The organism is Aeromonas sp. S5(2024) (genome assembly GCF_041403025.1).
In the GTDB taxonomy this organism is placed as follows: domain Bacteria; phylum Pseudomonadota; class Gammaproteobacteria; order Enterobacterales; family Aeromonadaceae; genus Aeromonas; species Aeromonas hydrophila.
Genome location: NZ_JBGLRI010000003.1, coordinates 515103 through 572773 on the forward strand (window position 1 = coordinate 515103; position 57671 = coordinate 572773).

Below are 57671 nucleotides of genomic sequence, written 5' to 3' on the forward strand. Positions count from 1 at the left end.
AAGGCGGAGAGCGCCAGCAGCACGGTCCAGGCCTTGAAGGTGGCGCGTTTTTCACTCACCGCCAGCGAGTGCAGCAGGGCGGTGCCCGCCAGCCAGGGCATGAAGGAGGCGTTTTCTACCGGATCCCAGAACCACCAGCCGCCCCAGCCGAGCTCGTAATAGGCCCACCAGGAGCCCAGCACGATACCCAGGGTGAGGAAGACCCAGGCCGCCATGGTCCAGGGACGCGACCAGCGCGCCCAGGTGGCATCGAGCCGGCCGGTCATCAGCGAGGCGATGGCAAAGGCGAACGCCACCGAGAAGCCCACATAACCCATGTAGAGCATCGGCGGGTGGAAGATGAGGCCGGGATCCTGCAACAGCGGGTTGAGGTCGCGCCCATCCACCGGGAAGTAGGGCAAGGTACGAATGAAGGGGTCGGAGGTAAACAGCACGAAGGCGGTAAAACCGACCGAGATGAGGCCGAGCACGCCGAGCACCCGCGCCACCGCGTCGAGCGGCAGGCGACGGCTGAACATGGCGACGGCCGCAGTCCAGCCCCCCAGGGTCAGCACCCACAGCAGCAGCGAACCTTCATGGGCGCCCCACACCGCGGAGATGCGATAGGCCAGCGGCAGCAGGCTGTTGGAGTTGGTGGCCACGTACTGCACGGTAAAGTCGTTGTCGATGAAGGCCCAGGTCAGGCACAGGAATGACAGCAACAGCAGCAGGAACTGGGCATAGGCCAGCGGGCGGGCCGCCGACATCATGCCAAGGCGCCCCCATTTGGCCCCGAGCAGCGGATAGCTGCCCAGCAGCAGGGCGGTGGCGAAGGCCAGGATCAGTGAAAACTGTCCCAATTCAGGGATCATGGCTGAACTCCTTTCAAATGAGCCGCAGCACGAACCTGTAAACCGGCTTGAAAAGGTGAAAACGGTGCGAATGCTGCCGGGATCATTGCTTGCTCCCCTTCAGTTGCGCCTCGGTATATTCCGGCTTGAAGTGCATGCCGTTGGTGGCATCGGCCACTTCCGGCGGCATGTAGTTCTCATCGTGCTTGGCCAGCACCTCGAAGGCGGCGACCGTGGTGGCATCCTTGAGGGTGCCCTGGGCAACGATGCCCTGCCCCTCGCGGAACAGGTCCGGCAGGATGCCGTCAAACTCGACGGTCACCAGATGCCCGCCGTTGTCCACCAGCTTGAAGGCCACCTTCAGGCTCTGGGGATCCCGCTGTACCGAACCCGGTACCACCAGACCGCCGATGCGCAGGCGCTGTCCCTCTTCCGGCTTGATCTTGTCCGGCCCCTTGCCCTCTACCAGCTCACTCGGGGTATAGAAGAGATCGATGTTCTGGCTGAGGGCATAGAGCACTAGGCCGATCACCGCGGCAAGCCCGGCACTGATCGCCAGGATGATGGTGAGGCGTTTCTTGCGTCTCGGGTTCATAGGGTGTTCTCCATCTGCTGGGCCGCCTTGCGGCGGGCCTCGCGCGCCTGCTTGTTGCGCAGTTCACCGAGCAGGGCGCGGGTTTTCATACGGGTGGAAATGACGATGCCGACCAGGCAGAGCAGGGTCAGACCGAAAGAGAGCCAGACGTAGAAGGCGTAACCGCCCATCGCCAGAAAGTCACTGAATGAGGCAAAGTGCATGCTTACTTCTCCTGCTCGGCTATCTCTTTGACCCAGGGGCGGTGCCACTCCCGCATCAAGAGCTCGTTTCGAAAACGCATCAGGGAGAGGGCCCCGAGGAAGGCGGCAAAGGCCAGGATCATGATGAGCAGCGGCCACAGCATCTCGGGGGAGATGGAAGGCTTGTCAAACTTGGTGATGCTGGCGCCCTGGTGCAGGGTGTTCCACCACTCCACCGAGTAGTGGATGATGGGCAGGTTGATCACCCCCACCAGCGCCAGGATGCCGGCGGCACGACCGGCCAGCACCTTGTCGCTGAAGGCGTTGTAGAGGGCGATGACACCGAGATAGAGGAACAGCAGGATCAGCTCGGAGGTGAGTCGTGCATCCCACACCCACCAGGTGCCCCACATGGGTTTGCCCCAGGCGGCGCCGGTAAACAGTGCGATGAAGGTGAACACGGCGCCGACCGGCGCGACCGCGGCCACCGTCATGTCCGCCATCCGCAACTGCCACACCAGACCGATAAAGGCAGCCACCGCCATGGTGGAGTAGGCCCCCATGGAGAGGATCGCGGCCGGAACATGGATGTAGATGATCCGGAAGGAGTCGCCCTGCTGATAATCCGCAGGTGCAAAGGCCAGTCCCCAGAGGGTGCCGATGATGAATGCCAGCAGGCTTGTCACGGCAAACCAGGGCAGCAGGGTCCCTGCCAACTGGTACGCGCGCTCGGGTTTAGCGTAAGGGTGCAACCATTTCCACATAGCTCACAAAACCTTTCTGTTATTAATATCGTGGCGAGGCCTACCATACCCACTGCCGGAAAACATCACATCCCCCGAAAGCAATAAGCAGCCATCCTCTTGATCTATCTCAATTATATTTTTTATAACGGCCCTTCCATGGCCACTTTTTCAGACGCTTTCGTCAATTCACGCTGACTCGCAGCGCCGCCGAGACCGCCAGCGGGGTCAGGGTCAACGCACCGGCCAGCATGGCCCCCAGAATCGCCAGCTGCCCCGAATAGGGCAGCCCCATCCCCGCCGCATCGATGGCGGAGGTGGCAAAAATCAGTACCGGAATATAGAGCGGCAGGATCAGCAGGCTTAGCAGTACGCCCCCCTTGCGCAAACCGACCGTCAGCGCGACGCCGACCGCCCCGAGCAGACTCAGCACCGGCGTCCCCAGCGCCAGGGTGGCGACCACCGCCAGATAGGTGTTCATGTCCAGTGACAGCAAAATGGCGAGCAGCGGGGAGATGAGCAGCAGTGGCAGGCCGGTCAGCAACCAGTGAGCGATCACTTTGGCCAGCGCCAGCAAGCCCAGCGGATGGGGCATCAGCATCATCTGCTCCAGCGCACCGTCGCCAAAATCGTCGCGAAACAGCCGCTCCAGCGACAGCATGGCCGCCAGCAGGGCAGCCACCCAGATGATGCCGGGAGCGATGCGGGCCAGCAGCTTGGGCTCAGGGCCGATCCCTAACGGAAACAGGGTGATGACGATGAGGAAAAACCAGAGCGGGTTGAGGATGTCGGAGCGCTGGCGCAAGGCCATCAACAACTCGCGGTGGATCAGGTGCATTACGGCGCGCAACATCAGAACTACTCCTGCAGCAAGGGCGTGAGAGAGAGGGTCTTCAACCGTCCCTGCATCAGGGTCATGTCCTGATGGGTGGTGAGGATCACCATGCCCCCTCGTTCGGCGTGGGTCAGGAACAGCCGCTCCAGCACCTTCACCCCCTGCTTGTCGATGGCGGTAAACGGCTCATCCAGGATCCAGAGCGCCGGCTTGTCGCTGAGCCACAGGCGGGCCAGCGCGACACGGCGCTGCTGGCCGGCAGAGAGCTGACCGGTGGGGTTGTCTTCAAACCCGGCCAGACCGACCTGGGCCAGTACCCGCCACAGATCCACGCTGGTATCGGCTGCATGGTGCAGTTTCTGGTAGAAGGCGAGGTTTTCGAGCGGTGTCAGGGCAGCCTTGACGCCAGGCTGATGACCGAGATAGAGCAGATTGGCGTGATATTCATCGCGGCAACTGTGGATATTTTCGCCATTCCAGCACACTTCACCGGCAAATGGTTGGGACAAGCCAGTCAGCAAGCGCAGCAGGCTGGTCTTCCCTACCCCGTTGGGGCCTTCAATTTGCACCAGATCACCGGGAGCCACCGCAAAGGAGAGATGTTCAAACAGAGTGCGATCTTCACGCACGCAGCTCAGATTGTGAATTTGAAGCAGCATGAGGATGTAATCAGTGAAAAGAAGCGGCCTGCATATTAACACAGTATCGGGAAGCGTCTTTTCAAAGATGCCAATTATCAGCAGGATTTGTGGGGGAGATCCCGCCTTGAAGAGAGGGGAGGAAAATCAGGAAGGCGGACGCCTTCCCGAACATTCATGAGCGGCCTTTTCGCAATGAAATCAACAATTCAGCCTCGGCCTTAGGCAATTCACATTCATTCATGACCTCATCGAGGTCGGCACCGAGTTCCACCATCTTGGCGGCGCGGCTGTACAGGCGACGTTCCGGATCCTGCAGGGTCAGCTCCTGCTGGCGATCGTTGATCTGCTGCATGGCCCCTTCGACGGACTGCAGACGCTGGCCCATGCCGATGGCCCCGGTATGCAGCTCCATCATCTGCTTGCGCAGGCTCTCGAGCTGCCCTTGCAGCGTCTCCACCCTGGCCTCGGACTCTCGCTGGCCACGTCGGCTGCCGATCACCCCATACAGGGCCAGCACCAGCGCCAGCAAGGACAACCCCAAGGCGGCAATTTCAATCATCAACACATTATCTTCCTATCAGAGGGAACCGATATCTTCCCACTCTTCATCGGAGAGCAGCTTGTTCAGATCGACCAGGATCAACAGCTGACCATCGCGGTTGCTGACCCCCTGAATGAACTTGGCACTCTCTTCGGTACCCACCGCCGGGGCCGCGTCGATCTCGGAGGAGCGCAGATAGACCACCTCGGCCACGCTGTCGACCATGATGCCGATCACCTGCTTCTCCGCCTCGATGATGACGATGCGCGAGTTTTCACTCACATCGCCGGAGGGCAGGCCGAAACGGGAACGGGTATCGATGACGGTCACCACGTTGCCGCGCAGGTTGATGATGCCCAGTACATACTCGGGTGCACCGGGCACAGGAGCGATCTCGGTGTAGCGCAGCACCTCCTGCACCTGCATCACGTTGATGCCGTAGGTTTCATTTTCCAGCTGGAAGGTGACCCACTGCAGCACTTCATCTTCGGCCAGATTCTGTGCAATATTGCGCTTTTCTGTCATGTTTTTATTCCTTTTATGAAAACGTCTACTGGTAAAACTAGCAATAAAACAGCCCGAGTGCAGAAGTTATCAGCGACCTTCTATGTTGACCCCGCGCTCCAGCAACAGGAGCAATTCTTTCACATGCAGCAGGGCACACATCTTCTCCTTGACCATGCCCGCCAGCCAGGGGCGTTTGCCCTCCTGATGGCGCCATTTGACCTGGTCACGATGCAATAACTCCGTTCCCTTCAGATGATGGCAGGCAAGTCCCCAGGGAGATTCACCCAACATGATCAAATACTTGTAATCAGGCACTTCCAGATGCTGGCCGGGCATGACCCACTGCGCCGTGTCCACCACGTTCATCTTCTGTTCGCGGGAAGTCATGATCCCCTTGTACCAACCTGGCTGACCAAACAGGGTGTTCACTTCTCCCAGTTGATGAATACCGCCAAGCTCGGTCAACGGCACCGCAAAGGTGACACCGGCAACCTCAAAGAACAGCGCCTGAAACTCCTTGCCGGTATCGATATTCTCCCAGGTGGAGGGGGCAACCTCCTCCTGTGGCGCCAATGCAACATCGGTTTCCGTCACCACCAGCGTGGCAGGATCCGCAGCTGCAGGCTCAGGCATCACCTCGGGCCAGACCGGCTCGACGGGCAGCAGGGCATCTTCGGCCTCAATCTGGAGTGGCTCGCTGACGACCTCTTCATGGCTCAGCGCGTCGATTTCAAACTGCACCTGACCGACCTGAGCCAGCAATTCACTCAACTGCTCCAGCCGTTGATCCGCCTCCAGATAGGGTTGCGCCACCTTATCAATCACCGGCTGGGGCTGACGCTGCAACTGGATGACGGGGGCAGAGTCAGGCTCGTCAGACGAATCCAGCAACAGCGCATCATCCAGCAACAGGGAGTGGAAGTAATCATCCATGGCCCGAACTTGGGTGGTATCTCTCATGATGTCACCTCATGAGCACGCTGACGCTCTTGCGCATCAAGATAGTTGAGCAGGGTCTCATAGGCATAGGTGCCACGGCTGCTCGGCGAATAGATGGAGGGGGGAATGTGAAGCAAACTGGCATCCCGGAACTTGGTATCTATGGGTATGACGGCATTCCATACCGCATTGCCGTGCTGCTCCTTGATGGACTGCAGAGTCATCAGCGAGGCACGGGTTCGCTTGTCAAACATGGTGGGAATGACGGTATAACGGAACTTCTCCCGCTTGGAACGCTGCATGATTTCAAACGTCTTCATCATCCGCTCCAGCCCTTTGAGCGCCAGAAACTCGGTCTGCACCGGCACCAGGATCCGGTCACACGCCGCCAGCGCATTGACCATCATGACCCCCAAGACGGGTGGACAGTCGATCAGCACGTAATCGTACTGATCCTGAATGCGCAGCAACGCCCGCTTGAGTACCAGCCCCATCCCTTCCCGATTGCCCATTACTCGATCGAGGGTCGCCAGGGTGATTGACGCGGGCAGCAGATGAATGTTGTCAAACTTGGTGCGCAACGTCAGTTTATTGACGAGCTCTGCCGTTGGTTTGACCGCCTGAAACAGCTCATAAAGAGTGCCATCCAGCCGGTCAGAATCAAAATCGAGATAAGAGGTCAGGGAGGCATGAGGGTCGGTGTCAATCAACAGCACCCGCTGGCCGCGCTGGGCCAGAATACCGGCCAGCGAGACCACTGTGGTGGTTTTACCGACCCCACCCTTTTGGTTGGCAACCGTCCAAACAATCACTGTATCAATCCTGCCTCGTTGTTATGCGTATGCCACCACCTGGCAGCGTGATCACCTTGACCTCTCCTGCCTCGACCGCCTGTTGCACGGCCGGCACTTGCGTCTCCGTTACAGCCTGCACCGGGGGAGTTGATACCGGTGCAGGTGGCACCCAGGCGAACTTGGAAATAGCGACCACCACCTTGCGATTCTGTAAACGCCCCTGCTCGGTACTGTTGTCTGTGAAGGGAGAAAACTCCCCGTAAGCTTCATAGGCCAACCGCTGCGGCGCTATCCCTTTCGCGATGAGCGCGGTGAGTACGGCTTCCGCCCTTGCCGCAGACAACGTCCAGTTGGAACGAAAAATTTCATTATTTATCTGCTGGTTATCGGTATAGCCGCGTACTCTTACATAGTTATCGACCTGCTTCAGAATACTTGAAAGAGTATTTAGCACGGGATCGGCATTGGTACTCATGAAAGCACTGCCACTGCCGAACAACAGACCTGAGCTCAACTCGACCGTCAACCAGTTGTCATTGAGCGTCAACTTGACCACCCCGGCATCGACCAGAGAACCCATGCTCTCCTGCAATTGCGTATCGATCTTCGCAAGAGTCATACCATCTTGCGCGACGGGAACACCTGAGATGGGAGCCAAAGAGGGTGAGCGGGCTGTGGCGCTCTCCAGAACCGAGGAGGCGGCAGATACCTCGTTGTTCAACAACGACTTTCCCTGCCCTTCCAGCAAACCGTCGCTGCGTGGCTGCATGACGTTGAATGCCTGGGTCATGCCATCGATGACCGCGCGATACTTGTCCTTGTTGACCAGCGCCACCGAATAAAGCACAACGAACAGGGCGAAGATCAGCGTCATGTAATCGGCGTAGGAAACCAGCCAGCGATCGAGATGTTCCCGACCTTGCAGATGCAAACGGTAGCGCTTGCGCATGGCTATTCTCCCTTCAGATAAGCCTTCAACCGCCGTTCAACCTGAGGACCATTTTCGCCGTGGGCGATTGCCATCAAGCCTTCCAGCGTCATCTCCTGAAACAGGGCGTAATGATAGTGAAAAGCCCGTAACCGGTTGGCAATCGGCAGGTATAACAGGTTGGCAAAGCCAACCCCGTAAATAGTGGCGACAAACGCAACGGCGATACCGGCACCCAGCGAGGCGGGTTCTTCCAGATGAAACATGGCCTGGATAAGTCCAATCACTGCGCCAATGATACCTATGGTCGGACTGTAACCCCCCATGGCTTCAAAGACCCTAGCGGAGTGTTCGTTTCGCTCCTGCTCGATATCGATATCTGCTTCCAGCAACATGCGAATATCATCTATCGACACCCCGTCCACTATCATGGTGAGCCCCTGTCGGGTAAATTCGTCGCTCTCCTGATCCGCCTGGTTCTCCAGCGCCAGCAACCCTTGCTGACGTGCAAACACGGCCCAGGCTTGCAGTCGTTCAGCTTGTGCGACCAGATCCCAGGCGGGAGGTAACAGCATCCAACGGGTCTGTCTTATCGCTTCCAGTAGAAACTTGCGTGGCGTCTGCAAAATGACAGCACCCCAGGTTCCTCCTACAACGATGACGAAAGCAGGCCCATCAAGCAGGGTGAGCAGGTTGCCGCCATGCCATAACTGGGCAATGGCGATGGCTCCCAGTGCCAGGATCAGGCCGAACATGCCCATCGTTAGCGGCCCAGCTCAACCAGGATTCGTTGTGCAACCCGATCAAGCGGCAGTGATTCCGTGGCGATGCCGGCTTTGGCAACCGCTTGCGGCATGCCATATACCACGCAGGAGGCTTCGTCCTGCGCCCAGATGGTAGAGCCCTGCTCCTTGAGCAGACGCGCACCATCCCGACCATCCGCCCCCATCCCGGTCAACACGATGGCAAGCACCTTGTCGGCATAGGTTTTGGCAGCAGACGCAAAGGTGATGTCGACACATGGCTTGTAATTCACCTTGTCATTGCCATCGACAATCCGGATGCGGGCACCCGCACCACGCCCTTCCAACAGCATCTGCTTGCCGCCCGGAGCCAAGTAGGCATGACCAGGTTTGAGCACATCACCATCTTCCGCTTCCTTGACCCCGATCTGGCACAGACCGTTGAGGCGAGCAGCAAACGCAGCGGTAAAGGTTGCCGGCATATGCTGGATCAACAAGATGGGATGAGGAAAATCACCGGGTAATTTGGTCAACACGTTCTGCAGCGCAACCGGGCCCCCCGTCGAGGTACCGATAGCCACCAGCTGATAACTCTTGCCACTGCGTTTGAAGGCTGCTGCAGGCATGCCGCGCGGCGGCTCGGCCTGACGCTCTGCTGGCCGGGCGATTGAGCTACCCAGCGGGGAACGGGCGGCGGGCTCAGGGGCTTTGGAACGAGCAGGTGCCGCCATCAGGAAACGCTTGCGGGAAATCTCCTTGACTCGCTGCTGCAACAGGCGAACGGCTTCATCCTTGTCACGGGCGATATCTTCAAATTTCTTGGGCAGGAAATCGAGCGCCCCGGCATCCAGCGCATCCAGCGTCGCCTTGGCCCCTTCATGAGTCAAAGAGGAGAACATCAGGATCGGAGTCGGACACTTGGCCATGATCTCGCGTACGGCACTGATGCCATCCATCACGGGCATCTCGATGTCCATGGTGATCACATCCGGGCGCAGCTGGATCGCCTTGTCCACGGCCTCACGTCCATTTTGAGCCGTATCGATCACCGTCAGCATGGGATCCTGAGTAATGATCTCGCTGACCCGACGACGGAAGAAGCTCGAATCGTCGACAACTAATACCTTGACTGCCATTGTTATTTTTCTAACTCCTTGGGCCTGGGCTATCAATGTCTACGGGCATACGCCTTGAGCAGACTCGGCACATCCAGAATGAGTGCAATACCGCCATCGCTGGTGATGGTGGCTCCCGCCATGCCTGGGGTACCTTGCAACAGGCTGTCCAGCGGCTTGATCACCACTTCTTCCTGGCCAATCAGGTTATCCACGACAAAACCGATCTGCTGCGTGCCAATCTGCACGATGACCACATGACCCGTATCCTGCCGTGATTTCTTGTGCTTGCCCCTGACCAGCCAGTTATACAGATAGAAGAGCGGGATGGCTTTTTCGCGCACTATGATGGTGAGCTGGCCATCCACCATGTTGGCCTTCTTGAGATCCAGGTGGAAAATTTCGTTCACGCAGCCCAGCGGCAACGCGAAGGTCTGCTCACCCACTTCCACCATCAGGGTCGGCAGAATGGCCAGGGTCAGCGGCACCTTGATTTCAAGACGGGTGCCCTTGCCCCAGGTCGAATCGATATGCACCGAGCCATTGAGGCTGACGATACTGGTCTTTACCACATCCATCCCCACACCACGGCCGGAGATATCCGAAATCTCGGACTTGGTAGAAAAACCGGGGGCGAAGATCAGGTTGTAGGCATCGTTGTCGCTCATCCGAGCTGCCGTATCGGCATCCAGCACACCACGGCTGATGGCGATGGACTTGAGCTTCTCGGGATCCATACCGGCACCATCATCTTCGATGCACAGCAAGATATGATCGCCCTGCTGGGAAGCACTCAGGGTAATGGTGCCCTGCCGTGGTTTGCCTGCTTTCTCACGAACATCCGGCATTTCAACGCCATGGTCACAGGAGTTGCGCACCAGGTGAACCAGCGGATCCGCCAGCGCTTCAACCAGGTTCTTGTCCAGATCCGTCTCTTCCCCGACCATCACCAGCTCGATTTCTTTCTTGAGGGTACGAGCCAGATCACGAACGACGCGCGGGAAGCGACCAAACACTTTCTTGATGGGCTGCATGCGGGTTTTCATCACCGCACCTTGCAGGTCTGCCGTCACCACATCCAGGTTGGCAACCGCTTTTGACATGTCTTCATCGTTGCTGGCAATACCAAGGCTGACCAGACGGTTACGCACCAATACCAGTTCACCCACCATGTTCATGATGACGTCCAGCGTCTTGGTATCCACCCGTACGGTGGTATCGCTTTGTACTGCGTTGTCAGCAGGCGCAGGGGCCGGTTGCTTGGCTGGCGCAGGGGCTGGTGCCGGTTTTGCCGGTGCAGCAGCCGGTTTGGCTGCAGCCGGTGCCGGGGCTGGTTTGGCGGCCGGAGCTGGCGTGGCGGCAGCGGGTGAGACCGCGGCCTGCACAGGTGCTGCTGGCGGCGTAATACTGGTTTGCGGCCCCTGGCCACGACCGTGCAATTCATCCAGCAGACGCTCGAATTCATCGTCATCGATCAGTTCGTCGACTTCTTTTTGCACTGATTTCAATGGGTTACTTTCAGGTGCTCCGCCATGTTGACCCTGACCATGCAATTGATCAAGCAGGGCCTCGAACTCATCGTCGGTAATATCTCCTGAGCTTGCCACCACCGGGCTAGCGGCAGCAGTCGGAGCACCTCCCACCCCATGCAGTTCATCGAGCAGGCGTTCGAATTCATCGGCGGAGATCTCGTCGATGGAGCCCCCACCACTGACGACGGAAGAAGCGGGGACGGGATCGGCGACAGGTTCCGGGATGGCTGCGGCCACCTCGACCACCTCTTCAACGGCAGGAGCCATCTCTTCAGACGCCACACTGCCACCCGCAGAAGCGGTCAACAGCTGCTCTTCCCCTTCAGGCTTGCAGAGCTCATGCAGGTCGTGCAGGATTTCAGCGGAAGCCGGGCTTGGCGGTTCGCGATTCTGCACCTGGGCAAACATCACATTGATGGCATCCAGCGCCTGCAAAATAACATCCATCAACTCGGCGGTAACGGTTCGCTTGCCATTGCGCAAGATATCGAACACGTTCTCGGCACCGTGACAAACATCCACCAACTCGGTCAGCGAGAGAAAGCCGGCACCGCCTTTGACGGTATGGAAGCCGCGAAATATGGCATTCAACAGATTCTTGTCATCGGGTCGCTTTTCCAAGTCGACCAGTTGTTCAGACAACTGTTCCAATATTTCGGATGCTTCGACCAAAAAGTCTTGCAGTATGTCTTCATCAACTTCGAAGGCCATGCGTCACTCCATTAAAATCCCAGGCTAGACAGCAGATCGTCCACATCATCCTGACCATTGACCACATCGGAACGAGTCTCAGGGTTCATGATGGGGCCTTCCGCTTCAATCCCGCTTACAGGAAGGCTGCGAGAAGAATGCTCAGCAGATGCCTCACCAAACATAGTCAGCATTTCTATTAATTTAGTTTCAACTTCCTGAACTAACTTGATGACCTTGCGGATCATCTGGCCGGTCAAATCCTGAAAATCTTGCGCCATCAGGATTTCTGTCAGCAGTTGCCGTAATTTATCGGCATCAGATTCAGAAGCCTTAATGAAATCATCCAGTTGGTGACATAAAGACTTGAACTGCCCAACACTCATCTCTCTGCTCATCAGGGCATTCCAGTTGGGCAGAACAAGCTGAATATTGTCATTTAATCGATCGGCAATCGGTAGACTGGCTTCCACTGCATCCATGGTGCGATTGGCAGCCTTGTCCGTCATGTCGATGACATAACTGAGTCGCTCCCGCGCATCGGGGATTTCATGGGTGGCCAGATCGGGGATCCGGGGATCTAGTCGAAAATCTTGTAGGGAATCATGCAGTTGTCGGGTCAACTGACCCACTTTGTCAAACAAGGCCGCCGCATTGGGAGCACACGCATCGGCGATGAGCGTGTCGGCCTGTTCAAATTCACCTTGCTCAAGATGGGCAACAAGCATCCTTGCCTGATCGAGCGAAATCATTGCACTCGTTTTGGCCTTCATCCCTGCTGCTCCTTAGCCGATTCGTTCAAAGATTTTGTCGAGTTTCTCTTTGAGCGTTGCAGCAGTGAAAGGCTTGACGATATAGCCATTGACGCCGGCCTGGGCAGCTTCAATGATCTGCTCGCGTTTCGCTTCAGCAGTCACCATCAGTACCGGCAGGTGTTTGAGTTTGTCATCGACGCGAATAGCCTTGAGCAGGTCGATGCCTTGCATGCCAGGCATGTTCCAGTCGGTCACGACAAATTGAAAATCACCATTTTTCAACATTGGCAAGGCCGTGTTGCCATCGTCTGCTTCGTGGGTGTTGTTGAATCCCAAGTCACGCAGCAAGTTCTTGATAATCCGGCGCATCGTTGAAAAATCGTCAACAATGAGGATTTTCATGTTCTTGTCCAAAATTCCCTCCTAAATAGCCGCCAGAGCGGCTCACTTACATGATGCAGATCGCAGGTTTTGTTTTGCGGATTATGCCTTAGAGTTTTGTTTCAGTGTAGCCAGTACAAACACTTATACATGCCAATCTCTTAAACGCGCGCGTAATCTGTGCATCGCCTGACTGTGTATCTGGCTCACGCGAGACTCGCTGACGTTCAATACCTCGCCTATTTCACGCAAGTTCAGTTCTTCATCGTAGTAAAGGGAGAGCACCAGCGCTTCCCGCTCCGGCAGGCGGCCGATGTGTTCGGCCAGCGCTCCTTGAAAACGTTCGGCGGCCAGTTCATCAAACCCGTTGCTGCCCGGCTCGTCATCGGGGTGGCCAATGACATCCTCGCTGACGCCGAGATCTTCGATGCCGATGATCTTGCCGCAGGAGACATCCTGCAGCATGGCGTGATACTCACCAAGGCTGACCCCCATCTGAGCAGCTACCTCGCTATCGCGAGCATCACGGCCATGGGCTTGTTCAACATTTTCGATGGCTTCGGCGATGGTGCGGCTGTTGCGGTGTACCGAACGCGGCACCCAGTCACCCCGCCGGATCTCGTCGAGCATGGAACCGCGGATGCGGATCCCGGCGTAGGTTTCAAAGCTCGCCCCCTTGCTGCCGTCAAAATTGCGAGAGGCTTCGAGCAATCCAATCATACCTGCCTGGATCAGGTCATCCAGCAAGACACTGCTTGGCAGGCGAGCCAACAAATGCTGGGCGATCCGTTTCACCAGCGGAGCATGACGCTCGACCAGCACATAGGAATCCTGATGACGCAAGTACGCTTGGGCTTTATTCACGGGAACCTTCCTGTGCTATGACCGGCTTTTGCAGCAAATTTTCCAGGAAAAATTCGAGATGACCACCGGGTTGGTTAGGAATGGGCCAGCTTGCCGCCTTGTTGGCCAGCGCTCTGAACGCCAGCGCGGCCGGGGACTTGGGGAAGGCTTCGACAATCAGTTTCTGCTTGCGCACGGCGGCTCGCAGATTGGTGTCGTAGGGGACGCAGGCAACCAGCTCCAGCGAGGTATCCAGGAAACGGTCGGTGACCCGGGTCAGCTTGGCGTAGAGTTCCTGCCCTTCGCGCAAGGAGCGAACCATGTTGGCCACCACCTTGAAGCGGAAGACGCCGTGCTCCTTGGAGAGGATCTTGATGAGGGCGTAGGCATCCGTGATGGAGGTCGGTTCATCGCACACCACCACCATGATGTCCTGGGCCGCACGGGTGAAGCTCAGCACCATGTCGGAGATGCCAGCTGCCGTATCCACCAGCAGGATGTCGACCTGGGTCTTCATCTCGCTGAAAGCGCGGATAAGCTCGGCGTGTTGCACCGGCGAGAGCTCGACCATGGACTGGGTGCCCGAGGTGGCCGGCACTATCATCATGCCGTAAGGACCCTCGACGATGATGTCGTCGATGGTGCATTCGCCGGCCAGCACGTGGGACAGGTTGCGATGCACCCGCAGTCCCAGCATGACGTCCACGTTGGCCAGGCCAAGGTCGGCGTCCAGTACCATCACCCGTTTGCCCTGGGCGGCCATGGCTCCCGCCACGTTCAGGGTCACGTTGGTCTTGCCGACGCCACCCTTGCCACCAGACACGGCGATCACTTTTACTCGATTGTTTTGACGCATTTTGCGCAGACCACTCGCCTGATCCATATACATGTTACTCATAAAACTCCGAATCTTCGGCCTCGCCAAAGCCTGTGCCCCAGAAATAGGGTTCTTCTGTTTCCCGCTCCAGCGAGCCCATGGCAGCTCCGACGAGCTGTGCCGCATTGGCGACCTGAATATCTTCCGGAACCCTTTGTCCATCAGTGATATAGCTGATAGGCAATGCATTCTGGATACACACGTTAATCACTTCGCCCAGATTCAGACTCTCATCCAATTTGGTAAGTATGCAGCCGCTCAATGGAATACGCCGGAAATGGTCCACCGCTTCCTGCATCACCCGACGCTGGGAAGTGGCCGACATCACCAGGTAGCTGCGGATGCGTACCTTGGCATTCTTGACCAGGGTATCGAGCTGCTCGGTCAGCCGGATATCCCGCTGCCCCACCCCGGCGGTATCGATGAGCACCAGCCGGCGGTGACGGAACTGATAGAGCGCATTGGCCAGCTCCTCGGCATCCCGCACCTGCCGCACCGGGCAGCCCATGATGCGACCATAGGTCTGCAGCTGTTCATGGGCACCGATCCGGTAGTTGTCGGTAGTGATGAGTGCCACCTGCTCGGCGCCATACTTCATGGCAAACCGCGCCGCCAGCTTGGCGATGGTGGTGGTCTTGCCCACCCCGGTCGGCCCGAGCAGGGCAACCGCCCCACCCTGCCGCAGAATTTCGTCTTCGCTGATCTTGAGCTGGGCCGTCAACACCTCGGCCAACTGGGCCATGGCCTGATGGATCGACATATCCTCGGGGATAAGGCCGGCCAGCTGATCGGCAAAGGCATCGTCAAACCCTATCTTCTTGAGCTCCTTGATGAGCAGGGCACGCATCGGCTCGCGACGCTCCACCTCCTGCCACATCAGGCCGGAGATCTGATGCTCCAGCAGCTTGCGGATGCTGGCCATCTCCTTGCGCATCCCCTCCATCTCCTGATCCCGCTGGGGGGATTGGGGAGCACGGCCGGGCGCGGCGGCTCTCGCCTTCGGTTTGGCGGGCTCGGGAGCTGCTCCCCACTGCCCCTGCTCGGCCAGAGTACGGGGAGCACCGCTGACAGCGGCCGACGGGGCGCCGCTCTGGCCCGCCTGACCGTTCTGGGCCGGGTTCAGCTTCTGCTGGCGGGCCAGCAAGGCGGCCAGGGTGTCGACATAATGTTCGTTCTGCTCCTGGGCCGGACTCGGTGCAGGGCGGGTCATCTGCCGTCCGGCAGACGAGATATTGACGCTCTCATCGTTCAACTGACGGCGAACTGGCGCATCTTTGGGTCCCGGAACCTGGGATTGATAATCGACAGCGGCGACTATCTCCACCCCACCGGTGACCTTCTTGTTGGACATGATGACGGCATCGGGCCCGAGAGTCTCCTTGACCTCGGCCAGAGCCGTTCGCATGTCCTTGGCAAAAAACCGCTTAATCTTCACCCGTCATCTCCGCTAACTAGTTCTGCCCTACCGCACTGACGATGCGGATTTGCTTGTCATCAGGCACTTCCTGATAAGACAGAACGCGCAATCCAGGAATGGCATTCTTGACAAATTTCGCCAGGGTATTGCGCAGTATCCCTGATGTCAGAAGCACGGCCGGTTGGCCTTCCAGTTCTTGTCGTTGAGTGGCTTCCACCAGCGAGCGTTGCATCCGCTCCGCCAGACCCGGCTCGATGCCGGCGCCATCACCACCCCCTGCCTGCAGGGATTGATGCAATATACGTTCCAATTCTGGTGCCAAGGTGATCACCGGCAGTTCGGGATCCGGGCCGGCAATTTCCTGCACGATGAGCCGGCGCAGGGCGATACGGCAGGCCGCCGTCAGCACTTCCGGATCCTGGCTGCGCGGGGCATATTCCACCAGGGTCTGCAGGATAGTGCGCATATCGCGGATTGGCACGCCTTCATTAAGCAAATTCTGCAATACCTTCACCAGGTTACCCATGCTGATGACCTCAGGAACCAGCCCTTCCACCAGCTTGTTCTGGTGCTTCCCAATCATGTCGAGCAACTGTTGTACTTCGTCATGGCCCAGCAACAGGGCGGCATGGTTGGAGAGGATTTGGCTGAGGTGAGTTGCCACCACGGTCGCGGTATCCACCACTGTGTAGCCAAGGGTCTGCGCCTGGGAGACCTGCTCCTTGGCAACCCACACCGCCTCCAGTCCGAAAGCGGGATCCCGGGTCGCAACCCCCTGGATCTGGCCGAACACCTGGCCCGGATTGATGGCCATTTCCTTATCATGGTAAACATTGGCCTCGCCGGTACTGACTCCCATCAAGGTGATGCGATATTGGTTCGGGGCCAGATCCAGGTTGTCGCGGATATGCACCGCAGGCACCAGAAAACCCAGCTCCTGAGAGAGCTTCTTGCGCACCCCCTTGATCCGGTTGAGCAGCTCGCCGCCCTGGTTGCGATCCACCAGCGGGATAAGTTGATAGCCCACCTCCAGCCCGATGATGTCCACCGGCATCACGTCGTCCCAGCTCAGGTCTTTCTGCTCGTGGGTCTGCTCCGTGCTCGCCGGCATCAGCTCGCCCTTGGCCGCCTTGGCCGCCAGCTGTTTCTCGCGGCGCAGCAGCCACCAGGCACCGGCGGCGGCGATGGCCCCCAGGCTGAGGAACGCCAGATGGGGCATGCCGGGCACGCTGCCCATCATCAGCAGGATACCGGCCGAGATGATCAGAGCTTTGGGATTGTCGAACAACTGACCCAGCACCGCGGTGCCCATGTCCTGATCCGTGTTCTGGCGGGTCACTATGATGGCGGCAGCAATGGAGAGCAGCAGCGACGGGATCTGGGCCACCAGACCGTCACCGATGGCGAGCAGGGTATAGATCTGGGCCGCTTCGCTGAAGGTGAGCTGGTGCTGCACCATGCCGATGATGAAGCCGCCCAGGATGTTGATGAAGAGGATCATGATCCCCGCCACCGCATCCCCTTTCACGAATTTCGAGGCACCGTCCATGGAGCCGTAGAAATCGGCTTCCTGAGTCACGTCCTGGCGGCGCTTCTTGGCCTCTTCCTGATTGATGAGGCCGGCGTTCAAGTCCGCATCGATGGCCATCTGTTTGCCGGGCATGGCATCCAAAGTGAAGCGGGCGCTAACTTCTGAGATCCGGCCCGCACCCTTGGTGACCACCACAAAGTTGATGATCATCAGGATCATGAAGACGATGATACCGACCGTGTAGTTGCCGCCGATCACCACGTTGCCGAAGGCTTCGATCACGTGGCCGGCCGCCGCACTGCCGTTGTGGCCTTCCAGCAGTACCACCCGGGTAGAGGCGACGTTGAGCGCCAGCCGCAGCAGGGTCGCTATCAGCAGCACGGTCGGGAAGGCGGCAAATTCGAGCGGACGGCGGGTGTAGACGGCTACCAGTAGCACTACGATGGAGAGCGCGATATTGAAGGAAAACAGGATATCCAGCATCAGCGGCGGAATGGGCAGCACCACCATGCCAAGAGAGGCCAGCACCAGCAGCGGCGTCCCCAGGCCCTTGGTCAACAGCCACTTGTACTCTTTGATTCGGCCCAATGATGCCTGGAGTTTCATCGTTTTTCTCAATCTCAAACCGCTGATGCCAGATTAAAGCAAACATCAAGCCAATAATACAAGACATTGAAATACAATGATTTTATTTTGACTGTGTCAGAAGTTTGTCATTTGCGGAATTCGGTTGGAATGGGCAGATCCTTGGCCAGCGGATTGGGACGGCGACCACGGCCACGACGGAACTTCTTGAGCTGATAGACATAGGCCAGCACCTGGGCCACGGCGGCAAACAGCCCTTCCGGGATCTCGTGACCAATCTCGGTGGCGTGGTAGATGGCGCGGGTCAACGCCGGGGACGGCATCACCGGGATCTCGTACTCCCTGGCTATCTCTCTGATCTTCATCGCGATTTCATCGGTGCCCTTGGCCACGACCTTGGGCGCGCTGCCCGGCTTGGCCGTATCGTACTTGAGTGCCACCGAGTAGTGCGTCGGGTTGGTGATGACCACGTCCGCCTTGGGCACATCCCCCATCATGCGGCGCATCGCCATCTCCATCTGCAAGCGGCGGATCCGCCCCTTCACCTCGGGTTTGCCTTCGCTGTCCTTGAACTCGTCCTTGACCTCCTGCTTGGTCATCTTGAGCTGGCGCATGTGGTTCCACTGCTGGAACGGCACGTCGATGGCCACGATGGGAATGAGGGCGCAGCAGAGGATGATCAGCATCCACAGCAGCAGATCCAGCGCGTCTATGATGCCGCCCGGGTAACCCTCGAGGGAGAGATTGAGCAGGTGGTTGAACTGGCTGGAGAGCATCCACCAGGCGAACAGGGAGATGAACACCACCTTGGCGATGGACTTGACCAGCTCGACCAGGGATTGCACTCCGAACATCCGCTTGATGCCGTTGAGTGGGCTCAGCTTGCTCCACTTGGGCAGCATGGCTTCGGAGGAGAAGTTCATGCCCCCCATCAGGATGTTGCCGACAAAGGCGGCGATGGCCACCAGCATGAACAGCAGACCGAGTGGGTGCAGCAGCTCCCGCAGCAGGGCCGGCAACATGGTCATCATGGCATTGGGATCGAACGCCTGCTCCCGATCCAGGGTAAAGCCCATGGTGAGCACCTTGACCATGGCACCGGCCAGGCTCTCCTTGACCATCAGCAGGCCAAACACGGCCGCCAGCAGGACGCTGGCGGTACCCAGCTCCTTGGATCGTGCAATCTGCCCTTTTTCCCGGGCTTGTTGCAGTCGTTTGCCCGTGGGTTGTTCGGTACGTTCCTGATCGGTATCAGCCATGCTGACCCCCGCACAGGTCGAGGCAATCAGGCATCAAAGCCGCCTGAGCACCGTTGTTCAGTCGCACCATGCCAACGGTGCAGATCCAGGAGATCCATCCCAGGTAGTGGAGCCCCCAGCCTGCCGCCGGCATCTTACTGTCCTCCCAGGCACTGGGTGCCGATGAGGGTGCAGCTGGTCTCCTGCACCCGCTCCCACATGCTGTCGAAATGGCCGAGGAAACCACCGATGGTGAGCCAGAGGATCAGCAGGCCCGACATCATGCTGACCGCAAAGCCGATGCTGAAGATGTTGAGCTGGGGCGCGGCGCGGGTCATGACGCCGAAGGCAAAGTTGATGAGCAGCAGGGCGACGATGGCAGAGAGCGCCATCACCAGCGAGGCCTGATACATGACCCCGAGAAAACCGATCAGATCCCGAATGGAGGGCAGGCTGAGGCCGCTGTCCGACACCGGCAGGGTATCAAAGCTCAGCACCACCATGCGCAGCATGATGAGGTGACCATCCACCGCCAGAAATACCAGGGTCGCCAGCATCAGGTAGAACTGGCCCACCACCGGCGCCGACTGGCCGTTCATGGGATCCACCAGAGTGGCGAAACCCAGGCTGGTCTGCATGGCGATGATCTGGCCGGCCATCACGAAGCTCTCCATCAGGAACTGAGTCATGAGGCCTAGCGCGACCCCGATGAGCAACTGCTGGCCCAGCACCAGAAAACTGCCGACCGAGAACAGCTCGATCTTGGGCATGGGGGGAAGCAAAGGGGCAATCATCAGGGTCAGCGCCAGCGCCAGGCTGATGCGCACACGAGCCGGTGTCAGCCGGCTGCCAAACACCGCCATCACCATCAGCAGCCCGCTCACCCGCGCCAACGGCCAGACGATGGAAGACAACCACTCCATGATGAGAGCGGTTGTGTAGGTCATCCCGGCACCTTGCGGGTCATCGAGGCCGACAACGGGCGCAGCAGGCCGCACTGCTCGAGCGGGCCCCTCATCCCACCACCTCCGGAATTTGGCTCACCATCAGCAGGAAGAAGTCCATCAGACTCTGCAAGCCCCAGTGCGCCCCCGCCCCCAGAGCAAACAGGGTGACGATGAGACGGGGCAGAAAGCTCAAGGTCTGTTCGTTGATGGAGGTGGCCGCCTGGAAGATGGCCACCAGCAGGCCGACGCAGAGGCTCGGCAGGATCACGGCACACACCATGATGGTGACCAGCCAGAGCGCCTCGCGAAACACGTCGATAAAGGTTTCAGGACTCATGCCGTTCGCTCCTTGCGTTGCTCGCCCTTAACCACCAGCGCCCAGCCCGAAGCTGTTGGCCAGGGATCCCAGGATCAGGTTCCAGCCATCCACCATGACGAACAACATCAGCTTGAATGGCAGGGAGACCAGCATCGGCGACAACATCATCATCCCCATCGCCATCAGGATACTGGCCACCACCAGGTCTATCACCAGGAACGGCAGAAACAGCATGAAGCCTATCTGGAACGCGGTCTTGAGCTCGCTGGTGACAAACGCCGGGATCAGCACCCGCAGCGGCACGTCGGCGGGCTTGTCCACCTGCACGTTCGCTATCTCCATGAAGGTGTTGAGATCTTTGATCCGGGTCTGGGCCAGCATGAACTGGTGGATGGGCAGCTCGGCCTTCTCCAGCGCCTCCTTGGCCTGGATGGTCTCGGCCAGATAGGGTTGCAGCGCCTCGTTGTTGATGCGATCCAGCACTGGCGACATGATGAAGAACGACATGAACAGGGCGATGCCGATCAACACCTGGTTGGAGGGGCTCTGCTGCAGGCCGATGGCCTGGCGCAGAATGCCGAGCACTATGATGATGCGGGTAAAGGAGGTCATCATGATGACCATGGCCGGCAGGAAGGAGAGCGCCGTCATCAGCGCCAGCACCTGCAGGGTCAGGCTGTATTCCTGGCTGCCGTCCGCCATGGTCTTGATGGTGACTGCCGACATGCCATCCTGGGCCAGCGCCAGCGGCGAGCAGAGGATCAGGAGGGATAACAGGCCGACCAGCAGCCCACCGTGCGGCCGTGAGCCGTTAGCTTTTTTCATGCTTGCCCATCAATTTGCCAAGCTGCTGGGAAAACGCCTGGGGCTGGCTCTCGTCCAGCGGCTCTTCCAGGCGATAGAGAAAGTTGACCTGCTGCGGCGTCACCCCGAGCAACAGCTGCTGTTCGCCCACCTTGACCACCAGCAGCTTCTCCTTGTAGCCCACCGGCAGGCTGGCGATGACCCGCATCTGGCCGCCCCCCATGGCGGTGGCAATCTTGCTCTTCTTGAGCAGGAAACCGAGCACCAGGATGAGGCCGATGACCATCAGGCTGGAGAGCAGCCAGGAGGTGAGGCTGGGTGGATTGGCGCCCGCACCGGGTTCAGCCAGTGCGGGGAGAGAGAGAAGCCACAGCGGGAAGAGACGGATCATTTGAGTTTCTTGATCCTTTCGATTTGGCTGATGACGTCGGTCAGACGAATGCCGAACTTGTCGTTCACCACCACCACCTCGCCGTGGGCGATCAGGGTACCGTTGACCAGTACGTCGAGCGGCTCACCCGCCACCCGATCCAGCTCCACCACCGAGCCCTGGTTGAGCTGCAGCAGGTTGCGGATGCTGATCTGGCTGCGGCCCACTTCCATGGCGATGGTCACCGGAATATCCAGAATGGTATCCAGCTTGCGCCGCTCCTCGGCACTGATGGGGGCATCATCCTTGAGCTCTTCGAGGGGAGCGGGCTTGGCTTCAGCAGTCACCTGCTCTTCCAGCGCGGCTGCCCAGGCGTCCGCCATCAGATCCTCTTCATCAGTTCCGCTCATCTTGAATTCCTTATGCTGCTTTCTTGACGCCCTGCCAGCGCAGATCGCCGTTTATCGTTGTTGATCTTCGATGCTGCGCTCGAGCTCTTCCAGCTCGGCCTCGCCATCGATGCGTACACCGCCCCGGGTCACCAGATGCATCTCGGTCTTGACCCCTTCCGGGCGCTTGAGTTTGTCGGTGATCTTGAGCGCCACATTGTCCTTGGTCCGCCCCATCTTGGCATGGAACGTGGGCAAGTCCTCCACGAACACCAGCAGGTTCTCCGGCATCTCCACCGGGATGATGTCGCCGGGTTGCAGCTCCATCAGCTCGCGCAGGGTGAGCTCTGTCTCCAGCAACTTGGCCCGCAGCTCCACCTTGACGTCCATGATCTCGTCGCGCAGCGCCTTGCTCCAGCGCACGTCGGTATCGCCCTTGTCGCTCTGCACGCCGGCATCCAGCAGCTCGCGGATGGGCTCCAGCATGGAGTAGGGCATGGCCACGTGAAAGTCGCCGCCACCGCCATCCAGCTCGATGTGGAACGAACTTACCACGATCACCTCGGTGGGGCTGACGATGTTGGCCATGGCCGGGTTCACCTCGGAGTCGAGGTACTCGAAGCCCACGTCCATCACCGGCGCCCAGGCGTCCTTGTAATCCTCGAACACCAGCTTGAGCAGCATCTGGATGATGCGCCGCTCGGTGGGGGTGAACTCGCGCCCCTCGATCTTGGCGTGGTAGCGGCCATCGCCACCGAAGAAGTTCTCCACCAGGATGAAGACCAGCCGCGCCTCCATGGTGATGAGCGCCGTCCCCTTGAGCGGACGGAAACGCACCATGTTCAGGCTGGTCGGCACGAACAGGGTGTGCACGTACTCGCCGAACTTGAGCATCTGCACGCCGTTGATGGAGACCTCGGCAGTGCGGCGCATCATGTTGAACAAGCTGATCCGCATGTGGCGGGCGAAACGCTCGTTCACCAGCTCCAGGGTCGGCATGCGACCACGGACGATGCGGTCCTGGGAGGAGAAGTCGAACTGGGCGACGCCGGGATCTCCCGCCGCGCCTATCTCTTCCTCTTCGACATCATCGACCCCGTGCAAGAGGGCATCAATTTCGTCCTGACTTAACAGATCGCTCACGCTTCACCCTTATTGCATGACAAAGCCGGTAAACAGCACTTGTTCGATAACGGGGGAAGAGACCAGGTCATTGAGCACCCGACGGCACTCTTCCAGTGAATCCTTGCGCAGCTTCTCCTTGCCCTCGAAGGTCATCAGCTGCTCGCTGGTGGCCGCACTGAAGACCCGCAGCAGGGTGCCTTCGATGAGGGGGATATTCTGCTTGGCCAGCGTCTCGTCGGCGGTGCCGCGCACCATCAGCTGGATCTTGATCTGCACCAGCCGGTCACGCTGACCCCCGGAGACGTTGAACACGAAGGGGCGCGGCATGCCCACGTAGAGCGAAGGCTGAGGTGCCGCCTCTTTGGGCTTGGCATCTTTGCCCTCCCCCGCGGCCTCGGCCGCCGGTTTGTCGCCGCCGGACAGCATGAACCAGGCGCCAGCTCCGCCACCACCCAGCACAATCACGGCCAGGGCGATAATCATGATCAGCTTCTTTTTCTTGCCTGCCGCCGGGTCTTTCAGCGTCAGTTCGTTATCGTCTGCCATCCCTTGTCCACCCTAGTCTCAAACTTGTTCGATATCATAAACTTACTCGGGCTGGCATCAAGCATAGAAATCAATTCCGCTGTCGTTTGTCGATTCCGTCGACAAACGCATGCCGGCGCCCGTGACCTCTGCCTCAGTTTGGCCTGTTTCGGCAAAAGATCCGCTGCCTTTTTGGCCTTGCTGGCCCTGACCGGCAAACGCCGACTGACCCTGTGACTGCTGCTGCGGCTGTTGTTGCACCAGGGTCTGGCCCAGCTGGATGCCCTGCCCGGCCAGCATATCACGCAGCCGGGGCATGGCCTGCTCCAGCATTTCCCGGGTCTGGCCGTGCTGCACCACGAAATGGACGTTGGCCTGGCTGTCAGCCCCCATCTGTATCTGGATCTTCATCTTGCCAAGGCCGAGGGGATCGAGCTGGATCTCCGCCTGCTGCAGCTTGTCCGCCAGCATCAGGTTGACCTTCTGATGCAACTGGGCCGGCGCCTCCGGATCGGCCAGCTTGAGGTGGGGCAGGTTGGCGGGCTCGCGCCGCGCGGCCGCTTCGGTGGGCGCCGGCCGGTTGTCATGACCCACCGCCTGGGGTTGGCTGTTCTGCTGGACCTGCTGGCTGCGGCTGCTCTCCGGGGTGGTGGTGGTCTCGCTGCTCTCCTGGGTGCCGCCGCGAGCCAGCTCTGCCACCTTCTGCTTCACGTCGACTTTCACCTCGCTGCGGGCCCTGGGCGCGTCGCTACGCTCGGTGGCTTCCATCTGCTTGAGTCCGGCTGACAGGCTGGCCAGGGACGCTTGCGGACCCTGCGGTTCGCTGCTGGCGAGCACCTGTTGCGGTGCCACCAGCACGGGTTCGCTGGCGGGAGCGGTGGCCGGCGCCGGTGCGCCGCTGCTGGCGGCAGGAGCAGGCTGGCCCTCGGTCTTGGCGGCCACCGGCTTGGACTGCCCGTCCCCCTCGGCGGTGGTCTGCATCGGCGCCTTGTCAGCAGCGCCGTTGCTCGAGCCGCCATCGGTGCGAGTCACCCCCTTTTCAAACGCTCTGGCGGCGCCAGGCTGAGTGGCCACGGCCTGGTGGGTGGCCTGCAGCGGAGCGGTTTTTACCGGCTCTTCCTTGCCCGCCATGGGCGGCACTACAGGCTTGGCCCCCTTGTCGGCGCCTTCCAGCTGGATCTTGGTGTCATTCTCACCCTGTTCGCTTAACGCGGCGGCGGGTACCTTGCTCAGCAAGGCCGCCCGCTCGGCGGCGGAGAGCTCGCTTTTGCTCCCCTTGGTCTCTTTGCCATTGTTATCGGTAGGTTGGTCGGCATTGGCGCCGCCGGCACCGCTCTCCTTGCCACCGCTCTCTTTCCCGGCTCCCTGCAGCTGAGCCGCCAGGGCGGCATCATCCGTCACGACGGCATCCGACTGCGCGGCTTTCGCATCAACCGGCACACTGGTTTCGCCCGTGAGCAAGCTGGCAGCCTGGCGGGCCAGCGCGGCGGCACTGGTCGTCGCCCCCTGCTTCTCACCACTGCCGGCGAGCGGCTGGGTGAGGGTGGCCGCTGCCTCGGCCGACTCGGCGTCCGCGTCTTTGTGCGGCAACATCTTGCCGTCCATCTCAATGACGGGAGCCGTGGCGACCAGATTGATGGCCGGCGGGGCGACCAGGGAGGTGTCCTGTTTGAGGGCATCCTGCAGACGCTGCAAGAAATCGTTGGGGGCGAGAGCGGGATCGGGCTCACTCCCCTTCTGTGGTTTGTCGTCGGCGCTAGCGGCCTCTTCGGCCTCATTCGCCAAAGATTTGGCAGCCTCGCCCTTGGCGGTCGGCACCAGCTTGTTGCCCTCCAATGCACCCGCGCTTCCCTGCTCGGCGCCAGGCCGTGCCGGAGCCTTGCTATCAGCGTTGGGGGCCTTGCCATCTGCGTTGGCAACCTTGCCGTCGGCTTTGGTATTGACCTTGTCAGCCTGCTGCACCCGGTTCATCACCTCGGAAAAGCCGACCTTGCCGTCGCTCTGCAGGGCCCCTTCACCGCCATCCTGGCTCGCCGTCAGCACAGCACTCTTGTCGGCAGCGGCAGCGGTCGGCGCGGCGGGAGAATTGGTTAACAGTGTCTGCATCATGGTGAAGATTCCTGGCGACATTCGGCTTCGGGTTTATCCTCAGCTCCCCGGGGGAAGTGAGGCGCACACGGGATGGCAAGAAGAAAGCAAGTTACAGGCCAGAATGGTGGAAACGGCGCAGCATGGCGTACTCGTCCAGCATCTTCTGCTCCTGGCGCTGGGCTTTCTGCTGCTCGCGTCCCGCTTGCTTGGCCAGCAGCAACTCCACCGCCTTGCGCCGCTGCTGGGCGGCCAGCCACTCCTCGCGACGCAGTTCCAGCGCCTGGCGTACCTGCAATACCCCTTCATACTGCTGGGTAGCCGCCTGCTCCAGCTTGTTGATGAAAGCGTGATACTGGCTGTTCTGCTGGGCACCTATGCCCTGCAGGCCACGGTCGGTCCACTGCTGGTGGTAGATCTGGCGGTACTGGTTGAGCGCGTCCTGCTGCTCCATGAAGATCTTCAGATCCTGCTGGGCCTTGGCCAGCGCCAGCGCCGCCTGCTGTTCGGCCTCCATCAGCCGCTCCGACAACATTACCAAGCCTTTACTCATGGGCACGCCCCCCTCTTATCTTCTCGTCACCGCATCAGCGGCATGGCCACCAGCTGCAGGGCCTGCAGGCCCGCATCGTAGTGAATGACCTCGCGCATGCCTTGCTGCAAGAACTGATCCAGATAGGGTTTCTGGATGATGGCGCGGTCGATGCGGGGGTCGGAGCCCTGGCTGTAGGCACCGATGGTGATGAGGTCACGGTTCTGTTGGTAGAGGGAGTAGAACTGCTTGAGGGTGCGCGCCAGCTCCATGTGTTCCGGCGAGGTCACCATAGGCATCACCCGGCTGATGGACTTTTCGATGTCGATGGCCGGGTAATGGCCCGCATCGGCCAGCTCGCGCGACAGCACGATGTGGCCGTCGAGGATGGCCCGCGCCGCATCGGCGATGGGATCCTGCAGATCGTCCCCTTCCGTCAGCACGGTGAAGAAGGCCGTGATCGAGCCCTGGCCGTCGCTGCCGTTGCCGGCCCGCTCCACCAGTGCCGGCAATTTGGCGAACACCGAGGGCGGATAGCCCTTGGTGGCCGGCGGCTCGCCCACTGCCAGGGCGATTTCGCGCTGGGCCTGGGCGTAACGGGTGAGCGAGTCCATCAGCAGCAATACGTTGAGCCCCTGATCGCGGAAATACTCGGCGATGGCCAGCGCCGTCTCACACCCCTTGAGCCGCATCAGCGGCGAGGCATCGGCCGGCGCCGCCACCACCACGGAGCGGGCACGCCCCTCCTCCCCCAGGATCTCCTCGATGAACTCCTTCACCTCGCGGCCCCGTTCGCCGATGAGCCCCACTACCACCACGTCGGCCACCGAGCCACGGGTCATCATGCCGAGCAGCACGGATTTGCCGACGCCGGAGCCGGCGAACAGCCCCATCCGCTGGCCCTGCCCCACCGTCAGCACGGCGTTGATGGCGCGCACCCCCACGTCCATCGGCTGATGGATCGGGCGGCGGGAGAGCGGGTTGATGCGGTGCTGGGCAAACTGCACCGTCTGGGAAGAGAGGATGGGGCCAAGCCCGTCCAGCGGCTGGCCGATGCCGTCGATGACCCGGCCCAGCAGGTTCATGCCGACCGGGATACCGTGCTCCTCGATGATGGGCACTACCCGGGCGCCCGGAATGACCCCCTTGAGCTGTTCGCTTGGCATCAGAAACAGCCGATCGCCGGAGAAGCCGACCACTTCGGCCTCCAGCGAGCCGTCCTGGGTATCGATGCGACAGAGCGCTCCGATGGCGGCGCGGCAGCCGATGGCTTCGAGGGTCAGCCCCACCACCCGGGTCAGCTTGCCGGCCACCGGCGGTTTGGGGGCGATATCGCGTACCCGATACCCTTGCAACCGATTGAGTAACGAGCCGCTCATCCGGCCTCCTGAGATATGATGTTGAATGGGTAGAGAAAGCAGACGGGCCGCACCCTGGCGGCCCGCACGCCCTTAGCCGCGGGCATCCTGCGATGCATTGTCGCGCAGGAAGTTGCGCAGCAGCTGATCGATGCGCCCCGCGAGGGTCAGATCGATGCTGGAGAGTTCGGTGGCCAGTTGCAGATCGCCGGGGGAGAGGGTGGGATCGCTTTGCAGCCGCCAGTGGCGCTTGGCGCACTCCTCGGCGCCGAACGCCTGCTCGACCCGGGCCAGATCGTCCGGGTTCAGCATCAGAGTGACCCCCAGTTCGGCGGCCGGCAACAGCGCCAGCCCCTGCTTGAGCGCTTCGAGCAACAGCCGGGGCGAGGTTTCCGCCTCGTGACGGATAAGGGCGCGGGCCAGCTGCATCACCAGGGCGATGAGCTGCTGCTCCACCGCGCCGTCCAGCTCCTTGAGCGGGTTGGCGAGGCGATCGATCAGCCCCTGCCAGTGGCTCATCTGCTGATCCACCAGCTCGCGGCCGAGGGCCAGCCCCTCCTCCTTGCCCTGCTCCAACCCGGCGGCATGACCCTGCTGCAAGCCTTCCAGCTTGCCCTCTTCGAGCCCCTTGGCGTAACCGGCTTCACGCCCCTCGGCCATCCCCTCTTCCCAGGCGGCCTGGCGAATTGCTTCAAGCTCCTCGGCAGTGATGCTGGGGGCCGGCTCCTCCACCGGCTCTTCGACCGGGACCTCTTCTTCCTGCCGATACCAATCCGGCGTCAGCCCGAGGGCGTTGGTCTCGACCTCGGCCTCGACCTCCATCTCGGGCCAGCCCCAGGTCTGGACCTGGCTCTCATCCCCGTCGGGTCTGACATAACCGCGCAGCTTGTTGTTGTTCATCTGCCTGCCGCACTCCTCGCCATAACGCGGCCCGCTCCGCTATTCACGCCGACGTGACCGCTCATCAGAGGAACTCCTCGCCGCCACCGGCACCCAGCATGATCTCGCCGGCATCCGCCAGACGACGGGCGATGGAGAGGATCTCTTTCTGGGCGGCTTCCACTTCGGAGACCCGGATCGGCCCCATGGCCTCCAGATCGTCCGCCAGCATCTCGGCGGCCCGCTTGGACATGTTCTTGAATACCTTCTCGCGCATCTGATCGTCGGAGCCCTTGAGCGCCCGTTGCAGCAGATCGCCAGGCACTTCCCGCAGCATGGTCTGGATGCCGCGATCGTCCACATCGATGAGGTTTTCGAACACGAACATCAAATCCTGGATCTGCTGGCTCATCTCCTCGTCCGACTCGCGGATGGAGTCCATCAGCTGGCCTTCGATGTTGGTGTCGAGGTAGTTCATGATGTTGGCTGCCGCCTTCAGGCCGCCCATCTTGGCTGCCTGGGCACCCGCCGCACCGGCGAACTGTTTCTCCATGATGTCGTTGAGCTCTTGCAGTGCCGCCGGTTGCACCTCTTCCAGGTTGGCGATACGCATCACCAGATCGAGGCGCACCTGTTCCGGGAACTGGCTCAGGATCTCGGCCGACTGTTCTGGCTCCAAATAGGAGAGAACGATGGTCTGGATCTGCGGGTGTTCGTTCTGGATGATGCTGGCCACCTGGCGGGCATCCATCCACTTGAGCGAGTCGAGGCCGCGTGCACCTGAACCCAGGATGATCTGATCCACCAGGTTGCTGGCCTTGTCTTCGCCAAGGGCCGCCACCAGCGCCTTGCGCACGAAATCTTCGCTGCCGATACCGATGTTGGTGTACTTCTGGATGTCGTCGATGAATTGACGGTGGACCGCCGCCACCCGGTCGTGACTGAAATCCGACATGGAGGCCATCGACATGCCGAGCCGCTGCACCTGCTTGGGCTCGAGATGGCGGAAGATCTGGGCGGCATCCTCTTCGTTGAGGCTCAGCATCAATACCGCCGCCATCTCCATCCCGCTCATCTGATCCAGGATCTGGCGCTGACTGTCGGTGATGTCATTGCCGGTGACCTGTGTCTTGTTTTCGTCAGCCATCTTTGTTCGCTACCCATTCTTTAATGACCTGTGCGGCCAGATCCGGTTCGTTCGCCACCAGCGCACGTACCGCCTTGAGCAAGTCTTCGTCACGGTGCAGATCCGGCAGTTTCAGATGGCCGTCACGTACCCCGAACACCGGCTCGGATTCAGCCTGAGCCGCCAGCAGACTGAGCTCGTCATCTCCACCCAAGACGGTGTGGTTGTCGAAGTCCAGTTCCCCTTCCGGCTTGGCATCCGGATAGAGCAGGCGCTTGAGCATGGGTCGTACCACGGTGACGATCAACACTATGATGACCAGCACGGAGGCGGCAATGCGCACCGCACGCCAGAACCAGGGCTGCTCGTAGAGCGGCGCTTCGGCCACGCTCTCAAGCTCGGGCCGGTTGAACGGGATGGCGACCACCTCCAGAGTATCACCACGGGTCACATCAAAGCCAAGGCCACCGCTCAGCAGACGGCGCAGGGTATCGAGTTCGGGCTGGGTACGGGGCTCACGGGTCACCTTGCCATCGGCAGCGGTAGACGCCTTGTAATCCACCGCCACCGAGACGGTCATGCGGCGAATGCCACCCATCTGGCGCCGGATATGGCTGACGGTGGTATCCAGTTCGAAGTTGCGGGTCGCCTCCTTGCGGGAGCGGCCGGAAGAAGACGCAGTGGTTTCGGCATTGGGGCCGGTCGCCTGCTGCGGAATGTTGGAGGCGGCTGGCGGCTGGTTGGAGAGGGCGCCAGGCACGCCGCCGTTGCTGCCGTTGGCGCTGTTCTCTTCCATGGTCATTTCGGAGCGCACCGCCGGCAAATCCGGGTTGTAGGTCTTGCGGGTCTGCTCCTGCTGGGAGAAGTCGAGGGAGAGATCGACCTCCGCCGTATAATTGTCGGCGCCGAGCACCGGGATCAGGATGGCGTCAATTTTTTGTTTGTATTCCAGCTCCTGCTTCTGCTGCATCGCAAACTCCTTGCGAGTCTGGGCAGAGACGGGATCCTGGGAGCCCGAGTTGAGCAGGCGGCCGTTCTGGTCGGTCACGGTGACGCGAGTCGGCTCCAGACCGTGCACCGCAGAGGCGACCATGTCGACGATGGAGTCCACCTCACCCTGACCGAGGGCATTGCCCTTGAGGCTCAGCACCACAGTCGCGCTGGGTTTGCGTTCGTTGCGGGCAAACACGTTGTCTTTCGGGATGGCCAGCAGCACTTGGGCCTTGGCCACATTCTGGAACTGCTCGATGGCGCTGGCCAGCTGGCGCTCGCGGCTCAGCTTGAGACGCTCGCTCTCCATCCGCTGGCTGACACCAAAGCTGGAGTCCTTGAGCAGGATGTCTTCCCCGTCACTGGTGGTGTCGGTGGCGTTGGCCAGGCCGGCACGGGTCAGCGCCAGCCGGATGCTGGAGTAGTTCTCGGCACTGACCAGCACGCTCTTGCCATCCACCTGATAGGGGATCTTCTGCTGATCGAGGTAGTCGAGGGTCTTGACCAGCTCCTGGGTGGTGTAGGTGCCAAGGGGCCGCATGTCCGGCTCCTTGCCCCACAGCAGGATGAAAACGGCGATCGCCAGACAGATGGCCAACCCCAGGATCAGGGTGATCTGACGCAGCACATCCGTGTTGTACAGAAAGCCGAGTGCTGAACTCTTCTGCTCATTCTCATCGAGGGCGGCACTGCCCTCATCGTTCATCAGCAGTTCGCCATTTTGGTCATTAGCCACGATTTATGTCCTTATTGCTGACATGTTCATGATGTTCATGATGTTCATGATGTTCATGATGTTCATGATGTTCAGTTGCCATGGTGAGCGCGCTTATACCGGCATGTTCATGATGGTCTTGTAGGCATCGACCATCTTGTTGCGTACCTGCACCGTCGCCTCGAAGGCGATGGAGGATTTCTGCCCGGCGATCATCACCTGGGACAAGTCGACCGAGTTGTCGCCCATGTCGAAACGGGTACGCAGATCGTTGGCGGCCCCCTGCAACTCGTTGACGTTGCCAAGGGCCTGTTGCAGCAACTGGCCAAAGTCGGACGTGACCTGGCGGCCGGGCTGGGTCAGCGGCGTGGCGCCGGCTTCGACCTTGAGTGCCTGCATCTCTTGCATCAGGCTGCTTGCACTAATTTCCATATTCCATCCCCAGACAAATCATTGACGCTGTCAGGGTGTAAGCAATTAGGGTGCCAACAAGTAGAAAACCGCCAGGCAAGCGGGATGAGAGGAGGGGTAAGCAGCACGCAACAGGCGATGCGAGGGCAGATTATTTGCCAAGTAGCAGGCGTTCCCGTCAGCCAGCAAGATGCGGGCCGACGGAAAAGGCCGGAAAGCGGGTGACTAGCGGGTCAGATCCTTGTCCACCCAGTACTTGGAGCCAGAGATGTTGGCATCGAGCAGCAAGCCTTTCTCGCCGATCTGGTAGATGGCCATGCCGCCGTTGTACTTGGCGCTGAGCTCGGCACTCTCCTTGCCCGCCACGGCCCCCATCTCGGAGGTCGCCTCCCAGCCTTGGCTCACGAAGGCATCGAACCTGGCCTTGTCTTCAAACAGGATCACCTGCTGGTAGAACTTGCCACCGAGCCCGGCCGCAAGCCCGGCACCGAACATCTTCATGTAGGTGTGCTTGCCGCTGGTGCGGTTGACCGCCACCCCGGCCCCCTGGTTGGTGTGCAGCATCAGGGAGAACTTGCGCGAGTCGAACACCGCATAGCCATAGGCCTTGTCAAACAACAACTTGGCTGAGGGTTGCTGGTTGAATAGCCGCACCAGGGCGGTGTCGGCCATGGTATCGAGGGCAAGCCGCGCCTCGTCGGCCGTCTTGGGCTCGAGCATCTCGTCGAGCTTCTTGTCGGCCACCGTCAGCCACTCCTTGCCGGTAGCCACGCTCTTGTCGGTCCAGGCGCCGGCGGTGTTGAACGCCTCCGAACCCCACTGGGAAACCGATGCCCAGGTCGCCTTGGAGAAATCCGTGACGCTCTGCCACGCCTCCTTGCTGGTGTCGCTCACCGCGCTGCCGAGCTCGCTCGCGGCCGCTTTCACCTTGGCCCAGTCAGCCAGGCTGGGAGCCGATGCCAGCGCCATGACCGTTGCTATCACCAGGAATCGAATCTTCATGCTGTGCTCCACCCTTTGTGATGAGTTGATGGTCACAGTAGCAGATCTGGCCTAAGCCGGATAAGCCCAATGGCACGAGGCGGGTCAATCAGTGACGCTCGTCATGATGGGATCCATCCGCTTGACGGCCTCGATGGGGCAAAGCCCACCGCAGCTCTCACGCTATCTCGGGAAGAGTCACAACAGGGCAAAACGAGGTAGGGCAAGTCATGACACCAGGCCCGCCGCCTAGCTGGCGGCGGGCTCTCGGTATTGCTGATGGATGGCGCGAAACGCCTCCTTGTTGCACAGCGCCGCGGCGACGCAGGCGGGGTCGAACTGGCTGCCGGCGTGGGTTTCGAGGTAGGCAAAGGCCGCTTCGAACGTCCAGGCCTGCTTGTAGGGCCGCTCGCTGGTGAGCGCATCGAACACGTCGGCCACCGCGACGATGCGGGCCTCCAGCGGGATCGCCTCCCCCGCCAGCCCCTCCGGATAACCCTGCCCGTCGAAACGCTCGTGGTGATAGGAGATGATGTTCTTGAGCATGTCGGTGTGATGGATGCCGTCGAGGCCAAACTCGCTGATCATCAGGGCGATCATCTCCCGCCCCTTGAGCGGGTGGATCTTCATCACCCCGAACTCCTCTGGCGTCAGCTTGCCGGGTTTGAGCAAGATGGCGTCGGGCACCGCAATCTTGCCGATGTCGTGCAGCTCGGAGAAGAGATAGATGAACTCTACCTCCTCGTCGCTCAAGGGATAACGGGTGGCCACGGCGCGGGCGATGAGCCGCGAATAGGCCGACATCCGGTGCAGGTGATTGGCGGTCTCTTCATCCCGGTAGCGGCTGAACTCCCGCGCCGTGGTAAGCGCGCCGCTCAGGGTCTGAATCGAGAAAAACTCCACTGCTATGATGGCCGCCAGGATCTGGGCGTATGCCGCCAGTTCGCCGCGGATGGCGGGGTCGAAGTAGCCAGGCACCCTGGCATCGCAAAACAGAAAACCGAACAGCTTGCTGTTGAACAACAGCGGCTCGGTGTAGCTGGATTCATAACCGGCCGCCAGCAGCTTGCGGCTGTGCTCGGAGGGGGAGCCCAGCAGCGAGTCCAGCGTGTCGAGCACGCGGGGCTGTTTATGCTCGGCCAGATAGCGCAGGGAGGGGACGTCGCTCAGCTTGACCTCGTACTGCACCAGCGGGGAGCTTCCCTCGGTGCTGTGGGCAAAGGTTTTGAGCCTGTCCGTGTGCTGGTCATAAATCGCGATGGCCACCCGGCTCAACTTGTCAAACCGCTGCCTGAGCGTGGCGTGCACGTTCTGCATTCTCTCGCCAAATGAGCTGTCCATCCCGTCCTTCCTTCCAGTCTGCCTGCAGGGAGTATAGTGACACCCGTCTTCCCGCTCTCGCAAAATTGATTTGAAACTCAACAGCCAGCAAGCTGACGGAGCAAGGGTGCCGCCATCGGCCCGTATCGGCTCAAATCGGGCCTGCCTTGGCACAATCCTGCCTCGCCGGAGATATTGTTCGATTCCGCCGTGCCGGCTGTATAGTTTTTGGTTAGCCATTCCGGTAAAATCCGCGCCCTAAAACTAGAGCCACCTAAGAGTGATTGAGCGATGTCCAACACAAAACAGGCCCCCAAAGTAGGATTCGTCTCCTTGGGTTGCCCCAAAAATCTGGTCGATTCCGAGCGCATCCTGACCCAGCTGCGTACCGAAGGGTACGACGTGGTGCCCAGCTATGACGATGCGGAAGTGGTGGTGGTCAACACCTGCGGCTTCATCGACAGCGCGGTACAGGAGTCCCTGGAAGCCATCGGCGAGGCCCTGGCCGAGAACGGCAAGGTGATCGTCACCGGCTGCCTCGGTGCCAAAGAGAACCAGATCCGCGAGATCCACCCCAAGGTGCTCGAGATCACCGGTCCCCACGCCTATGAAGAGGTGCTGGGCCACGTGCACAAGTACGTCGAGAAGCCGACCCACAACCCCTTCACCAGCCTGGTGCCGGCCCAGGGCGTCAAGCTGACCCCCCGCCACTACGCCTATCTGAAGATTTCCGAAGGCTGCAACCACCGCTGCACCTTCTGCATCATCCCCTCCATGCGCGGGGATCTGGTGAGCCGTCCCATCGGCGAAGTGCTGGCCGAGGCCAAGCGTCTGAAAGAGGCCGGCGTGAAGGAGATCCTGGTGATCTCCCAGGACACCTCTGCCTACGGCGTGGACGTCAAGCACCGCACCGGTTTCTACGACGGCATGCCGGTCAAGACCAGCATGGTGGCCCTGTGCGAAGAGCTGGCCAAGCTCGGCATGTGGGTGCGCCTGCACTACGTCTACCCGTACCCGCACGTGGATGACGTCATCCCACTGATGCGTGACGGCAAGGTACTGCCCTACCTCGACATCCCGCTGCAACACGCCAGCCCGCGCATCCTCAAGCTGATGAAGCGACCGGGCACCGTCGAGCGCACCCTGGAACGGATCCAGAAGTGGCGCGAGATCTGCCCCGAGATCACCCTGCGTTCCACCTTCATCGTCGGCTTCCCCGGCGAGACCGAAGAAGAGTTCCAGATGCTGCTGGACTTCATCGACAAGGCAGAGCTGGATCGGGTCGGCTGCTTCAAATACAGCCCGGTCGAAGGCGCCAAGGCCAACGAGCTGCCGGATCCGGTGCCGGAAGAAGTGCAGGAAGAGCGCTTCCAGCGCTTCATGGAGCTGCAGCAGCAGGTCTCCATCCGCAAGCTCGCCCGCAAGGTCGGCAAGGAGATGCTGGTGCTGATCGACGAGGTGGACGAAGAGGGTGCCACCGGCCGCTCCGCCGCCGATGCCCCCGAGATCGACGGCCTGGTCTATCTGAACGGTGAAACCGGCCTCAAGCCCGGCGACATGGTCAAGGTCCGCATCGATGAAGCGGACGAGTACGACCTGTGGGCCAGTCTCATCGACTGATCCCCGACAAGCACCAACAAAAAAGCCAGTCAGTGACCCTGACTGGCTTTTTTGTTGGTGCCACTTGGCGGATAAATACCGTTACCGCAATGGATTAGAGGGAATGAACCAATAGGGTGCTGATTCAGTCCCGATACAGCCAGGGCTGTTAGGATCCGGATTGACTCTCCCCGTCATAAGCCCTCTAATTGACAGCCTGGATCCCCATGATCGCGCACCTTATGAAAATATTGTTGGTCGAAGACGACAAGCTGCTCAATCACCACCTCAGCACCCTGCTGACCGAAGCCCAGAATCAGGTACACAGCACCGACAGTGCCCAGGTGGCACTGCATTACGCTGCCGACTATCCCATCGACGTGGCCATCATCGATCTGGGTCTGCCGGACATGGACGGTTTGCAACTCATCCGCCAGCTGCGCGAGCAGCAAATCCCCTTTCCCATCATCGTATTGACCGCGCGCGGCAACTGGCAGGACAAGGTGGAGGGGCTGGAAGCCGGGGCGGACGACTACCTGGTCAAGCCGTTCCAGAAGGACGAACTGCTGGCCCGTCTCAACGCCTTGGTGCGCCGCAGCGCCGGCTTCATCTCCCCCAGGGTCAAGGCCGGCGACTACGAGCTGGATCTATCCCGCAAGGAGCTGACCATCGCCGGCACCCCGGTGGTGCTCACCAGCTTTGAATACCTGATCCTCGAATACCTGATGCGCAACGCCCGCCAGGTGGTCTCCAAGCAGCAGCTGCTGGACCAGCTCTATGGCGATGGCGAGGGAGACCCCAACACCATCGAGGTGATGGTGAGCCGGCTGCGCAAGAAGCTGGATCCGGAGGGGACCATCCAGCCCATCTCCACCATCCGCCGCCAGGGTTACATCTTCAACCTGTCGTGCAACTGATGGACTCTCGTCTGCTGCGCCCCATGCGCTTCATCCGCCGCTCGCTGCACATCAAGCTGATGCTGAGCGCCATGCTGGTCATCGCGCTCATCATGGCCTTCTCGGTCTACATCCTCTATCTGGGTCACACCGAGGAGCAGGCCCAGAAGGCCAGCACCCGCATGCAGGAGAACCTCTCCAAGCTGTTCTCCTCCAAACTGCCGGATGCCCATGCCACCACGGATCTGGGCCGGATCACCCCGGATGCCGTCGACCCCAATCTGGATACCCTGATCTGCCGGGCCGATGGCCAGCTGAGCTGGTCCAGCATGCACATGCCGGAGGTGATCCAGGCCAGGGACACCATCTGCCAGGATCTGATGAAGTATCTGGGCGGGCTGGATCAGGACTACTTCTTCAAGCGCCACACCATCAAGAACGGCGAGAGCTACTTCATCTACAGCCTGCGCTTTTTGCGCAATCACGGCGACGGCCCCACCACCTATTACGTGGTGATGGTCGATTCGGCCAAGCGCTATCTGGCCCAGACCCGCGATTACCTCTACCAGTGCATCCGCCAGGCCCTGCTCGCCTACTCCCTGCTCGGCGCCCTGCTGCTACTCACCAGCTTCTGGAGCCTGGGCTCCCTGCGCACCATGGCGCGCCAGATGGACGAGATCCGGGCCGGCAAGCGGGAGGCCCTCTCCAACGACTATGAGCGGGAGCTGACGCCGCTGACCGAGTCGGTCAACCAGCTGCTGGAGAACGAACGCCAGCAGACCCAGCGCTACCAGCACGCCCTCAACGATCTGGCCCACAGCCTGAAAACCCGGCTGGCGCTGATCCAGATGACGGCGCAGGAGGTCAAGCTGGGGCGCGACATCCACGACAACATCAATGAGCAGATCCTCACCATGGATCAGATCATCCAGTACCAGCTGCGCCGCGCCGTCACCGGCCGCAAGCGCCTCGCCAGCAAGGGCACCGAGCCGGTGCCCCTCATCGAAAAGTTGCTGGCCAGCCTCGCCAAGGTCTATCGCCACAAGAAGCTGCAGACCCGCTTCAAGTTCGATGACGACGTCTTCTTCGCCGGCGAGCAGGGGGACTTGATGGAGTTGATGGGCAACCTGCTCGACAACGCCTTCAAGTTCGCCATCAGCGAGATCAAGGTGACGGTCAGCCGCCGGCTCGACCGGCTGCGGATCGAGATCGAGGACGACGGCCCCGGCATCGACCCCGGCAAGTCGCAGCAGATCTTCCAGCGCGGGGTACGCGCCGACAGCTCCCCCGGCCAGGGCATCGGGCTGGCGGTGGTCACCGAGATCGTGCACAGCTACGGCGGCCAGATCATGGTGGATGAATCCCCGCTCGGGGGCGCCCGCTTCACCCTCGACCTGCCCTGAGCCCATCCCTTCCCACACACTGCGCCTGCCACCCGGCAGGCGCAGTGCATTGCGGGGCAGGCCCATCCTTTCGCAAAGGACGACATCCCCATCCAGCCGGCAAACCGCAGGCATAAAAAAACCGGCCGCGAGGGCCGGTGAAACAGTTCAGGCTTGTCAGGTGACAAACGCACCCAGCGGATGAAGACAAGTCCCAACTCCTTATGGAGCCCTGCCTTCTTGAGTACGTGTTGACACTCTACGCCATGGTCACTGAATCAAGGCTGAACCATGGCCGATCCGTCCCCTGGCAAGCCGCCAGCTTATAACTTGATGCCGAGCGACTGGCGCAGATAGGCGCCGGCGCCGAGCAGACCCGGCCCCTCGTGGGTGATGAGGAAGACAGGGATATCCTTGAGGTAGGATTTGAAACGTCCCTTGTCTTCGAAGGCCACCCGAAAGCCCGAGCCGATGAAGAACTCCTGAAAGCGCGGCACTATGCCGCCAGCGATGTAGACGCCGCCGAAGGTGCCCATGTTGAGCGCCAGGTTGCCGGCAAAGCGGCCCATCAGCACGCAGAACAGGCTCAAGGTACGGCGGCAGTCCAGGCACTCGCCCGCCAGCGCGCGCTCTGTGATGTCCTTGGGTTCGAACGCCTGCGGCTCGCGGCCGTCTGATTTCACCAGACCACGGTAGATGTTGACGAGGCCGGGGCCGGAGAGCAGCCGCTCGGCCGAGACGTGGCCCAGCTCGGCGCGCATCACCTGCAGCACCGCATCCTCTTCTTCGCTGTTGGCGGCAAAGTCCACGTGGCCGCCCTCGCCCGGCAGACTCAGCCACTGCTCGCCGGTGTGCACCAGGTGGGCCACGCCAAGGCCGGTGCCGGCCCCGTAGATGGCGATGGGCTTGCCGGCCACCGGCGCCCCGCCTCCCAGCTGGATGCAGTCAGCCGCGTCCAGCACCGGCACCGCCATGGAGACGGCGGTAAAATCGTTGATCACCTGCAACCGGCTCAGGCCCAGATTGGCCTGCATCTCGCTAATGGAAAACTCCCAGCTGTGGTTGGTCATGGCGACCCAGTCGCCGTTGATGGGGCAGGCGATGGCGATGCAGGCTTCGCCCACCTGCACCTTGTGCTCATCCAGATAGAGGCGAACCACGGCTTCCAGACTGGGATGGGCCAGCCCGGAATAGGTCTTGGCCTGGGAAATGGTGCCGGTTGCCAGCTCGCACAGGGCCAACCGGGCATTGGTGCCGCCTACGTCGCCGACCAGCGCATGGGTATGCTGCATAAAACAACTCCTTCGTTACTGGGGTCGGGGCGGCCGTTACCGTCCCGCACTTATTATTTGGTGCCAATTCTACCCGAGCCCCTCCCGTTGCGGCGCGTTTGATGGGTGCAACTGTGCGCCCGCTCACAGTGTTGTTGCTTTGCAACATTTGTAAGCGCTTTCACGGAATGACTGGAAGTTTGTAACCAAAACAACGAAATAATTAGACATGAGTCATACTTTGCAGGGCCGAGATTAGTTTCGATAAGAGCTTGTCTTGTATAGTCATCAAGTTGATTGGAAACCTGCTTAGCCATGAATTTAGTGCAAAGACACTGAAGCTAAATTACAAAAACGCCTGGTGGTGATGATGAATACCCTTGATAAAATTACTAATAATTTGGAAAGTTTCAGTAAATCAGAGCGTAAAGTCGCCGAGGTCATCCTGGCCTCCCCGCAGACGGCCATCCACTCCAGTATCGCCACCCTCGCCAAGATGGCTGACGTCAGCGAGCCGACCGTCAACCGTTTCTGTCGCCGTCTCGATACCAAAGGCTTTCCCGATTTCAAACTGCATCTGGCCCAGAGCCTGGCCAACGGCACGCCCTATGTGAACCGCCACGTGGAGGCGGAAGACGGGCCCGATACCTATACCGCCAAGATCTTCGAATCCACCATGGCCTGCCTCGATGCCGCCAAGAACAGCCTGGACATCTCCGCCATCAATCGCTGCGTCGATATCCTGACCCAGTCCAAGAAGATCAGCTTCTTTGGCCTCGGCGCCTCCTCCGCCGTCGCCCGCGATGCCCAGAACAAGTTCTTCCGCTTCAACATCCCGGTGGTGAGCTTCGATGACATCGTCATGATGCGCATGAGCTGCATCAACAGCAGCGAAGGGGACGTGGTGGTGCTCATCTCCCACACCGGCCGCACCAAGGCGCTGGTGGAGATTGCCGCGCTGGCCCGCGAGAACGACGCCACCGTGATCGGCATGACTGCCAAGGACTCCCCGCTGGCGCGCGAGTGCAACCTGGTACTCTCCATGGACGTGCCGGAAGACACCGACGTCTACATGCCGATGGCATCGCGCATCGCCCAGCTCGCCCTGGTGGACGTGCTGGCGACCGGTTTCACCCTGCGCCGCGGCATGAAATTTCGCGAAAACCTGAAGAAAGTCAAAGAAGGTTTGCGCGAATCCCGCTTTGATACACCCCACTCTTCGTAAGCAGCGGGGGCCTCGGCCCCCGGCTGTCTCTGCCACCTTCCTTGGTGTAGTATTGTAATTTAGTAACAAAAGCCACCCAGATGGCTTGCAAGCGGGTGCAATGGGTCATGCGCTTGACGGGGCAGTATCTCAAGTCATATCAACTTCAAAACTGGAGTCTTTCATGCCAAGACGTACAAAGATTGTAACCACACTCGGTCCGGCCACCGATCGCGAAGGGATCCTCGAGGGGATCATCCGTGCCGGCGCCGACATGGTGCGGATGAACTTCTCCCACGGCACTGCTGAAGACCACATCCTGCGCGCCAACCAGGTGCGTGACATCGCCGCCAAGCTGGGTCGTCACGTCGCCATCATGGGCGACCTGCAGGGCCCCAAGATCCGTGTTTCCACCTTCAAGGACGGCAAGATCTATCTGGCCGTCGGCGACAAGTTCATCCTCGATGCCGCCCTCGGCAAGGGTGAAGGCTGCCAGGAGCAGGTCGGCATCGACTACAAGAGCCTGCCGGGCGACGTGATCGCCGGCGACATCCTGCTGCTGGACGACGGTCGCGTGCAGTTGAAGGTGGAGCAGGTCGAAGGCACCCGCATCCACACCACGGTCACCGTGGCCGGTCCGCTCTCCAACAACAAGGGCATCAACAAGAAGGGTGGCGGCCTCTCCGCCCCGGCCCTGACCGAGAAGGACAAGGAAGACATCAAGACCGCCGCCCGCATGAACGTGGACTACCTGGCCGTCTCCTTCCCCCGTTGCGGCGATGACCTGCGCTACGCCCGCGAGCTGGCCCGCGAAGCCGGCTCCAACGCCAAAATCGTGGCCAAGGTCGAGCGCGCCGAAACCGTCGCCACCGACGAGGCGATGGAAGACATCATCCTCGGCTCCGATGCCGTCATGGTGGCCCGTGGTGACTTGGGTGTCGAAATCGGCGATCCCGAGCTGGTCGGCGTGCAGAAGAAGCTCATTCGCCACTCCCGTCGCCTGAACCGCGTGGTTATCACCGCCACCCAGATGATGGAGTCGATGATCAACGCGCCGCTGCCGACCCGTGCCGAAGTGATGGACGTGGCCAACGCCGTGCTGGACGGCACCGATGCGGTGATGCTCTCCGCCGAGACCGCCGCCGGTCAGTTCCCCATCGAGACCGTCACCTCCATGGCCAGCGTCTGCGTCGGTGCCGAGAAGCATCCGAGCCTGAACGTCTCCAACCACCGTATGAGCTACACCTTCACTTCGGTGGAAGAGGCCGTCGCCATGTCCACCATGTACGCAGCCAACCACCTGGAAGGGGTCAAGGCGATCGTGGCGCTGACCGAATCGGGCACCACCCCGCTGCTGATGTCCCGCATCAGCTCCGGCCTGCCGATCTTCGCCATGTCGCCGCACAACAAGACCCTGGCCTGGACCAACCTCTACCGCGGCGTCACCCCGGTGCTGTTCGACGGCGACGAGACCAAGCCGGTCTACGAGGTGTGCCGCGACGCGCTGGACGTGCTCAAGGCCAAGGGGCTGCTGCAAAGCGGCGACATGGTGTTGCTGACCCACGGCGACAAGATGGAAACCGTCGGCAGTACCAACACCTGCAAGGTGATGATGGTCGAGTAATCGCCCTTCACCGGCACCAAAACGGCTCCCGCAGGAGCCGTTTTTTTTTATGAGCGAAACCGCCGCCTCAGCCGCGAAACAGTTCGACCTTGTCGCCGTCCTGCAGACTGCCGGCACCGCGTACCACCACCCTGTCCCCCTGCTTGAGCGCCCCGCTCACCGCCACCTGCCGACTGTCGCCGAACAGCACCGTCACCGGCACCCGGTTCACCGTCAGCTCCTCGCCGCGCTGCTCCACCTGATAGACCACGCTCCCCTCGGTGTTGAGCACCAGGGCATCGCGCGGCAGCAGCATGGTCTGCTGCTCCGCCAGCGGCAGCGCCACCCGCACCGGCGAACCGATGATGAAGCGACCCGCTTCGGGCTTGAGGCGCAGCTCGATGAGGCGCGACTTGGGATCGGCGCTCGCCGCCCGCTGGTAATAGACCCCGTGGCCGCTGAGCTGCTCCCCTTCCACCCGCAGCCGGGTCTGGGGCGCCAGCTGGCCGGCCCAGACGATGGGGGCCTGCAGCCGGATGTCGGGCTGATCGGGATTGACCAGCTCCAGCGCCTGCTCGCCGGCATCCACGTGCTCCCCCGGCTGGATGAAGTGGTTGTTCACCACCCCGTCGAACGGGGCGAAGATGTGGCTTCTGCGCAGCTGCTCCTCAATCTGGCGCACCTGTACCCGCGCCAGCCGCTCGGCCAGTTCAGCCTGCTCCACGTCGTAGCGCGCCTTGTCATACTGGCTCTGGGAGGTGCTCTTCTGGCGGTGCAGCGTCGCCAGCCGGCCAAACTCGGCGCGGGCGAAGCGCACGTTGCTCTCCCACTTGGCCTGCTCGGCCTGGGCCTGCTCCAGCGAGAGCCGCAGCGCCGCACTGTCGAGGCGCAGCAGCTCATCCCCCTTGCTGACCCGGCTGCCGAACTCGGCGATCCACTCCACCCGGCCGCTCACCTCGGCGCTGAGCGCCGCCTGCTGGCGGCTCGCCACCGTGCCGCTGACCCAGATGCTGGCCGCCGCCTCCCCCCGGGTCACGTCCGCCAGGGTCACCATCTTGCCCTGGGCCAGCGCGGGGAACACGCCCCCCGCCAGCAGCGCCGCGCCCACTACCATCCTTGTAAAACCGTGTGTCATCGATGAGCTCCTTGCTCAGGCCCGCTGGCGCAGGGCGAGCGGTGATTCGACCCGCTCTCCCAGTCGCAGGAAGGCGGGCAACAGGATCAGGGTAAACAGGGTGCTGCAGCTCATGCCGCCGACGATGACGGTAGCCAGCCCCCGGTAGATTTCACTGCCCTCGCTCGGGCTCAGCATCAGCGGCAGCATGCCGAAGATGCTGGTGAGGCTGGTCATGGCGATGGGCCGCATCCGGCTTTGCAGGGCATCGGCCACCGCCAGCTGGCGGCTCATCCCCTCCCGCTCCGCGGTGCGGGTCTGATGCACCAGCAGGATGGCGTTGTTGACCACCAGCCCCAGCAGAATGACGAAGCCGATGATGGTCAGCAGATCCATCGGCAGCGGCACCAGCAGGCCGCTCAGGTGCAGCGCCAGCACGCCGCCGACGGTGGCAAGCGGCAGGGTCAGCAGCACCAGCACGGCATCCTTGAGGGAGGCAAAGACCCCCCACAACAGGATCAGCAGGATCATCACCGCAAACAGGAAGATGGCCCCCAGGTTGCCCAGCGCCTGCTGCAGGCTGTCGGCATTGCCGGAGACCCGCAGCTCACCGCCGACGGGCAGCAGTGGCCGGATGGCGGCAAAGCTTTTGCTCTGCAGGGTATCGAGCACCTGCTCCATGCTCATCCCCGCCGGGGGCGAGATCTGCAGGCTGATGCTGCGCCGGCCGTCGGCCCGAAAGATGCTGGCCGGCCCCATGTCGTGCTCCACCCGCAGCAGCTCGCCGAGCGGCACGATGCGCCCGGACGGGGTCGCCAGCGGCACCGCCTTGAGCTCGTCCGGGTTGGCCGAGGTCTGCCCCATCAGCATGATGTCGAGCCGCTCCTCCCCGTCGAAATACTCGCCAACCCGCAGCCCGTCGCCGAAGGTCTGGATGATGGCGGGCATGGGCGTGCGATCCCAGCCCACCTCGGCGAGGCGCCTGTCCTGCGGCACCAGCCGCAGCTCAGGGGCGGTGAAATCGAGATCCGGCTGCGGCCTCACCTGGGCACCCGGCAGATCCTGTTTGACGATGGCCATGGCGCCCCGCGCCGCCTGGTAGAGCTCGGCCAGATCGCCCCCCTGCAACAGCAGAGAGATGCCGTTCTCGCTGTCAAAGCCGCCGAACAGCGAGCCCTGACCGCCAAACACCTGGGTGTCGGGGATCCCCACCAGCAGCTGCTTCATCAACAGCTGCTCCAGCACCTTGATCTGATCCTCCTCTTTCGGCCGCACCCCGATCTGGGCGCCGCCCGGGTAGCGCAGGATGTAGTAGTTCTTGAGGGCCGGCTCCCGCTCCCCCTTCATGTAGGGGGCAAGACGGGCGATCAGGGTGTCGATCACCTCCTCGCGCTGGGCCTGCAGGTTGAAACCCGGGGTGAAGTTCATCCAGACATCCACTGCATCGCGCTTCACGTCCGGCAGATAGTCCATCTTCGGCAACAGGGCCCAGGTGGCCAGCGCCGGCAGGCTCATCATCAGGGTGATGACGGTCCAGCGCTGGCGGGAGGTGCCGGTCCAGCGGATCACCCGTCGGGTGGTGCCCTGCCACAGCCCCTCATAGGGATCGATCAGCCGCTCACGCCCCATCCAGCGCGCCGCCACCGCCGGCAGCACGGTCACCGCCACCAGCATGGAGACGCTCACTGCGCAGGCGATGGTGAGCGCCAGATCGGCAAACAGCTGACCCTCCACGTCGTTGAGCAGCAGCACCGGCAGGAAGATGGCGACCGTGGTCAGGGTGGAGGCCACCAGGGCGGTCCACACCCGGCTGGTGCCTTCCAGCGCCGCCTCCGCCTTGCCGAGATCCCCCCGCTCGTGGCGCCGGTAGATGCTCTCTAGCACCACGATGGCGGCATCGAGCACCATGCCCACCGCAAAGGCGATCCCCGCCAGCGAGATGACGTTGAGGGTCCGCCCCAGCACCTTGAGCAGGCAGAAGGTGAGCATGATGCTGATGGGAATGGCGATCGCGATCATCAAGGTCGCCTTGAGCTGGCGCAGAAAGACCCAGAGGATGGCGCAGGAGAGCAGCACGCCGAGCCCCAGGTTGGCGGTCACCATGCCCACCGCCCGGTTGATGTAGAGGGAGGCGTCGAACGACTGCTCCATGTGCAGCCCGACCGGCTCCAGCACCTCGCGGTTGAGCTCGCCCACCTTGAGCTTGATGGCCTCCAGCGCCGCCAGGGCGTTGGCACCGCTCTCCTTGAAGATCTGGGCCGCGATGGCGGTGTTACCGTTCTGGATGCGCAGCACCGGGTTCTCCTCCCGGGCCAACCTGACCTCGGCCACATCACGCAGATAGATGGGCAGGCCGTCGCGCCAGTCCACCACCTTGTCTCCCAGGGTCGCCACGTCGTAGCGGCCGGCAAAGCGCAGCTTGTACTCCCAGCGACCGATGTCGAGGGTACCGGCCGACACGTCCCAGCCGGTGCTGGCCCGGCTGGCCAGTACCGGGATCTCCACCCCCAGCTCGGCGGCGCGGTAAGGGTCGAAGCGGATCTGGATCTGACGCTCGTTGATCCCCTCGATGTCGACCGTCGACACCCCGGGGATGCGCTCCAGCTCCGGCTTGACCCGCGCCTCGATCAGCGCCTGGTGATCGTCGATCTGCCCCTTGGCACCGGGCAGCTGCTGGATGAAGAAGAAGGTGAGGGTGTCGTTGCTGCTGTAGTTGTTGACGTAGGGGCCGCCAATCTTGTCCGGCAGGCCGGAGACCCGGTTCAGGCGGGAGATGACGTCGAGCTGGGCCCGCTGCATGTCGGTGCCGAGGGCAAACTCCAGGTCGATTTCGGTGAAGCCGGGGAAGCTGTTGCTGGTGAGGTTCTTGAGCCCCTGCACCCCCTGCATCTCCTGCTCGATGGGGTCGGTTATCTCCGACTCCATCTCCTGGGGCGAGGCCGAGCGCCAGTCCACCGAGATGTTGAGGTGCGGGCGATCGATGTCGGGAAACAGCTGGATCGGCAGCCCCCGGATGCTGAGCAAGCCCAGCAGAAAAATCAGCACGATCGAGACCGCCACCCAGATGGGGCGTTCGATCGCCGTTTTGGCGAGGTTCATTCACTCTTCCTGAGTTTGTTGTTGTCGGCCATTCCGCTGGCCTTGCTTCCTGCCCCAAGGGTGAGGGGCCATTGCATTAAACTGGAATTAATCGAGGTTGTAAATGCAGGGTTAACAAACAAAAAAACCGGCCATGATGGCCGGTTTCAGGTTCAGGAGTGAGTGCTCTCTCAGGCGGCGTGCACCACCGGATTTTGCTGGGATAATCCCTCCAGCTCGCCCGGGGCGAAGTTGTCCACCTGGATCGCCTCGTAGCGCAGAGCATCGGCGGCCAGCAGCTTGTCCGCCTCGTCCTTGCTCAGGATGGATTGGGACAGCGCAGCGGCAACCAGCTCCGGCAGCGCCAGTTTGCGGGGCAGTTTGCCCTCTTTCTGGGCCTGCACCAGTTTCTTCTCGTAGGGCTGCACCGAGACCATAGCCTGGAAGGCACGCTCCATCAGACCGACCGGATCCGCCTCGTCTTTGCCGACGTAGCAGAGAGCGGTCAGGCGGTCGCGGAACTCGCCCGGCTTCATCATGGCCAGACAGATGGCGTGGCAGCGGTCGTCTGCCGGCATCTTGTAACCGACGCCGAACGGGAACACCACCCGCTTGAGCACGGCACCCACTACCTTGTTCGGGAAGTTCTGGAAGAAGCCCTCGAACGCCTTGCCAATCAGGTAGAGGTTGCGCTCCACCGCATACTGCACGAACGGCAGATCGGAGACCATGCGGCCCTGATCCTCGTAGTGCTTGAGGGTGGCGGAGGCCAGGTAGAGGTGGCTCAGCACGTCACCCAGACGAGCGGAGATCATCTCCTTGCGCTTGAGATCGCCACCCAGCATCAGCATGGAGACGTCGGCGCACAGCGCCAGCCCTTTACTCATGCGAGAGAGCTGCTTGTAGTAACGGGCGGTTTCACCGGCCACCGGCGCACTGTTGAACTGGCCCAGGGTCAGCCCCTGGAACAGGGAACCGAAGAAGTTGCCGGCACCAAACGCGATGTGCTTCATCAGCAGGGCGTCAAACTTCTCGAGACCGCGCTCCACGTCGGTGTCAGCCGCCGCTTCCAGCTCGGCAAACACGTACGGGTGGCAGCGGGTGGCACCTTGCCCGAAGATCATCAGGTTGCGGGTCAGGATGTTGGCCCCCTCCACCGTGATGGCCACCGGAATGCCCATGTAGGCGTAGCCTGTGTAGTTTTTCGGGCCCAGCTGGATGGCACGGCCGGCGTGGATGTCCATGGAGTCATCCATGATCTGGCGCGCCATCTCGGTCATGTGGTACTTGGAAATCGCGGTGACGATGGCCGGTGCCTGACCCAAGTCCAGGGAACCTGCGGTCATGCGGCGGGCCCCTTCCAGCTGATAGGTGAGGCCGCCGATGCGGGCCAGCGCTTCCTGCACCCCTTCAAACTTGCCGATGGACATGCCGAACTGCTTGCGCACGTAGGAGTAGGCGCCCACGGTGCGGCTCGCCATGTGACCGCAAGCGGTGCCCAAGGCAGGCAGCGAGATGCCGCGACCGGCGGAGAGGCACTCCACCAGCATGCGCCAGCCACGACCGGCGTAATCCGGGCCACCGATGATCCAGTCGAGCGGAATGAACACATCCTTGCCGAAGGTCGGGCCGTTCAGGAACGCCAGACCCATGGGGTAGTGGCGATCGCCGACGCGCACGCCCGGGTGGCTGGTGGGGATGAGCGCGCAGGTGATGCCCAGCTCTTCCTTGTCACCCAGCAGTTTTTCCGGGTCATAGAGTTTGAACGCCAGCCCCAGCACGGTGGCGCGTGGCGCCAGGGTGATGTAGCGCTTGTTCCAGTTGAGGCGAATACCCAGCACCTCTTCACCCTTGTGCATCCCTTTGCAGACGATCCCCTTGTCCGGGATGGCGCCGGCATCGGAGCCCGCTTCCGGCCCGGTCAGGGCGAAGCAGGGCACCTCTTTGCCATTGGCCAGCCCCGGCAGCCAGAAATCTTTCTGTGCCTGGGTGCCGTAGTGCATCAGCAGCTCGCCCGGGCCAAGGGAGTTCGGCACCATGACGGTGACCGCCACGCTCAGGCTCTTGGTGGCAATGCGGGTGACGATGGTGGAGTTGGCAATCGCCGAGAATTCACGGCCGCCGTAGGATTTCGGGATGATCAGGGAGAAGAAGCCTTCCTTCTTCAGATAGTCCCAGACCGGCTCCGGCAGGTCTTTGGTTTCGTTGACGATCTTGAAGTCGTCGACCATGGCGAGCAGGGTTTCGACCTGGTTGTCGATGAAGGCCTGCTCCTCTGCGGTCAGCTCGGCTTTACCGTAGCCGTGCAGCTTTTTCCAGTCGGGGTTGCCGCGAAACAGCTCCCCATCCCACCAGACGGAGCCGGCTTCCATGGCCTCCCGCTCGGTGGCAGACAAGGGCGGCAGTATCTTCTTGAAGATGCCGAACACCGGGCGGGTGACCACCTTTTTACGGATGGAGGGCACGCCGAGCACGACGGCTATCGCCAGCACCAGCAGGATAAGCAATGTGATCATACTCAAGTTCCTTCTATTTCACTGTTTCCGTTGATTTATTGTTGGTTGTTACACGGCCAGGGAGAGCCTGGTCGACTCCACGGGCGCCCCGACACCGGACGCCAGATAAGGAATGACGTTGCGTACCAGCCCCTCCACATCGAGCTGCTGGCCGAAATCGGCCTGGGCGATGTCGCGCAGCGCATCGGCCGAGGCCATGGTGAACACGACGGTGCCCAGGGTGAAGTGCAGGCGCCAGAACAGATCCGCCGGCGACAAGGCCGGGTTGGCCTTGGAGATGGCCTGGGTGATCCGCTGCAAAATGGGGCCGTAGTGGGCAGTGATGAAGCGGCGCAAGTGGCCCTGGCTATCGATGTAGCCACGCCCCAGCAGCTGCATGAAGATGGCCGGGCCGTTGGTGCGCACCGCCACCAGCTTCATCAGCGGGTCGACGAAACTCTCGAACACCTGCAGCAGGGTCAGCTGCTCCTGCGCCATCAGGGTATGCAGGCGTGCATCCAGCTCGGGCATGAACAGGCTCAGATAGCGATCGAGCACCGCCTGGATCAGCTCCTTCTTGGAACCGAAGTGGTAGTTCACCGACGCCAGGTTGACATCGGCCTCGCTGGTGATCAGACGCAAAGAGGTATCGGCGAACCCCCGTTCGGCAAACAACACCTCGGCGGCATCGAGAATGCGGTTTTTGGTATCGATTTTACTCACAGGACACCTCACTTAAACGAATGTTTAAAAAGTACGTTTCACAACCTTTTGTGTCAAGAGAATGTGAACGAGTGTTAGTGAAATGTTTTTGTTGAAAATGGGAAACAAGGCGGGAACTTCACGGACGAATCGGACTCTATATCTATGCCACTGCAATTAAACATTAAGTCTCGCCCAACCTGCTTCATGCTAGTTGGGCATTTTTTTGCCCGTTACCCGCGCAGCGCGCTGGCAAACAGGCAAAAAAAACCGTCGCAGGGCGCGACGGCGGGGAAATGAGGTTGCACCATCCTGATCCAACCCATCGATGCGAGTTCAGGCTTTCATCGATGACGCCATCATGACCGCCAAGCGTGTTCAAACTTTGTCAGCCAGACCCCAATTTGTGACAAAGTATGACAAGCCACGACATGGTCTCGACCCGCCGCCTTTGCTATGCTGGCGCCTCACGCCAGAGGGGAAGATAAGATGAAGTACACGGTCGATACCCACACCCACACCGTCGCCAGCACCCACGCCTACAGCACCATTCACGACTACCTGCCCATCGCCAAGGCCAAGGGGATCAAGCTGTTCGCCACCACGGATCATGGCCCCGACATGGCGGACGCCCCCCACTTCTGGCACTTCGTCAATCTGCACGTGTTGCCACGGGTGGTCGACGGGGTCGGCATCTTGCGCGGCATCGAAGCCAACATCAAGAACATCGATGGCGAGATCGACTTCCCCGAGCGCTACGAGTCGCGGCTCGACATGATCATGGCGGGCTTTCACGAGCCGGTGTTCCCCCCCTGCGACCAGGCCACCCACACCCAGGCCATGATCAACGCCATCAAGAGCGGCCGGGTCGACATGATAAGCCACCCCGGCAATCCCGCCTTCCCCATCAATATCCAGGCCGTGGTCAAGGCGGCGGCAGAGTATCGGGTAGCGCTGGAGCTCAACAACTCCTCCTTCAGCCACTCCCGCCCGGGCAGTGAAGGCAACTGCCGCGCCATCGTCGAGGCGGCGCGGGACATGGGTGCCTACCTCACCTTCGGCTCCGACTCCCACGTGGCCTTCAGCCTCGGGGATTTCGAGCACTGCCACCGACTGGTCACCGAGGCCGGCTTCCCGGCAGAGCGGATCCTGGCGCGCTCCCCCCGTGCGCTGCTCGATTTTCTCGAAAGCCGCGGCCGGGCCCATATTCCGGAGTTCGCCGACCTCTGACATTGGCCGTAACTCCATGAGCCCACTCATAAAACTGAGTACAGCTCATTGACTTGCCCCGCTGTTTTCGGGAATCTAGTGGCACGCCGGTATAGCTCAGTTGGTAGAGCAGCGCATTCGTAATGCGAAGGTCAGGAGTTCGATTCCCCTTATCGGCACCATATAAAACAAAGGGTTAGCTTCTATGTGAGGCTGGCTCTTTGTGCTTTTTGGCTTGGGGTACCACGTGGGGTACCACATCTAGCAAACGGTAGGCACATTACTGTATCCACTTACTTGGCCACCGGTAGGTCCTCCCAGCGGGTGGTGTAGCAGGGACTCAGGTGCTCTTGTCGCATCATCCACTCAGGCGACCCCGTACCTTGGCTGGCAAAGCCTACGCGCCCCAATCCCTTGGCTTTGATCTGATCCATCACTGCCATCAGCGCGTCCGATTGAGCGGAGGACGGGGCAAACAGATCGGCCTGTTGCTGCCCCTTGGGGGTGAACTCACTCAGCATGACGCCCCCCTTCTGATAGCGGTAACCGTCGCGCCAAATCTGCGGTAGCAGCACGTTCACTTGCTGCAGCAGCAACCGAGTATCATCGCTAGGGCAAACCAGCCGGACGGCAGCCTGCTCACTGTAGTAAGGCGCTCGTTCGTCAAAGGGGCTGGTTCGCACGAACAGGTGCACCCGCTGGCAATACATCCCCTCGGCCCGCAGCTTCTCGGCTGCGCGAGCCATAAAGCCTGACAACGCTTGGGCCATTTCTCCACGGTCAGTCACGCGCTCACCAAAGGAACGGCTCGAGAGGATCTGCAGCTTCGCCGCCGGTTCAACGGTCAGCTCTGCGCAAGGCAGGCCACGCAGCTCCTGTACGATCCGCTCGACCACCACGCCGTATTGGGCGCGTAACCTTTTGGCATCGCTAGCCACCAGGTCAGCAACGGTGTTGATGCCTTGTGCCACCAACTTAGCTCCCAAGCGCCGTCCTATGCCCCACACCTCGTCCACCGGGGTGATAGCCATCAGCTGGGCACGGCGCAGCTCGTCACGCAAATCCACGACGCCGCCCGTGGCAGGCCAGTTCTTGGCGGCGTAGTTGGCCAGCTTGGCGAGGGTCTTGGTGAGGCCGATCCCGACCCCTACCGTGAGGCCGGTCCACTGCCACACTCGCTGCCGGATCTGTTGCCCATAGGCTGTCAGGTCCCCGGCAAACGACTCTGACAGTGACAGGAATGCTTCATCGATAGAGTAGACCTCCAGCTCGGGGGCCATGGTCTCCAACGTGCTCATCACCCTGCCAGACATATCGCCATAGAGCGCGTAGTTGGAGCTGAATGCCACACCGCCATGCGCCTCGAACTGCTCGCGGATCTTGAAGTAAGGCCCGGCCATCTTGATACCCATCGCCTTGGCTTCGGGGCTGCGCGATACCACGCATCCATCGTTGTTGGAGAGCACAACGATCGGGCGGCCACGCAGCTCAGGGCGAAACAGCCGCTCACAGCTGGCGTAGAAGTTATTTACATCAACGAGCGCGATGGCCATCACGCTGCCTCAGATTGCCAATCACATGGGTGACTACTCCGAACAGCTCCAGGGAGAGGCTCATGCAAGGGTCGATAGGCGCGAACGCCGGATTGGCGGGCAGCAGCCGCAGCCTCGGCTTGAGCTGCAAGGTCTTTACCGTGAAGCCGCCGTCAAGCAGTGCAATTACCACATCACCATGGCGCGGGGTCAGGCTCTTATCGACTACCAGCAAGTCACCGAGAAAGATGCCGACCCCGGTCATGCTCTCCCCCTCGGCACGCAGATAGAAGGTTGCTGTAGGGTGCGACACGCAGTGGGTGTTGAGGTCCAACTTCCCTTCCAGATAGTCGCTGGCTGGGCTGGGAAAGCCGCAAGAGGCGCGGTGCAAGAACAGCGGGATGGTCACCTCGGCGGGTGATGGGTCTGGGGTTAACAGCTTCATGGCAACAATACCTGTATTTAAATACAGGCATTATACCGCACCACCTTTGAACCAGCGCAAGTCCCGCATGTCAGCGATGCCGTACCATGGTGCCAATAGATAACAAAAATGTCAGTATGAGTAACCATCTGTGTGCCCTACCGAAAGAGCAGCAAGAACGGGTCGAGGTCGAGAAGGCAGCCGCATATGCGGTATGGAAGGAGCGCAACGGTCACTTGGCCAGCGCAAAAAGCGAAGCAAGCCAGCATAAGGGTGAGCTGAGCAGCTACTTTCTTGAGCAAGTAAGTAGGTACAAACGGGGCTAGCCTTCCTGTAGCCATGTTTTTATTCTGGGAACACCTTAAGTCCCTTAACTCTCGCGCAAATCTGGGCTTCGGAGCTTGAAGATGCAGCCCTTGGCTACCAACTCGTCCCGGTTTGCCAGCACCAGCGGGTAGAGCAGCGGATACTGTCCATGATCGCCGTTATAGCTCACTTGCATGCGCTCCAGCGCGTAATGCATCAAAGGGATGCGCTGGTTGAGCTGCAGCTTGCCATCTGGCATGGCATAGTCACTGGCAATGATGGCCTGTTGCCCTGCGCTGAGGGTTGGATTGGGGATGACCACCGCAGTGACCTGGGTGTTCCACTCAAGATCCTGATCCCGGCCGTGAGGGGAGGTATCCAGTAGCTCAGGTTCCCCACGAAACCGGCTCATCACAAAATCCAGATATACCCCTTTCTTCTCGCAGTAAGCGCGCACGTGCCAGCGGATCCCGTCATAGACCAGGGTATGGGGCACGATATTGCGGCCGCTCTGCTCCTCTGAGCTGAGGGATACGTAATCGACATCGACCCGCAACTGACCGCGAGCCGCTTGCACCAGACCCCGCACAATCTTGGGGTCGATATGGCGGTTGGGTACATCCAAGATCTCGATATGGCCGTAGCGCAAATCCATCAGCGGCAGGGTCAACAGCCCCGCTTCATGTTGGCGTTGGTGCTGTTTTTCACGATGTAACAGCATCAGGTACTCATCTACTTTTCCTTCACTAAATCGCGGCACAAATTGCTCGGTGGGCTTGTATCCCTTCAGGCTTCGGTCATAGATCAACCCTTCTGGTGAGTAGTATGTCAGGTAGTGATTGATATCCCGTGATGCTTGCTGGCGGCCGATATTGAAGGCTGTCATTAGGTGATTGGTGGTCAGCCGTCCTTCCCATTGCAACACGATCTCTAGCAGGCGAAAGCGCAGGGTCTGATCCCAAGTGAGCTCTCTGGGGGTCATATGTGCTCCAAAATGCGACATGTGTATGTAACCAGTATCGGCATGAGTATACAGGCGACATATACTGAGTTAATCACAGTGTGGTGAAAAAGATTGTGCTGTCTGTACCACGTTCTACCAGCATATTGCCGAAGTGCAGCTCAACTTCGGTTGCTCTCACAATCACAAGGTCATGCTAGGCTTTGCTGCCAGGCCCTATACCTCAAGGCTTTCGGGATGGTGTAGTACGATTAGGTGTATTTATTTAGTACAAGGGTACCAAGTAGATGAACGCGGTAGAGACTCAAAGGGGGTAGGTGAAGGGATAAGACAGAGGACGTTGCCACTCTATTCTGCGGCTTACCAGAAATGAAGGTTGAGCTTATTCAGGTGACCGGTTGATGGACTTTCAGAATAAAATACCCTTCGCAATTAAGACCGAGACCGGTGCGATTGTCTCGGTCGATGATGTTGAAAGAGGACTTACAGCCGGTTGTCATTGTCCCAGTTGTAAAGGATTGCTCGTTGCCAGAAAAGGTGAGCAAAACCGCCACTGCTTCGCGCATTACCGTGATAGCAAGGAAAAATGCGTCTACGCCTTTGAAACCAGTGTTCGGTTGATGCTGCGCTCTAAGCTGGAAAGTGTAGTGAAGCTCAATACCCCTGCCCATTACACCTCGTTTGATGGGGTCAAGGAACTGGTTGCTAAGGCCCATGCTGATATAGGCGTTCAATTTGTTCCGCAAGCAGAGACCCATGCTGTTCCGGCAGGGTTATTTCAGTTGATGTCCCGACCAGACTTCCACCTTGCCTTACACTTTCCTGCCGCGCATGAGCCTGTAGGGTTGTACCCGCTGTGGCTTGGGCGATTCATTGCCAAACATCCAAAAACAGGTGTTTTGGCTGTTCGTTATAGCCAATTTGGCGACCGGATGTTCGATAAGTCTCGCCCGGCAGGGATGGACACGACGACTTTGATGCTGACGATTCTCAGCGAAAATCCCAACTGCCTGCATTGGCTCTATCACCCACGCGAGGAGATGGCGCGGGTCGCCCTGGAGCAGCTTGCCGAACAACGACGGCAAGAAGCAGAGGAGAAAGCCAGACGGCAGCAACTAAAACAGGAACAACTGGAGGAAGCGCGGCGTCAGTATGAGGCAAAGCAAAGGATGCAACGCGAGCACCAAGCGGCGATTACGGCTCAGATGAGATTGGCTGAACAGGAGCGCGCCGCCCAGAGAGCACGGGACTATGCCGCACGGGCTGCGCAAGACAGCGACAAGACCAGCAATGGAGGGCCGTATCCACGCTCTACGCCGACCGCGTGTCGTAATTGCCAACTACAGCACCAACGCCTTGATGCTGACGGCTACTGCTATCGCGAGGTTTGCATCAGATCTCGTGCGAAACGAATAGCAAGAGCAGAAAAGGCAGAAGCGTCTACACGGTATTCCTACGCCAGCATGCGAGGTGGCGCAAATGTAAACAGCACTCCCCAGAAACAGACCAACCCCGTTGCCAGTCCGCAACCCGTGAGCGACACGCAACGCCAGTGGTACTCCTCTATCAAACCGGGTTCCTGCCCTTACTGCGGGGGTGATAGAGGCAATGGCCCGAATGGCTGGTGGTGTGAGAAATGTAAATAACTCTCAGAAATCCAATATACCACCGCATTGGCGGTATCTTTTCGGTTCTTCACTGGTTCATGTGGACAAGCTCATTGACGGTCAGGAAAGCTGCTAAATCGGAGTTACCACACCATCACGGTGTCCGATGAGACAGATCAAGTCAAATTCGTTAAAATAAGCCCATTTATCTGAACGTGCGTAAATCTTCGTTCTTCTAGGGGGATTCCAGTACGGTTACATAAGTTGTTGTAGCCAAAGCCAAAAAGAAGCGGTAGCGAGTGATAAAACCAACCGAAAAGCCGTATTTTAATCGACGCTTACACTGAAAATCCTAGTTCTGCGCCCATCGACCCATTCCTGAAACCAAGATCACAACATGCTAATTGATAACGTAACGAACAAGGTCGCCGATATCCTGACTGAGGCCGTGGAACAAGGTGACAAGCTGTCCGTGATGACAGGGCTTTTCTCTATCTATGCCTTTGATCATCTGAAATCCTCACTGGGTAAAGTGGAATCTGCTCGTCTGCTGTTCTCACAAGCTAAAGGGTTCGAGCTGCTACCTGATGAGATGAAAGGCTCCCCTTTTGGCAGCCTTAACGGCGGTAAGTTAGAGACCAAGTTTCGCAACCAGCTCAATCAAAAAGCCATTGCCCAGGAGTTTGCCAACTGGCTTGAAGAGAAAGCAGCTGTGCGTCTGGTCGAGCAAGCGGGGGCTGTGAGCCAGCACATCACCCATGTGGAACAGAGCGAAACCGCCATTCTGGGTGCCCAGTTTAATGGTCAAGGGTTGGGGTTAACCCAAACCAGCTGCTTTGACATGATTAGCTTGGCCAAAGCCGAACAGGCTCGTGAGTTGCTTGGTTTCTTCAATCGGGTGTGGGGTAGCACAGCGCAGGTCAAAGAAGCCAAAGCACAACTGCAGGCCGAGCTATCCAAACTGACGGCGGATCAAACGCCACAGTTTGTCTACTTCATCACCCTGTACAACATCTTTAAAGACTTCATTGGGGATCTTCAGGAAGACAAGATCATTAAAACCAAGACCGGTTTTAAAGAGAGCTTGGTTTGGAACAAGCTGTACAAATTCCAGCGTGACGGCGTGCTGGGGGCTATCGAAAAACTGGAGAAGTTTAACGGCTGTATCATCGCTGACAGCGTCGGCTTGGGTAAGACCTTTGAAGCGCTGGCCGTGATCAAGTATTACGAGCTACGTAACGACAAGGTACTGGTACTGTGCCCGAAAAAGTTGCGGGATAACTGGCTCATCTATACCCAGAACGACAAACGTAACCTGCTGGCCAATGACCGTTTTGGTTATGACGTGCTCAACCATACCGATATGAGCCGTACCCGTGGCTATTCGGGTGATATCAATCTGGAAACCATCAACTGGGGTAACTATGACCTGGTGGTGATTGATGAGTCCCACAACTTCCGTAACAACAACCCCAAAAAAGAGGGGCGCAATCGTTACCAGCGTCTGCTGGAAGACATCATTAAGGCTGGTGGCAGAACTAAAGTGCTGCTGCTGTCAGCAACCCCGGTGAACAACCGTTTGAATGACCTAAAAAATCAGGTCGCATTCATTACCGAAGCCAATGATCAAGCCTTGGCCGAACATGGCATTAACAGCATTGAAAGCACATTGCGTAATGCGCAAGCCCGCTTTACCAAGTGGGCAGAGCAAGACCCAGAGGTGAGAACGACTCAAGATCTGCTGGATACCATGAACTTCGATTACTTCAAGTTACTGGATATCTACACCATTGCCCGTTCACGCAAGCATATCGAGAAATATTACGGCACTGCAGATATCGGCAAGTTTCCCACCCGGTTGCTGCCCATCAACTTAAAAGCCGCTATCGATCGCCAGGATCAATTTCCACCGCTAGAAGAAGTCAACAAGACTATTCGCCGTTTGTCCTTGGCCTTCTACTCGCCAATGAAGTATGTGCGTATGGACAAAAAGGCCGAATACGCTCGCCGTTATGATCATGAACTCAAGGGCCGCAAAGGGGTATTCAAGCAGGTTGACCGAGAAGAGAGCCTGATCCACCTCATTCGCATTAATCTGCTTAAGCGGATGGAAAGCTCCATTCACTCCTTTGCGCTCACCTCTGCCAAGGTGCTGGCTCAGGTGGAG

The 57671-nt window shown here is 60.2% G+C and carries 54 protein-coding genes and 1 tRNA gene (2 of these 55 cut by a window edge); 10 read left to right on the forward strand and 45 right to left on the reverse strand.

Translation table 11 applies throughout. From position 1 onward, the window contains the following. The 37 genes from ACB032_RS08920 to ACB032_RS09100 form a co-directional block, all read right to left on the reverse strand. Nucleotides 1-851, reverse strand: the start of a protein-coding gene (locus tag ACB032_RS08920) for a heme lyase CcmF/NrfE family subunit (RefSeq protein WP_011705302.1). 1105 nt of this gene lie to the left of the window's left edge; 851 of the gene's 1956 nt are visible here — the first part of the coding sequence; it begins with the start codon at nucleotides 849-851; its stop codon lies beyond the left edge, outside the window. 82 nt (nucleotides 852-933) lie between these two features. After that, nucleotides 934-1425 carry a cytochrome c maturation protein CcmE gene (gene ccmE, locus ACB032_RS08925; protein WP_011705301.1) on the reverse strand — a complete coding sequence of 164 codons (492 nt, stop codon included), beginning with the start codon at nucleotides 1423-1425 and terminating at the stop codon, nucleotides 934-936. Further along, a complete protein-coding gene (ccmD, locus tag ACB032_RS08930; RefSeq protein ID WP_011705300.1) occupies nucleotides 1422-1628 on the reverse strand; it encodes a heme exporter protein CcmD in 207 nt (68 codons plus the stop codon). The genes ccmE and ccmD overlap by 4 nt, the downstream gene beginning before the upstream one ends. Before the next feature lie 2 nt (nucleotides 1629-1630). Beyond that, nucleotides 1631-2371, reverse strand: coding sequence for a heme ABC transporter permease (locus ACB032_RS08935; RefSeq protein WP_011705299.1), 741 nt, complete (start codon nucleotides 2369-2371; stop codon nucleotides 1631-1633). A 163-nt stretch (nucleotides 2372-2534) separates the two neighbouring features. Next, the gene (gene ccmB / locus ACB032_RS08940; protein ID WP_011705298.1) at nucleotides 2535-3203 is read right to left on the reverse strand and encodes a heme exporter protein CcmB; all 669 of its coding nucleotides are present in this window, start codon (nucleotides 3201-3203) and stop codon (nucleotides 2535-2537) included. Between the two features lie 5 nt (nucleotides 3204-3208). Beyond that, a complete protein-coding gene (gene ccmA / locus ACB032_RS08945; protein WP_371137787.1) occupies nucleotides 3209-3844 on the reverse strand; it encodes a cytochrome c biogenesis heme-transporting ATPase CcmA in 636 nt (211 codons plus the stop codon). 154 nt (nucleotides 3845-3998) lie between these two features. Then, complete coding sequence (locus tag ACB032_RS08950; RefSeq protein ID WP_011705296.1) at nucleotides 3999-4385, reverse strand: DUF2802 domain-containing protein; 387 nt, start codon at nucleotides 4383-4385, stop codon at nucleotides 3999-4001. 18 nt (nucleotides 4386-4403) lie between these two features. Beyond that, a complete protein-coding gene (locus tag ACB032_RS08955) occupies nucleotides 4404-4892 on the reverse strand; it encodes a chemotaxis protein CheW (RefSeq protein ID WP_005298836.1) in 489 nt (162 codons plus the stop codon). Nucleotides 4893-4961: 69 nt separating this feature from the next. Then, complete coding sequence (locus ACB032_RS08960; RefSeq protein ID WP_371137788.1) at nucleotides 4962-5834, reverse strand: chemotaxis protein CheW; 873 nt, start codon at nucleotides 5832-5834, stop codon at nucleotides 4962-4964. After that, nucleotides 5831-6625, reverse strand: a complete 795-nt coding sequence (locus ACB032_RS08965) for a ParA family protein (RefSeq protein WP_011705294.1) — start codon at nucleotides 6623-6625, stop codon at nucleotides 5831-5833. Before ACB032_RS08965 ends, ACB032_RS08960 begins: the two co-directional genes overlap by 4 nt. Nucleotides 6626-6629: 4 nt before the next feature. Further along, complete coding sequence (locus ACB032_RS08970; RefSeq protein WP_371137789.1) at nucleotides 6630-7556, reverse strand: OmpA family protein; 927 nt, start codon at nucleotides 7554-7556, stop codon at nucleotides 6630-6632. A gap of 2 nt (nucleotides 7557-7558) precedes the next feature. Next, a complete protein-coding gene (locus ACB032_RS08975; protein WP_024943899.1) occupies nucleotides 7559-8296 on the reverse strand; it encodes a flagellar motor protein in 738 nt (245 codons plus the stop codon). Between the two features lie 2 nt (nucleotides 8297-8298). Next, a complete protein-coding gene (locus tag ACB032_RS08980; RefSeq protein WP_371137790.1) occupies nucleotides 8299-9414 on the reverse strand; it encodes a chemotaxis response regulator protein-glutamate methylesterase in 1116 nt (371 codons plus the stop codon). 32 nt (nucleotides 9415-9446) lie between these two features. After that, entirely contained in the window at nucleotides 9447-11636 is a 2190-nt protein-coding gene (locus ACB032_RS08985) for a chemotaxis protein CheA (protein WP_371137791.1), read from the reverse strand. Between the two features lie 11 nt (nucleotides 11637-11647). After that, a complete protein-coding gene (locus tag ACB032_RS08990; RefSeq protein WP_011705289.1) occupies nucleotides 11648-12388 on the reverse strand; it encodes a protein phosphatase CheZ in 741 nt (246 codons plus the stop codon). A gap of 12 nt (nucleotides 12389-12400) precedes the next feature. Further along, nucleotides 12401-12784 (reverse strand): chemotaxis response regulator CheY, encoded by a 384-nt coding sequence (gene cheY / locus ACB032_RS08995; protein WP_010634617.1) that lies wholly within the window; start codon nucleotides 12782-12784, stop codon nucleotides 12401-12403. 111 nt (nucleotides 12785-12895) lie between these two features. Continuing rightward, the gene (locus tag ACB032_RS09000; RefSeq protein WP_017409955.1) at nucleotides 12896-13615 is read right to left on the reverse strand and encodes an RNA polymerase sigma factor FliA; all 720 of its coding nucleotides are present in this window, start codon (nucleotides 13613-13615) and stop codon (nucleotides 12896-12898) included. Further along, on the reverse strand, nucleotides 13608-14483 hold the full coding sequence (locus ACB032_RS09005; RefSeq protein ID WP_010634619.1) for a MinD/ParA family protein: 876 nt from the start codon (nucleotides 14481-14483) through the stop codon (nucleotides 13608-13610). The genes ACB032_RS09000 and ACB032_RS09005 overlap by 8 nt, the downstream gene beginning before the upstream one ends. Nucleotide 14484: 1 nt before the next feature. Continuing rightward, the gene (gene flhF / locus ACB032_RS09010; RefSeq protein ID WP_371137792.1) at nucleotides 14485-15906 is read right to left on the reverse strand and encodes a flagellar biosynthesis protein FlhF; all 1422 of its coding nucleotides are present in this window, start codon (nucleotides 15904-15906) and stop codon (nucleotides 14485-14487) included. Between the two features lie 16 nt (nucleotides 15907-15922). Then, nucleotides 15923-18025, reverse strand: a complete 2103-nt coding sequence (flhA, locus tag ACB032_RS09015; protein ID WP_016350056.1) for a flagellar biosynthesis protein FlhA — start codon at nucleotides 18023-18025, stop codon at nucleotides 15923-15925. 107 nt (nucleotides 18026-18132) lie between these two features. Then, complete coding sequence (flhB, locus tag ACB032_RS09020; RefSeq protein WP_011705284.1) at nucleotides 18133-19263, reverse strand: flagellar biosynthesis protein FlhB; 1131 nt, start codon at nucleotides 19261-19263, stop codon at nucleotides 18133-18135. Between the two features lie 134 nt (nucleotides 19264-19397). Continuing rightward, nucleotides 19398-20189 carry a flagellar biosynthetic protein FliR gene (gene fliR / locus ACB032_RS09025; protein ID WP_011705283.1) on the reverse strand — a complete coding sequence of 264 codons (792 nt, stop codon included), beginning with the start codon at nucleotides 20187-20189 and terminating at the stop codon, nucleotides 19398-19400. Nucleotides 20190-20256: 67 nt separating this feature from the next. After that, a complete protein-coding gene (gene fliQ / locus ACB032_RS09030; RefSeq protein ID WP_011705282.1) occupies nucleotides 20257-20526 on the reverse strand; it encodes a flagellar biosynthesis protein FliQ in 270 nt (89 codons plus the stop codon). 27 nt (nucleotides 20527-20553) lie between these two features. Continuing rightward, nucleotides 20554-21333 (reverse strand): flagellar type III secretion system pore protein FliP, encoded by a 780-nt coding sequence (gene fliP / locus ACB032_RS09035; RefSeq protein WP_016350054.1) that lies wholly within the window; start codon nucleotides 21331-21333, stop codon nucleotides 20554-20556. Next, the gene (gene fliO / locus ACB032_RS09040; protein WP_005298795.1) at nucleotides 21320-21703 is read right to left on the reverse strand and encodes a flagellar biosynthetic protein FliO; all 384 of its coding nucleotides are present in this window, start codon (nucleotides 21701-21703) and stop codon (nucleotides 21320-21322) included. Before fliO ends, fliP begins: the two co-directional genes overlap by 14 nt. Continuing rightward, complete coding sequence (gene fliN, locus ACB032_RS09045; protein WP_011705280.1) at nucleotides 21700-22092, reverse strand: flagellar motor switch protein FliN; 393 nt, start codon at nucleotides 22090-22092, stop codon at nucleotides 21700-21702. The genes fliO and fliN overlap by 4 nt, the downstream gene beginning before the upstream one ends. A 51-nt stretch (nucleotides 22093-22143) precedes the next feature. Then, a complete protein-coding gene (gene fliM, locus ACB032_RS09050) occupies nucleotides 22144-23214 on the reverse strand; it encodes a flagellar motor switch protein FliM (RefSeq protein WP_011705279.1) in 1071 nt (356 codons plus the stop codon). Nucleotides 23215-23223: 9 nt separating this feature from the next. Further along, nucleotides 23224-23742, reverse strand: a complete 519-nt coding sequence (gene fliL / locus ACB032_RS09055) for a flagellar basal body-associated protein FliL (protein WP_011705278.1) — start codon at nucleotides 23740-23742, stop codon at nucleotides 23224-23226. A 57-nt stretch (nucleotides 23743-23799) separates the two neighbouring features. Continuing rightward, nucleotides 23800-25830 (reverse strand): flagellar hook-length control protein FliK, encoded by a 2031-nt coding sequence (locus tag ACB032_RS09060; RefSeq protein WP_371137793.1) that lies wholly within the window; start codon nucleotides 25828-25830, stop codon nucleotides 23800-23802. 91 nt (nucleotides 25831-25921) lie between these two features. Then, entirely contained in the window at nucleotides 25922-26362 is a 441-nt protein-coding gene (gene fliJ, locus ACB032_RS09065) for a flagellar export protein FliJ (protein ID WP_039215304.1), read from the reverse strand. Nucleotides 26363-26388: 26 nt separating this feature from the next. Continuing rightward, the gene (gene fliI, locus ACB032_RS09070; RefSeq protein ID WP_371137794.1) at nucleotides 26389-27720 is read right to left on the reverse strand and encodes a flagellar protein export ATPase FliI; all 1332 of its coding nucleotides are present in this window, start codon (nucleotides 27718-27720) and stop codon (nucleotides 26389-26391) included. Between the two features lie 72 nt (nucleotides 27721-27792). Then, on the reverse strand, nucleotides 27793-28599 hold the full coding sequence (fliH, locus tag ACB032_RS09075; protein ID WP_371137795.1) for a flagellar assembly protein FliH: 807 nt from the start codon (nucleotides 28597-28599) through the stop codon (nucleotides 27793-27795). A gap of 64 nt (nucleotides 28600-28663) precedes the next feature. Continuing rightward, nucleotides 28664-29725: a flagellar motor switch protein FliG gene (gene fliG / locus ACB032_RS09080; protein WP_011705273.1), complete on the reverse strand. Its 1062-nt coding sequence runs from the start codon at nucleotides 29723-29725 to the stop codon at nucleotides 28664-28666. Then, nucleotides 29718-31430: a flagellar basal-body MS-ring/collar protein FliF gene (gene fliF, locus ACB032_RS09085; protein WP_371137796.1), complete on the reverse strand. Its 1713-nt coding sequence runs from the start codon at nucleotides 31428-31430 to the stop codon at nucleotides 29718-29720. The genes fliG and fliF overlap by 8 nt, the downstream gene beginning before the upstream one ends. A gap of 93 nt (nucleotides 31431-31523) precedes the next feature. Beyond that, on the reverse strand, nucleotides 31524-31841 hold the full coding sequence (fliE, locus tag ACB032_RS09090) for a flagellar hook-basal body complex protein FliE (protein ID WP_011705271.1): 318 nt from the start codon (nucleotides 31839-31841) through the stop codon (nucleotides 31524-31526). Nucleotides 31842-32045: 204 nt separating this feature from the next. Continuing rightward, the gene (locus ACB032_RS09095) at nucleotides 32046-32822 is read right to left on the reverse strand and encodes a hypothetical protein (RefSeq protein ID WP_371137797.1); all 777 of its coding nucleotides are present in this window, start codon (nucleotides 32820-32822) and stop codon (nucleotides 32046-32048) included. A 228-nt stretch (nucleotides 32823-33050) separates the two neighbouring features. Continuing rightward, entirely contained in the window at nucleotides 33051-34142 is a 1092-nt protein-coding gene (locus tag ACB032_RS09100; protein ID WP_371137798.1) for an HD domain-containing phosphohydrolase, read from the reverse strand. Between the two features lie 270 nt (nucleotides 34143-34412). Between ACB032_RS09100 and rimO the strand changes: the two genes are divergently transcribed. From rimO to ACB032_RS09115, 3 genes are all read left to right on the forward strand, one after another. Next, nucleotides 34413-35741 carry a 30S ribosomal protein S12 methylthiotransferase RimO gene (gene rimO, locus ACB032_RS09105; protein WP_011705268.1) on the forward strand — a complete coding sequence of 443 codons (1329 nt, stop codon included), beginning with the start codon at nucleotides 34413-34415 and terminating at the stop codon, nucleotides 35739-35741. 221 nt (nucleotides 35742-35962) lie between these two features. Further along, the gene (locus ACB032_RS09110) at nucleotides 35963-36637 is read left to right on the forward strand and encodes a response regulator (protein ID WP_016350040.1); all 675 of its coding nucleotides are present in this window, start codon (nucleotides 35963-35965) and stop codon (nucleotides 36635-36637) included. Continuing rightward, a complete protein-coding gene (locus ACB032_RS09115; protein WP_029301488.1) occupies nucleotides 36637-38019 on the forward strand; it encodes an ATP-binding protein in 1383 nt (460 codons plus the stop codon). Before ACB032_RS09110 ends, ACB032_RS09115 begins: the two co-directional genes overlap by 1 nt. Before the next feature lie 302 nt (nucleotides 38020-38321). Here the strand turns inward: ACB032_RS09115 and glk are convergent, their stop codons facing one another. Then, nucleotides 38322-39290, reverse strand: coding sequence for a glucokinase (glk, locus tag ACB032_RS09120; RefSeq protein ID WP_241416497.1), 969 nt, complete (start codon nucleotides 39288-39290; stop codon nucleotides 38322-38324). Between the two features lie 346 nt (nucleotides 39291-39636). Here glk and ACB032_RS09125 point away from each other — a divergent pair, with 346 nt between their 5' ends. After that, nucleotides 39637-40494 carry a MurR/RpiR family transcriptional regulator gene (locus ACB032_RS09125; RefSeq protein WP_039215309.1) on the forward strand — a complete coding sequence of 286 codons (858 nt, stop codon included), beginning with the start codon at nucleotides 39637-39639 and terminating at the stop codon, nucleotides 40492-40494. Nucleotides 40495-40657: 163 nt separating this feature from the next. After that, nucleotides 40658-42097 (forward strand): pyruvate kinase, encoded by a 1440-nt coding sequence (pyk, locus tag ACB032_RS09130; protein ID WP_011705256.1) that lies wholly within the window; start codon nucleotides 40658-40660, stop codon nucleotides 42095-42097. Between the two features lie 67 nt (nucleotides 42098-42164). Here the strand turns inward: pyk and ACB032_RS09135 are convergent, their stop codons facing one another. The 4 genes from ACB032_RS09135 to ACB032_RS09150 form a co-directional block, all read right to left on the reverse strand. After that, complete coding sequence (locus tag ACB032_RS09135; RefSeq protein WP_017408448.1) at nucleotides 42165-43211, reverse strand: efflux RND transporter periplasmic adaptor subunit; 1047 nt, start codon at nucleotides 43209-43211, stop codon at nucleotides 42165-42167. 15 nt (nucleotides 43212-43226) lie between these two features. After that, nucleotides 43227-46289 (reverse strand): efflux RND transporter permease subunit, encoded by a 3063-nt coding sequence (locus ACB032_RS09140; RefSeq protein ID WP_241870987.1) that lies wholly within the window; start codon nucleotides 46287-46289, stop codon nucleotides 43227-43229. A 170-nt stretch (nucleotides 46290-46459) separates the two neighbouring features. Then, nucleotides 46460-48784: an acyl-CoA dehydrogenase gene (locus ACB032_RS09145; RefSeq protein WP_005298724.1), complete on the reverse strand. Its 2325-nt coding sequence runs from the start codon at nucleotides 48782-48784 to the stop codon at nucleotides 46460-46462. Between the two features lie 48 nt (nucleotides 48785-48832). Next, complete coding sequence (locus tag ACB032_RS09150) at nucleotides 48833-49486, reverse strand: TetR/AcrR family transcriptional regulator (protein WP_011705252.1); 654 nt, start codon at nucleotides 49484-49486, stop codon at nucleotides 48833-48835. Between the two features lie 468 nt (nucleotides 49487-49954). Here ACB032_RS09150 and ACB032_RS09155 point away from each other — a divergent pair, with 468 nt between their 5' ends. Beyond that, nucleotides 49955-50695 carry a phosphatase gene (locus ACB032_RS09155; protein WP_371137799.1) on the forward strand — a complete coding sequence of 247 codons (741 nt, stop codon included), beginning with the start codon at nucleotides 49955-49957 and terminating at the stop codon, nucleotides 50693-50695. 85 nt (nucleotides 50696-50780) lie between these two features. Then, a tRNA-Thr gene (locus ACB032_RS09160) sits at nucleotides 50781-50856 on the forward strand. Nucleotides 50857-50967: 111 nt separating this feature from the next. On the opposite strand, the gene umuC is transcribed toward ACB032_RS09160, so the two are convergent. Both umuC and umuD read right to left on the reverse strand, forming a co-directional pair. Continuing rightward, nucleotides 50968-52227, reverse strand: a complete 1260-nt coding sequence (gene umuC, locus ACB032_RS09165) for a translesion error-prone DNA polymerase V subunit UmuC (protein WP_371137800.1) — start codon at nucleotides 52225-52227, stop codon at nucleotides 50968-50970. Continuing rightward, nucleotides 52208-52651: a translesion error-prone DNA polymerase V autoproteolytic subunit gene (gene umuD / locus ACB032_RS09170; RefSeq protein WP_371137801.1), complete on the reverse strand. Its 444-nt coding sequence runs from the start codon at nucleotides 52649-52651 to the stop codon at nucleotides 52208-52210. Before umuD ends, umuC begins: the two co-directional genes overlap by 20 nt. A gap of 116 nt (nucleotides 52652-52767) precedes the next feature. Here umuD and ACB032_RS09175 point away from each other — a divergent pair, with 116 nt between their 5' ends. Next, nucleotides 52768-52956, forward strand: coding sequence for a DUF3283 family protein (locus ACB032_RS09175; protein ID WP_371137802.1), 189 nt, complete (start codon nucleotides 52768-52770; stop codon nucleotides 52954-52956). A 44-nt stretch (nucleotides 52957-53000) separates the two neighbouring features. Here the strand turns inward: ACB032_RS09175 and ACB032_RS09180 are convergent, their stop codons facing one another. Continuing rightward, nucleotides 53001-53918: a WYL domain-containing protein gene (locus ACB032_RS09180; RefSeq protein ID WP_371137803.1), complete on the reverse strand. Its 918-nt coding sequence runs from the start codon at nucleotides 53916-53918 to the stop codon at nucleotides 53001-53003. A 380-nt stretch (nucleotides 53919-54298) separates the two neighbouring features. Between ACB032_RS09180 and ACB032_RS09185 the strand changes: the two genes are divergently transcribed. Together ACB032_RS09185 and ACB032_RS09190 are read left to right on the forward strand one after the other, a co-directional pair. Further along, entirely contained in the window at nucleotides 54299-55543 is a 1245-nt protein-coding gene (locus ACB032_RS09185; RefSeq protein WP_371137804.1) for a hypothetical protein, read from the forward strand. 358 nt (nucleotides 55544-55901) lie between these two features. Then, a protein-coding gene (locus tag ACB032_RS09190) for a helicase-related protein (RefSeq protein ID WP_371137805.1) crosses the window boundary here: on the forward strand, nucleotides 55902-57671 show its 5' portion. The gene runs 1575 nt beyond the window's last position; 1770 of the gene's 3345 nt are visible here — the first part of the coding sequence; it begins with the start codon at nucleotides 55902-55904; its stop codon lies beyond the right edge, outside the window.

Excerpts from the sequence above, each read along its gene's own strand:
- ACB032_RS08950 (WP_011705296.1), bottom strand. The coding sequence starts at position 4,385 with ATGATTGAAATTGCCGCCTTGGGGTTGTCCTTGCTGGCGCTGGTGCTG.
- rimO (WP_011705268.1), top strand. The coding sequence starts at position 34,413 with ATGTCCAACACAAAACAGGCCCCCAAAGTAGGATTCGTCTCCTTGGGT.
- umuC (WP_371137800.1), bottom strand. The coding sequence starts at position 52,227 with ATGGCCATCGCGCTCGTTGATGTAAATAACTTCTACGCCAGCTGTGAG.
- pyk (WP_011705256.1), top strand. The coding sequence starts at position 40,658 with ATGCCAAGACGTACAAAGATTGTAACCACACTCGGTCCGGCCACCGAT.
- fliH (WP_371137795.1), bottom strand. The coding sequence starts at position 28,599 with ATGAACAACAACAAGCTGCGCGGTTATGTCAGACCCGACGGGGATGAG.
- ccmA (WP_371137787.1), bottom strand. The coding sequence starts at position 3,844 with ATGCTGCTTCAAATTCACAATCTGAGCTGCGTGCGTGAAGATCGCACT.
- fliQ (WP_011705282.1), bottom strand. The coding sequence starts at position 20,526 with ATGAGTCCTGAAACCTTTATCGACGTGTTTCGCGAGGCGCTCTGGCTG.
- fliN (WP_011705280.1), bottom strand. The coding sequence starts at position 22,092 with ATGAGCGGAACTGATGAAGAGGATCTGATGGCGGACGCCTGGGCAGCC.
- ACB032_RS09175 (WP_371137802.1), top strand. The coding sequence starts at position 52,768 with ATGAGTAACCATCTGTGTGCCCTACCGAAAGAGCAGCAAGAACGGGTC.
- ACB032_RS08990 (WP_011705289.1), bottom strand. The coding sequence starts at position 12,388 with ATGAAGGCCAAAACGAGTGCAATGATTTCGCTCGATCAGGCAAGGATG.
- ACB032_RS09185 (WP_371137804.1), top strand. The coding sequence starts at position 54,299 with ATGGACTTTCAGAATAAAATACCCTTCGCAATTAAGACCGAGACCGGT.
- ACB032_RS09060 (WP_371137793.1), bottom strand. The coding sequence starts at position 25,830 with ATGATGCAGACACTGTTAACCAATTCTCCCGCCGCGCCGACCGCTGCC.
- ACB032_RS09125 (WP_039215309.1), top strand. The coding sequence starts at position 39,637 with ATGATGAATACCCTTGATAAAATTACTAATAATTTGGAAAGTTTCAGT.
- ccmD (WP_011705300.1), bottom strand. The coding sequence starts at position 1,628 with ATGCACTTTGCCTCATTCAGTGACTTTCTGGCGATGGGCGGTTACGCC.
- flhB (WP_011705284.1), bottom strand. The coding sequence starts at position 19,263 with ATGGCTGATACCGATCAGGAACGTACCGAACAACCCACGGGCAAACGA.
- fliE (WP_011705271.1), bottom strand. The coding sequence starts at position 31,841 with ATGGAAATTAGTGCAAGCAGCCTGATGCAAGAGATGCAGGCACTCAAG.
- ACB032_RS09180 (WP_371137803.1), bottom strand. The coding sequence starts at position 53,918 with ATGACCCCCAGAGAGCTCACTTGGGATCAGACCCTGCGCTTTCGCCTG.
- ACB032_RS08985 (WP_371137791.1), bottom strand. The coding sequence starts at position 11,636 with ATGGCCTTCGAAGTTGATGAAGACATACTGCAAGACTTTTTGGTCGAA.
- ACB032_RS09115 (WP_029301488.1), top strand. The coding sequence starts at position 36,637 with ATGGACTCTCGTCTGCTGCGCCCCATGCGCTTCATCCGCCGCTCGCTG.
- glk (WP_241416497.1), bottom strand. The coding sequence starts at position 39,290 with ATGCAGCATACCCATGCGCTGGTCGGCGACGTAGGCGGCACCAATGCC.
- fliG (WP_011705273.1), bottom strand. The coding sequence starts at position 29,725 with ATGGCTGACGAAAACAAGACACAGGTCACCGGCAATGACATCACCGAC.
- ccmE (WP_011705301.1), bottom strand. The coding sequence starts at position 1,425 with ATGAACCCGAGACGCAAGAAACGCCTCACCATCATCCTGGCGATCAGT.
- ACB032_RS08955 (WP_005298836.1), bottom strand. The coding sequence starts at position 4,892 with ATGACAGAAAAGCGCAATATTGCACAGAATCTGGCCGAAGATGAAGTG.
- flhA (WP_016350056.1), bottom strand. The coding sequence starts at position 18,025 with ATGAAACTCCAGGCATCATTGGGCCGAATCAAAGAGTACAAGTGGCTG.
- ACB032_RS08935 (WP_011705299.1), bottom strand. The coding sequence starts at position 2,371 with ATGTGGAAATGGTTGCACCCTTACGCTAAACCCGAGCGCGCGTACCAG.
- ACB032_RS09005 (WP_010634619.1), bottom strand. The coding sequence starts at position 14,483 with ATGTATATGGATCAGGCGAGTGGTCTGCGCAAAATGCGTCAAAACAAT.
- ACB032_RS08960 (WP_371137788.1), bottom strand. The coding sequence starts at position 5,834 with ATGAGAGATACCACCCAAGTTCGGGCCATGGATGATTACTTCCACTCC.
- umuD (WP_371137801.1), bottom strand. The coding sequence starts at position 52,651 with ATGAAGCTGTTAACCCCAGACCCATCACCCGCCGAGGTGACCATCCCG.
- fliP (WP_016350054.1), bottom strand. The coding sequence starts at position 21,333 with ATGAAAAAAGCTAACGGCTCACGGCCGCACGGTGGGCTGCTGGTCGGC.
- ACB032_RS09140 (WP_241870987.1), bottom strand. The coding sequence starts at position 46,289 with ATGAACCTCGCCAAAACGGCGATCGAACGCCCCATCTGGGTGGCGGTC.
- ACB032_RS08980 (WP_371137790.1), bottom strand. The coding sequence starts at position 9,414 with ATGGCAGTCAAGGTATTAGTTGTCGACGATTCGAGCTTCTTCCGTCGT.
- ACB032_RS09100 (WP_371137798.1), bottom strand. The coding sequence starts at position 34,142 with ATGGACAGCTCATTTGGCGAGAGAATGCAGAACGTGCACGCCACGCTC.
- ACB032_RS08975 (WP_024943899.1), bottom strand. The coding sequence starts at position 8,296 with ATGGGCATGTTCGGCCTGATCCTGGCACTGGGAGCCATCGCCATTGCC.
- fliO (WP_005298795.1), bottom strand. The coding sequence starts at position 21,703 with ATGATCCGTCTCTTCCCGCTGTGGCTTCTCTCTCTCCCCGCACTGGCT.
- fliJ (WP_039215304.1), bottom strand. The coding sequence starts at position 26,362 with ATGAGTAAAGGCTTGGTAATGTTGTCGGAGCGGCTGATGGAGGCCGAA.
- ACB032_RS09155 (WP_371137799.1), top strand. The coding sequence starts at position 49,955 with ATGAAGTACACGGTCGATACCCACACCCACACCGTCGCCAGCACCCAC.
- ACB032_RS09145 (WP_005298724.1), bottom strand. The coding sequence starts at position 48,784 with ATGATCACATTGCTTATCCTGCTGGTGCTGGCGATAGCCGTCGTGCTC.
- ACB032_RS08970 (WP_371137789.1), bottom strand. The coding sequence starts at position 7,556 with ATGCGCAAGCGCTACCGTTTGCATCTGCAAGGTCGGGAACATCTCGAT.
- fliL (WP_011705278.1), bottom strand. The coding sequence starts at position 23,742 with ATGGCAGACGATAACGAACTGACGCTGAAAGACCCGGCGGCAGGCAAG.
- ACB032_RS09135 (WP_017408448.1), bottom strand. The coding sequence starts at position 43,211 with ATGACACACGGTTTTACAAGGATGGTAGTGGGCGCGGCGCTGCTGGCG.
- ccmB (WP_011705298.1), bottom strand. The coding sequence starts at position 3,203 with ATGTTGCGCGCCGTAATGCACCTGATCCACCGCGAGTTGTTGATGGCC.
- fliR (WP_011705283.1), bottom strand. The coding sequence starts at position 20,189 with ATGACCTACACAACCGCTCTCATCATGGAGTGGTTGTCTTCCATCGTC.
- ACB032_RS09110 (WP_016350040.1), top strand. The coding sequence starts at position 35,963 with ATGAAAATATTGTTGGTCGAAGACGACAAGCTGCTCAATCACCACCTC.
- ACB032_RS09095 (WP_371137797.1), bottom strand. The coding sequence starts at position 32,822 with ATGAAGATTCGATTCCTGGTGATAGCAACGGTCATGGCGCTGGCATCG.
- fliI (WP_371137794.1), bottom strand. The coding sequence starts at position 27,720 with ATGAGCGGCTCGTTACTCAATCGGTTGCAAGGGTATCGGGTACGCGAT.